Here is a 56219-nt window from a genome sequence, read left to right as displayed (position 1 = left end):
GCCGCGGGGCGCGGATGAAGTTCGAGCGGGACGAGGTCACCTTCCTGGGCGGCGTCCGGCACGGGCTCAGCCTCGGTTCCCCGGTCGCGGTCATGGTGGGCAACACCGAGTGGCCGAAGTGGGAGCAGGTCATGGCCGCCGACCCGGTCGACCCCGAGATCCTCAAGGACCTGGCGAGGAACGCTCCGCTGACCCGGCCGCGGCCCGGTCACGCCGACCTCGCGGGCATGCAGAAGTACGGCTTCGACGAGGCGCGGCCGATCCTGGAGCGCGCCTCGGCCCGTGAGACGGCCGCGCGTGTGGCCCTCGGTGCGATCGCCCGGTCGTACCTGAAGGAGACGGCCGGGATCGAGATCGTCTCGCACGTCGTCGAGCTCTGCTCCGTGAAGGCGCCGCAGGGCGTGTACCCGACGCCGGCCGACGTCGACAAGCTGGACGCCGACCCGCTGCGCTGCCTGGACGCGGACGCGTCGAAGCAGATGGTGGCCGAGGTCGACCAGGCCCACAAGGACGGTGACACCCTCGGCGGCGTCGTCGAGGTCCTCGCCTACGGCGTGCCGGTGGGCCTCGGCTCGCACGTGCACTGGGACCGCAAGCTCGACGCCCGCCTGGCCGGCGCCCTCATGGGCATCCAGGCCATCAAGGGCGTCGAGATCGGCGACGGCTTCGAGCTGGCCCGGGTGCCGGGCTCGAAGGCCCACGACGAGATCGTGAACACCCCCGAGGGCATCCGCCGCGTCTCCGGGCACGCGGGCGGCACCGAGGGCGGCCTGTCCACCGGTGAGCTGCTGCGCGTGCGCGCCGCGATGAAGCCGATCGCGACCGTGCCGCGCGCCCTGAAGACCGTCGACGTCACGACCGGTGAGGCCACGCAGGCCCACCACCAGCGCTCCGACGTCTCCGCGGTGCCCGCCGCCGGGATCGTGGCCGAGGCCATGGTCGCCCTGGTGCTCGCGGACGCGGTCGCCGAGAAGTTCGGCGGCGACAGCGTGCCGGAGACCCGGCGCAACGTGACGTCGTACCTCGACAACCTCCAGATCCGGTGAGCGGCCCGAAGGTCGTCCTCGTCGGCCCGATGGGGGTCGGCAAGTCGACGGTGGGCGAGCTGCTCGCCGAGCAGCTCGGCTGCGCCTACCGGGACACCGACGACGACATCGTGCAGGCGCAGGGCCGCACGATCGCGGACATCTTTGTCGACGAGGGCGAGGAGCGGTTCCGGGCGCTGGAGAAGGCGGCCGTGGCCGACGCACTCGCCGGGCACGAGGGCGTCCTCGCCCTCGGCGGCGGCGCCGTCCTCGACGCCGACACCCGCGAGGGGCTCGCCGGGCACACCGTCGTCTACCTCTCGATGGACGTCGAGGAGGCGGTCAAGCGGACCGGTCTGAACACGGCCAGGCCGCTGCTCGCCGTCAACCCCCGTAAGCAGTGGCGGGAGTTGATGGAGGCGCGCCGGCATCTGTACACCGAGGTCGCCCGGGTGGTCGTGGCCACCGACGGCCGTAGTCCCGACGAGGTCGCCCAAGCCGTCCTCGACGCACTGGAGTTGAAGCAGGCATGACGGATCAGATCACGCGCATTCAGGTCGGCGGCACGGCCGGTACCGACCCGTACGAGGTGCTCGTGGGTCGTCAACTCCTCGGTGAACTGGGCTCGTTGATCGGAGACCGGGCGAAGCGGGTCGCCGTCGTGCACCCCGAGGCGCTGGCCGAGACCGGGGATGCGCTCCGCGCCGACCTGGCCGACCAGGGCTACGAGGCGATCGCGATCCAGATCCCGAACGCCGAGGAGGCCAAGACCGCCGAGGTCGCCGCGTACTGCTGGAAGGCGCTCGGGCAGTCCAACTTCACGCGCTCCGACGTCATCGTCGGCGTCGGCGGCGGCGCCAGCACGGACCTCGCCGGGTTCGTGGCCGCGACCTGGCTGCGCGGGGTGCGCTGGATCGCCGTGCCGACCACCGTGCTCGCCATGGTGGACGCGGCGGTCGGCGGCAAGACCGGGATCAACACCGCCGAGGGCAAGAACCTCGTCGGTTCCTTCCACCCGCCGGCCGGTGTGCTCTGCGACCTGGCGGCGCTGGACTCGCTGCCGGTCAACGACTACGTGTCGGGCCTCGCCGAGATCATCAAGGCCGGGTTCATCGCCGACGAGCGGATCCTGGAGCTCATCGAGGAGGACCCGCGCGCGGCCCGGAGCCCCGAGGGCCCGCACACCGCGGAGCTCATCGAGCGCTCCATCAAGGTCAAGGCCGAAGTGGTCTCCGGCGACCTCAAGGAGGCCGGACTGCGCGAGATCCTCAACTACGGGCACACCCTCGCGCACGCCATCGAGAAGAACGAGCGCTACAAGTGGCGGCACGGCGCCGCCGTCTCCGTCGGCATGCACTTCGCCGCCGAGCTCGGCCGTCTCGCGGGGCGCCTCGACGACGCGACCGCCGACCGGCACCGCACCGTCCTGGAGTCCGTCGGCCTCCCGCTGAGCTACCGCTACGACCAGTGGCCCAAGCTCCTGGAGACCATGAAGGTCGACAAGAAGTCCCGCGGCGACCTGCTGCGCTTCATCGTCCTCGACGGCCTCGGCAAGCCCACCGTCCTGGAGGGCCCGGACCCGGCCGTGCTGCTCGCCGCCTACGGTGAAGTGGCCGAATAACACCGCTCGTTCAGCTACGGGCACTTTGTGACCGCCCCGGCCGTTCACACAACGGCGGCCGGGGACGGTACCGTTCGGTAGCGCCCTGTTCGCCGGGCCCCATTGACGGTTGTACGAGACGGAGTGGCACCGGATGCAGCACGCAGTGGGGTCTCCGCTGCCACCGCCCCATCGGCCCGGGCACGGATCCGCCCCGCAGTGGACGGCGCCCGCGGCGCACCAGGCGCAGCAGCCTCCGGGCGTGCCCGGATTCACCGGCGCCCCGCACCATCCGCCGGTTCCGCCGCACCCCCATCCCGTACCGCCGGTGCGCGACACCACCGGCCACGTCCAGCTCCCGCCCGGCGGACCCGTCGCCGTGCCGAGCCCGCCGCCCGCGCAGGCCCCGGTCGATCCGGCCGCGACCACGCTCGCGGTGCTGCTCATCGGCCCCGCGGGCGCGGGCAAGACGAGCGTCGCCAAGCACTGGGCGGAGCGCCGCCGCGTCCCGACGGCCCACATCAGCCTCGACGACGTGCGCGAGTGGGTCCGCTCCGGCTTCGCCGACCCGCAGACCGGCTGGAACGACAACAGCGAGGCGCAGTACCGGCTGGCCCGTCGCACCTGCGGCTTCGCCGCCCGGAACTTCCTGGCGAACGGGATCTCCTGCATCCTCGACGACGCCGTCTTCCCCGACCGGCCGGTCGTCGGGCTCGGCGGCTGGAAGCGGCACGTGGGCCCCGGCCTGCTGCCCGTCGTGCTGCTGCCGGGCCTCGAGATCGTCCTCGAGCGCAACGCACAGCGCAGCGGGAACCGCCGGCTGACCGACGAGGAAGTCGCCCGGATCCACGGCCGCATGGCGGGCTGGTACGGCTCGGGCCTGCCGATCATCGACAACTCGCAGCTGGACGTGCCCGGCACGGCGCAGGTCCTGGACGAGGTCCTCGCCCGGGCCATCGCCAGCCCGCCCCAGTGGTGACGCCGCCCCCGGGCCGGTAAGGCCCGACGCCCGTCCGGACGCGCTGAACCGGCCGCCCGTCGCCCGCGCTCGTACGCTCGGCCTCATGGCAGAGGTGTACGGGGCCCGACGGGACCGGCTGAGAGAGCGCGCGACGGCGGGCGGCAGCGCGGCTGCCCTCGTGTCGCGGCCCGCCAACATCCGCTATCTCGCCGGAGCGGCGCCGCACGGCGCGGTGCTCCTGCTGGGCGGCGAGACCGGCGGCAGCGGCGACGTACTGCTCTGTGCGCGGCCGCCGAGCGGCCAGACCGGGGAGGGCCGGGCCGACGAGGACCTGCGGGTGCAGATCCTGGCCGCGCCCGCCGGCGATCCGGCCGTCGCGGCCGCCGACGTGGCCGCCGCCCACGGCGCCGACTCCCTCGCGGTCGAGGAGCACCACCTGACCGTGGCCCGGCACCGGGCGCTCGGCTCGGTCGCCCCGCGGCTCCGGCTGACCGATCTGAACCGGGCCGTCGAGCAGCTCAGGTTCGTCAAGGACGAGGAGGAGATCTCCTGTCTGCGGATCGCGGCCGAGATCGCCGACCAGGCGCTCGGTGAGCTCCTGGAGTCGATCCTCGTCGGCCGTACCGAACGGCACCTGGCCCTGGAGCTGGAACGTCGACTTGTCGACCACGGTGCCGACGGGCCGGCCTTCGCGACCTCCGTGGGCACCGGCCCGAACTCGGGGCGCGGCGGCCACCGGCCCAGCGACCGCCGGGTCGAGGAAGGTGATTTCCTCTCCGTCTGCCTGGGCGCGACGTACCGCGGCTACCGCTGCGAGATCGGCCGCACCTTCGTCATCGGGACCTCGCCCGCGGACTGGCAGATCGAGCTGTACGACCTCGTCTTCGCCGCTCAGCGGGCCGGACGGGAGAGTCTGGTGCCCGGCGCCGAGTGCCGCGAAGTGGACCGGGCCGCCCGGCACGTACTGGACGCGGCGGGGTATGGTGACGGGCTCGCACAGCTGACCGGACACGGAGTGGGACTCGAAATCGACGAGGACCCGCAGTTGGCCCCCGCCGCCATGGGTAAACTGGACGCTTGTGTGCCGGTCACCGTCGAACCGGGGGTCCACCTCCCGGGCCGGGGCGGCGTCCGGATCGATGACACGCTCGTCGTTCGCCCCGAGGCGGACGGCGGACCCGAGCTACTCACCATCACGACCAAGGAGCTGCTCGCGCTGTAGCCGTCGGCTACGCGCTGTGCCCCGGGGTCGTCCACGTCAGTCCAGGAGATTCCGCAACCGTGGCTTCCACGAACGACCTCAAGAACGGCCTGGTGCTCAAGCTCGACGGGGGCCAGCTCTGGTCCGTCGTCGAGTTCCAGCACGTCAAGCCCGGCAAGGGCCCGGCCTTCGTGCGCACCAAGCTGAAGAACGTGCTCTCCGGCAAGGTCGTCGACAAGACGTTCAACGCCGGCGTCAAGGTCGAGACGGCCACGATCGACAAGCGCGACATGCAGTTCTCTTACATGGACGGCGACTACTTCGTCTTCATGGACATGGAGACCTACGACCAGCTGCACGTCGACCGCAAGGCCGTCGGCGACGCCGCCAACTTCCTCATCGAGGGCTTCACCGCCACCGTGGCGCAGCACGAGGGCGAGGTGCTCTTTGTCGAGCTGCCGGCCGCCGTCGAGCTCGTCGTCAAGGAGACCGAGCCGGGCGTCCAGGGTGACCGCTCGACCGGTGGCACCAAGCCCGCCACGCTGGAGACCGACCACCAGATCCAGGTCCCGCTCTTCATCACCACCGGTGAGAAGATCAAGGTCGACACCCGTGACAGCAGCTACCTCGGCCGGGTGAACAGCTAACCGTGGCCGCCCGTAACACGGCCCGCAAGCGAGCCTTCCAGATCCTCTTCGAGGCGGACCAGCGCGGCGCAGACGTCGTGACGGTCCTCGCGGACTGGGTCAAGAACTCGCACAGCGACCCGCAGCAGCCGCCCGTCAGCGAGTACACGATGGAGCTGGTCGAGGGGTATGCCCCCAAGGCCCGCCGCATCGACGAGCTGATCGCGCAGTACGCCGTCGACTGGACCCTCGACCGGATGCCCGTCGTCGACCGCAACATCCTGCGGCTCGGCGCCTACGAGCTGATCTGGGTCGACGGGACTCCGGACGCCGTCGTCCTCGACGAGGCCGTCTCGCTGGCCAAGGAGTTCTCCACGGACGACTCCCCGGCGTTCATCAACGGTCTTCTGGCCCGCTTCAAGGACCTGAAGCCGTCGCTCCGCCGCGACGAGGCGTAGCGCAGGGCGCGCACAGCACTCCGCAGGCCCGAAGCAGAACTTGAACAATGTTCTGCTTCGGGCCTGGTGCGTTCCCGGGGATCATCACTAAGTTCTGGCCATGTCCCCAACAGGTCTTCCGGTCAAGGTGCGCGTCGGCTACGGCCTCGGCTCCTTCGCCACCGGCACCTTCGGCACCGTCCCCGGCCTGCTCCTGCTCTACTACCTCACCGATGTGCTCGGGGTCGGCGCGGGCCTGGCCGGCCTCCTCGTCTTCCTGCCCAAGGCGTGGGACGTACTGCTCAACCCCTGGATAGGCAGCCTCTCCGACCGCAGCACGGGCGGACGGTGGGGGCCCCGGCGCTCCTGGATGCTGCTCGGCGGCGTCACCATGCCGGTCTGCTTCGCGGCCATGTTCGCCGCGCCCGCGGGCCTCGACGGCGGGGCCGCCGCCGGCTACGTCGCCGTCCTCTTCCTGCTCACCGCGTCCGCGTACGCCTGCTTCCAGGTGCCCTACGTCGCGCTGCCCGCGGAACTCACCGCCGATCCGGACGAGCGGGCCCGCGTCATGTCCTGGCGGGTGGCGTTCCTGGCCGTCGCGATCCTGCTGTCCGGGGCCGTCGCGCCGCTGCTCGCGGGCGCCTCGGGCGAGGACCGGGGGAGCGCCGGCGGCTACCGGCTGATGGGCGTGGTGATCGGCGGCCTGCTCGCCGCCGGGATGCTCGCCGCCGTCGCCGCGACGGCGGGGACCCGCAGTGTCGTCCGGACGACGAGCGAGCCGAGCCTGCGCGCCCAGCTGCGCGCCGCCCGCGGCAACGCGCCCTTCGCCTGGCTGCTCGGCGCCTTCGTCGTGCAGGCCGCCGCGACCGGCCTGATGCTCGCCGGCACCCAGTACTTCGCGACGTACATCCTCGACCGCCCGAGCGCCACGACCCTGCTCTTCGTGTGCCTGATCGTCCCCTCGCTGCTCGCCATGCCGCTCTGGCTCGCGGTCGGACGGCGCACGGGCAAGCGGAACGCGGCGGTCGGGGCTTCCCTGTGCTTCCTGCTGGGGGCGCTGGGCGCGGCCACCGGGCGCGAGCTGCCGGCTCCGCTGGTCTACGGCGCCGTGGCCCTGGCCGGCGTCGGGTACGCGGGCATGCAGATGCTGCCGATGGCGATGCTCGGCGACGCCGTCGCGGCCGACGCGTACACCAGCGGACGGCGCAGGGCAGGCGTCTTCACCGGCCTGTGGACCGCGGGCGAGACGCTCGGACTCGCCCTGGGGCCCGGCCTGTTCGGTCTCGTGCTCGCGCTCGGTGACTTCGTCTCTTCCGACGCGGACCACCGGGTCGCTCAGCCAGACTCGGCACTGACCGCGATCGTGGTCGGCTTCGGCGCCCTGCCCGCCCTGCTGTTGCTGATCAGCCTGCCGCTGCTGGCCCGCTACCGCCTCACCGAGGCCGAACTGACCCGGTTGCGCGACGAGTCCATCGCCCGCACCGCTCCGCGAGACGAGGAGTCCGTATGACGACCGACGACCCGATCCTGGCGCGGCTCGCCGCGCTGCGCGCCGGTGACCTGCCCGTGCACGGCGGCCGCACCATGGCCTACGTCTACGACTCGGGTCTTGAGGGCCTCGACGAGCTGGCGAACGCCGCGCAGGCCGCCTTCGCCGGGGTCAACGGGCTCGACATGACGGCCTTCCCGAGCGTCGTCGAGCTGGAGAACGACCTGGTGCGCCGGGCGACCGCGCTGCTGGGCGGCGCCGCGGGCACCTTCACCAGCGGCGGCACCGAGAGCTGCCTCCTCGCCGTGCTGACGGCACGTCAGCACGCCCGGCGGACCCGCGGGGTGACCGCGCCCGAACTGGTGCTGCCGCAGACCGCCCACGCCGCCTTCCACAAGGCCGCCGAACTCTTCGGCCTCACCGTCGTGAGCGTCCCCGTCGACCCGGAGACCTTCAAGGTGCGCCCGGCCGACATGGCCGCCGCGCTCACCGACCGCACCGCCCTGGTCGTCGTCTCCGCCCCCTCGTACGCCCACGGCGTCATCGACCCGGTCGCCGAGGTCGCGGCGGAGGCGGCGCGGCGCGGGATCCTCTGCCACGTCGACGCGTGCATCGGCGGCTGGTACCTGGGGCACCTCCGCCGGGCGGCCGCCCAGGACGCGCCGCGCATACCGGAGTTCGACCTAGCCGTCCCGGGCGTGACGTCCCTCTCCGTGGACCTCCACAAGTACGCGTACACGCCGAAGGGGGCCTCGCTGCTGCTCTTCCGGGACGCGGACCTGCGCCGCCACGGCTGGTTCGCGCACGCCTCCTGGCCCGGCTACCCCGTCGTCAACTCCACGCTCCAGGGCACCAAACCGGCCGGACCGCTCGCGGCGGCATGGGCGGTGACCGAGCGCGTCGGGACCGAGGGTTACACCGCGTTGTCGACGCGCGTCCACCGGACGACCCGGGCCCTCGCCCACGGCATCGACCGGATCGAGGGGCTCCGGCTGCTCGCGCGGCCCGAGGCGTCCCTGCTGGCCGTCACGTCCGACGACCCCGAGCTCGACGTCTTCGTGGTCGCCGACGAGATCCGGGAGAGCGGCTGGTACCTGCAGCCGCAGCCCGCCTTCGGCCCGTCACCGGCCAATCTGCACCTCACGGTGACCGCGGCCGTCGCGGGCGAGGAGTCCGTGCGGCAGCTGCTGGCCGAACTGGAGAAGGCGGTGGGGCGGGCGCGGGCGGCCGGGCCCGTGGTCGTCGACCCGGAGGTGGTGGGGGCCGCGGCCTCGCTGGACCCGGACGGGCTGAGCCCCGAGGAGATCGAGGTGGCCCTCACGCTCGCCGGAGTGGGGGAGGGCGGGCGGCTGCCGGAGCGGATGGCGCCGGTGCTCGCGGTGCTGCAGGTGCTGCCGCCGAAGCTGAGCGAGCGGCTGCTGCCCGAGGTCATCGGCCGGCTCTACCGGTCCCGCTGAACGCCCGAGGGGCGGAGCCGTGACGGCTCCGCCCCTCGGGATGTGACGTTTCTGCTGTACCAGCCCTGATCAGGCCTCGTCGTGCGCCACCGCACGCCGCGCGTCCGCGTCGAGAACGCCCCAGCTGATCAGCTGCTCGGTCAGGACCGAGGGCGACTGGTCGTAGATGACGGCGAGCGTGCGCAGGTCGTCCTGGCGGATCGACAGCACCTTGCCGTTGTAGTCACCGCGCTGCGACTGGATCGTGGCGGCATAGCGCTGCAGCGGGCCCGCCTTCTCCGGCGGCACGTGGGCCAGGCGCTCCAGGTCCAGGACCAGCTTCGGCGGGGGCTCGGCGGCGCCGCCCGGGGTCGTCCCCGGCAGCAGCTCCTGCACCGGCACGCCGTAGAAGTCCGCCAGCTCGGCAAGGCGCTGCACGGTCACGGCACGGTCACCGCGCTCGTACGACCCGACCACGACCGCCTTCCAGCGTCCCTGGGACTTCTCCTCGACACCGTGGAGGGAAAGGCCCTGCTGGGTACGGATCGCACGGAGCTTGGCCCCGAGCTGTTTGGCGTATTCGCTGGACATATAGCTCCCCGGACACTGCATCAATGTGCGGCTCCGCCGCGTGGCTGGTAACTCACTGTGAGGTTACGCAGCGTTACTTGGCCGCGTCAAGCCGAATGGTCCGTACCGACCTTCTCGTGAATCCGGCGTTCTCGCACCTCCAGGGTGGTGATCAGCGATGTTGCGGGGCTGGTAGTCTGGTTGGCGCAATTCCGACGTCCTTTAAGGTCCGTCCCGTGAGGCGGAGAAGGAGGTCCGTTTCATATGGACACGCAGCAGTCCGATGCCAGGCCCGTACTCGAGGGCCCGGACATCGAGCGGGTACTGACCCGCATCGCCCACGAGATCGTCGAGCGCGCCAAGGGCGCCGAGGACGTGGTCCTCCTGGGCATTCCCACGCGGGGCGTCTTCCTCGCCCGCCGCCTGGCCGAGAAGCTCGAGGACGTCACGGGACGCAAGATCCCCTGCGGCTCCCTCGACATCACGATGTACCGCGACGACCTGCGGATGCACCCGCCGCGCGCGCTCGCCCGCACCGAGATCCCCGGCGACGGCATCGACGGCCGCCTGGTCGTCCTCGTCGACGACGTGCTCTTCTCCGGCCGCACCATCCGTGCCGCGCTCGACGCCCTGAACGACATCGGGCGCCCGCGCGCCGTGCAGCTCGCGGTCCTCGTCGACCGCGGCCACCGCGAACTTCCCATCCGTGCCGACTACGTCGGCAAGAACCTCCCCACGTCGCTGCGGGAGACGGTCAAGGTCCAGCTCGCCGAGGAGGACGGCCGCGACGCCGTGCTGCTCGGTGCCAAGCCGGACGCCACGGCAGCCGAGCAGTAGCACCCCACAGGCCGTACGCGTACGTCCGTACGGCCGCAGCGGTGTGCCCTCGCGCGCCCGTATGTCCTGAATCTCCTGAACTTTTCTACGGAGCTCCCCAGATGATGCGACACCTCATCTCGGCCGCCGACCTCACCCGCGACGACGCCGTGCTCATCCTCGACACCGCCGAGGAGATGGCCCGCGTCGCGGACCGGCCCATCAAGAAGCTGCCCGCCCTGCGCGGCCGGACCATCTGCAACCTCTTCTTCGAGGACTCGACCCGGACCCGGATCTCCTTCGAGGCCGCCGAGAAGCGTCTCTCCGCCGACGTCATCAACTTCGCCGCCAAGGGCTCCAGCGTCTCCAAGGGCGAGTCCCTGAAGGACACCGCGCAGACCCTGGAGGCGATGGGCGTCGACGCCGTCGTCATCCGGCACAGCGCGTCCGGCGCGCCGTACCGGCTCGCCACGTCCGGCTGGATCGACGCCCCGGTGATCAACGCGGGCGACGGCACCCACCAGCACCCCACCCAGGCGCTGCTCGACGCGTTCACCATGCGCCGCCGCCTCGTCGGCCGGGACGCCGGGATCGGCCAGGGCCTCGACGGCAAGCGCGTCACGCTCGTCGGCGACATCCTGCACAGCCGCGTCGCCCGGTCGAACGTGGACCTGCTGCACACCCTCGGCGCCGAGGTCACCCTCGTCGCGCCGCCCACCCTGCTGCCCGTCGGCGTCGAGAGCTGGCCGTGCGACGTCTCGTACGACCTGGACTCCACGCTCCCCAAGACCGACGCCGTGATGATGCTGCGCGTCCAGCGCGAGCGCATGAACGCCGCGTTCTTCCCGACCGAGCGCGAGTACTCCCGCCGCTACGGCCTCGACGGCGAGCGCATGGCGAAGATGCCCGAGCACGCCATCGTGATGCACCCCGGCCCGATGGTCCGCGGCATGGAGATCACCGCCGAGGTCGCCGACTCCGACCGCTGCACCGTCATCGAGCAGGTCGCCAACGGCGTCCACACGCGGATGGCCGTCCTCTACCTGCTTCTGGGCGGCAACGAGCCCGCCGTCACGCACACCCGTACCGAGGGGAACTAAGAACATGAGCAAGATCCTGATCCGTGGTGCGAAGGTGCTCGGCGGCGAGGCGCAGGACGTCCTGATCGACGGCGCCGTGATCGCCGAGGTCGGCGCCGGTCTCTCCGCCGACGGCGTGGACGAGGTCGTCGAGGCCGACGGCAAGGTGCTGCTGCCGGGCCTCGTGGACCTGCACACCCACCTGCGCGAGCCCGGCCGCGAGGACTCCGAGACCGTCCTCACCGGCACCCAGGCCGCCGCTTCCGGTGGCTACACCGCCGTGTTCGCCATGGCCAACACGTTCCCCGTCGCCGACACCGCGGGCGTCGTCGAGCAGGTCTACCGGCTCGGCCAGGAGCACGGCTACTGCGACGTGCAGCCCATCGGCGCCGTGACGGTGGGCCTGGAGGGCCAGAAGCTCGCCGAGCTCGGCGCCATGCACGAGTCCGCCGCCGGTGTCACCGTCTTCTCCGACGACGGCAAGTGCGTCCACGACGCCGTGATCATGCGCCGCGCCCTGGAGTACGTGAAGGCCTTCGGCGGCGTCGTCGCCCAGCACGCGCAGGAGCCCCGCCTCACCGAGGGCGCCCAGATGAACGAGGGCACCGTCTCGGCCGAGCTGGGCCTGGGCGGCTGGCCGGCGGTGGCCGAAGAATCGATCATCGCCCGGGATGTCCTGCTCGCCGAGCACGTCGGCTCCCGCGTGCACATCTGCCACCTGTCCACGGCCGGCTCCGTCGAGATCGTCCGCTGGGCCAAGTCCCGCGGCATCGACGTGACCGCCGAGGTCACCCCGCACCACCTGCTCCTCACCGACGAGCTGGTCCGCTCGTACAACCCGGTCTACAAGGTGAACCCGCCGCTGCGCACGGAGAAGGACGTCATGGCGCTGCGCGAGGCGCTCGCCGACGGCACCATCGACATCGTCGCCACCGACCACGCGCCGCACCCGCACGAGGACAAGGACTGCGAGTGGGCCGCCGCCGCCATGGGCATGGTCGGCCTGGAGACCGCGCTGAGCGTGGTGCAGCAGACCATGGTCGAGACCGGACTGCTCGACTGGGCCGGCGTCGCCGACCGGATGTCCGTCAAGCCGGCCGAGATCGGACAGGCCACGGGCCACGGACGTCCCGTCTCGGCAGGTGAGCCCGCGAACCTCGTCCTGGTCGACGCCGACTACCGTGGAGACGTTGACCCCGCGGGCTTCGCCTCGCGCAGCCGCAACACCCCCTACGAGGGTCGCGAGCTGCCGGGGCGCGTCACCCACACCTGGCTGCGGGGCAAGGCCACCCTCGCCGACGGGAAGCTCGCGTGACTCCACTGCTCCACCTCGCTGCCGAACAGAAGTCGGCGGACGTGACCGACTGGCCCGACCGGATCGGCTGGATCGTCGGTCTGCTGCTCTTCATCACGCTCGTGTACTGGCTGATGCGCCAGGGCTGGAAGTGGCGCGGCACGCTGCAGGGCGACCTGCCACCGCTGCCCAGCGCGCCGAGCGAGCCCGGCCCGGCGAAACTTGAGCTGAGCGGCCGGTACCACGGCTCCACCACCGCGGGGCAGTGGCTCGACCGCATCGTGGCGCACGGCCTCGGCACCCGCAGCCGAGTCGAGCTGACCCTGACCGACGCCGGTCTGGACGTCGTACGCCCCGGGGCGACGGACTTCTTCGTCCCCGCGGACGCGCTGCGCGAGGCCCGGCTCGACAAGGGCATCGCCGGCAAGGTCCTCACGGAGGGCGGTCTGCTGATCGTCACCTGGGCGCACGGCGACAAGCTGATCGACTCCGGTTTCCGGTCCGACCACGCCGCCGAGCAGGCCGAGTGGGTCACCGCACTGAACGACATGAGCAACACGACCATCACGACGGAAGGCACCGCACGATGACCACCTCCACCAGGGGAGCCAGCAAGGTTCCCGCCGTTCTCGTCCTGGAGGACGGCCGGGTGTTCCGCGGCCGCGCCTACGGGGCCGTGGGGGAGACCTTCGGCGAGGCCGTGTTCTCCACCGGCATGACCGGCTACCAGGAGACCCTCACCGACCCGTCGTACGACCGCCAGATCGTGGTCGCCACCGCCCCGCAGATCGGCAACACGGGCTGGAACGACGAGGACGACGAGTCGAGCCGCATCTGGGTCTCGGGCTACGTGGTCCGCGACCCCGCCCGCATCCCCTCGAACTGGCGCGCCGCCCGCTCGCTCGACGACGAGCTGGTCGCCCAGAACATCGTGGGGATCTCCGGGATCGACACCCGTGCCCTCACCCGCCACCTGCGCGAGCGCGGCTCCATGCGCTCCGGCATCTTCTCCGGCGAGACCCTCCCGGCCGACGCCGACCTGGTCTCCCGGGTCCAGGCGCAGCCCGCCATGAAGGGCCTGAGCCTGTACGAGGAGGTCGCCACCAAGGAGACCTACGTCGTCCCGGCGGTCGGCACCAAGCGGTTCACCGTGGCCGCCATCGACCTCGGCATCAAGGGCATGACCCCGCACCGCATGGCCGAGCGCGGCATCGAGGTGCACGTGCTCCCGGCGACCGCCACCGAGGACGACGTCTACGCCGTGAACCCCGACGGCGTGTTCTTCTCCAACGGCCCGGGCGACCCGGCCACCGCCGAGGGACCGGTCGCGCTGATGACCGCGGTCCTCGCGCGCAGGACGCCGCTGTTCGGCATCTGCTTCGGCAACCAGATCCTCGGCCGCGCCCTCGGCTTCGGCACGTACAAGCTGAAGTACGGCCACCGCGGCATCAACCAGCCGGTGCAGGACCGCACCACCGGCAAGGTCGAGGTCACCGCGCACAACCACGGCTTCGCCGTGGACGCGCCGCTCGACAAGGTCAGCGAGACGCCCTTCGGCCGCGCCGAGGTCTCCCACGTCTGCCTGAACGACCAGGTCGTCGAGGGCCTCCAGCTGCTCGACCAGCCGGCCTTCTCCGTCCAGTACCACCCCGAAGCGGCTGCCGGCCCGCACGACGCCGCGTACCTCTTCGACCGCTTCGTTTCCCTGATGGAGGGCCAGCGTGCCTAAGCGCACCGATATCCAGTCCGTCCTGGTCATCGGCTCCGGCCCGATCGTCATCGGCCAGGCCGCCGAGTTCGACTACTCCGGCACCCAGGCGTGCCGCATCCTGCGCGCCGAGGGCCTGCGGGTCATCCTCGTGAACTCCAACCCGGCGACGATCATGACCGACCCGGAGATCGCCGACGCCACGTACGTCGAGCCGATCACCCCCGAGTTCGTCGAGAAGATCATCGCCAAGGAGCGGCCCGACGCGCTGCTGCCGACCCTGGGTGGTCAGACGGCCCTCAACACGGCCATCTCCATGCACGAGCAGGGCGTCCTCGAGAAGTACGGCGTCGAGCTCATCGGCGCCAACGTCGAGGCGATCAACAAGGGCGAGGACCGCGACCTCTTCAAGGGCGTCGTCGAGGAGGTCCGCAAGAAGATCGGGCACGGCGAGTCCGCCCGCTCGGTCATCTGCCACTCCATGGACGACGTCCTCAAGGGCGTCGACACCCTCGGCGGCTACCCCGTCGTCGTCCGCCCCTCCTTCACCATGGGCGGCGCCGGCTCCGGCTTCGCGCACGACGAGGAGGAGCTGCGCCGCATCGCCGGCCAGGGCCTCACGCTCTCCCCGACCACCGAGGTGCTCCTGGAGGAGTCCATCCTCGGCTGGAAGGAGTACGAGCTGGAGCTGATGCGCGACAAGAACGACAACGTCGTGGTCGTCTGCTCCATCGAGAACTTCGACCCGATGGGCGTGCACACCGGCGACTCGATCACCGTCGCCCCGTCGATGACGCTCACCGACCGCGAGTACCAGCGGCTGCGCGACATCGGCATCGCGATCATCCGCGAGGTCGGCGTCGACACAGGCGGCTGCAACATCCAGTTCGCGATCAACCCCGACGACGGCCGCGTCATCGTCATCGAGATGAACCCGCGCGTCTCGCGCTCCTCGGCGCTCGCGTCGAAGGCGACCGGCTTCCCGATCGCGAAGATCGCGGCGAAGCTGGCCGTCGGCTACACGCTCGACGAGATCCCGAACGACATCACCGAGAAGACGCCGGCTTCCTTCGAGCCGACGCTCGACTACGTGGTCGTGAAGGCCCCGCGCTTCGCGTTCGAGAAGTTCCCGCAGGCCGACTCCACCCTCACCACGACCATGAAGTCGGTCGGCGAGGCCATGGCGATCGGCCGCAACTTCACCGAGGCGTTCCAGAAGGCGCTGCGCTCGCTGGAGAAGAAGGGTTCGCAGTTCTCCTTCGTCGGCGAGACCGGCGACAAGCAGGAGCTGCTCGAAGCCTCCGTGCGCCCCACCGACGGTCGCATCAACACCGTCATGGACGCGATCCGCGCCGGCGCCACCCCGGAGGAGGTCTTCGACTACACGAAGATCGACCCGTGGTTCGTCGACCAGCTGTTCCTGATCAAGGAGACGGCCGACGAGCTGGCCGAGGCCCCCGAGCTGACCCGCGACCTCATCGCGGAGGCCAAGCGCCATGGCTTCTCCGACCACCAGATCGCCGAGATCCGCGGTCTGCGCGAGGACGTCGTCCGCGAGGTCCGGCACGCGCTCGGCGTTCGCCCGGTCTACAAGACGGTCGACACCTGCGCCGCCGAGTTCGCCGCCAAGACGCCGTACTTCTACTCCTCGTACGACGAGGAGACCGAGGTCGCGCAGCGCACCAAGCCCGCGGTGATCATCCTGGGCTCGGGCCCGAACCGCATCGGCCAGGGCATCGAGTTCGACTACTCCTGCGTCCACGCCTCCTTCGCGCTCAGCGAAGCGGGCTACGAGACCGTGATGGTCAACTGCAACCCGGAGACCGTCTCCACGGACTACGACACCTCCGACCGCCTGTACTTCGAGCCGCTGACGCTGGAAGACGTGCTGGAGATCGTGCACGCCGAGTCGCTGGCCGGGCCCGTCGCGGGCGTCGTCGTCCAGCTCGGCGGCCAGACCCCGCTGGGCCTCGCGCAGGCGCTCAAGGACAACGGCGTGCCGGTCGTCGGCACCTCCCCGGAGGCGATCCACGCCGCCGAGGACCGCGGCGCCTTCGGCCGCGTGCTCGCCGAGGCCGGCCTGCCCGCGCCCAAGCACGGCACCGCGACGACCTTCGCCGAGGCCAAGGCCATCGCCGACGAGATCGGCTACCCGGTCCTGGTCCGCCCGTCGTACGTGCTCGGCGGCCGCGGCATGGAGATCGTCTACGACGAGACCCGGCTGTCCTCGTACATCGCGGAGTCGACCGAGATCAGCCCGTCCCGGCCGGTCCTTGTGGACCGCTTCCTGGACGACGCCATCGAGATCGACGTGGACGCGCTCTACGACGGCCAGGAGCTCTACCTCGGCGGCGTCATGGAGCACATCGAGGAGGCCGGCATCCACTCCGGCGACTCGGCGTGCGCCCTGCCCCCGATCACGCTCGGCGGCTTCGACATCAAGCGCCTGCGCGCCTCCACCGAGGCCATCGCCAAGGGCGTCGGCGTGCGCGGCCTGATCAACATCCAGTTCGCGATGGCGGGTGACATCCTCTACGTCCTGGAGGCCAACCCGCGCGCCTCCCGCACCGTCCCCTTCACCTCGAAGGCGACCGCGGTGCCGCTCGCGAAGGCCGCCGCCCGCATCTCGCTGGGCGCCACCGTCGCCGAGCTGCGCGCCGAGGGCCTGCTCCCGAAGACGGGCGACGGCGGCACGCTGCCGCTGGACGCGCCGATCTCCGTCAAGGAGGCCGTCATGCCGTGGTCGCGCTTCCGCGACATCCACGGCCGCGGCGTCGACACGGTCCTCGGCCCGGAGATGCGCTCCACCGGCGAGGTCATGGGCATCGACTCCGTCTTCGGCACGGCGTACGCCAAGTCGCAGGCGGGCGCCTACGGGCCGCTGCCCACCAAGGGCCGCGCCTTCATCTCGGTCGCCAACCGCGACAAGCGCTCGATGATCTTCCCGGCGCGCGAGCTGGTCGCCCACGGCTTCGAGCTGCTCGCCACGTCCGGCACGGCCGAGGTGCTCAAGCGCAACGGCATCAACGCCACCATCGTGCGCAAGCAGTCCGAGGGCGAGGGCCCGAACGGCGAGAAGACGATCGTCCAGCTCATCCACGACGGTGACGTCGACCTGATCGTCAACACCCCGTACGGCACCGGCGGCCGCCTCGACGGCTACGAGATCCGTACGGCGGCCGTGGCCCGCTCCGTGCCGTGCCTGACCACGGTCCAGGCGCTCGCCGCCGCCGTCCAGGGCATCGACGCGCTCAACCACGGCGACGTGGGTGTGCGTTCACTGCAGGAACACGCGGAACACCTGACCGCGGCCCGCGACTAGCAGCCCAAGAGGGGGACACCGAACGGTGTCCCCCTCTTCATGAGCCCACCGCCTCGCGCGCACCACTAGGACGTCAGTCATGTACAAGCTGTTCTTCAACCTCGTCTTCAAGCGCATGGACCCCGAGAAGGCCCACTACCTGGCCTTCCGCTGGATCCGCCTCGCGGCCCGCACGCCCGTCCTGCGCACCTTCGTGGCGGCCGCTCTCGCGCCGCGCTACAAGGAGCTGCGCACGGAAGCCCTCGGTCTCCGTATGCACGGTCCCTTCGGCCTCGCCGCCGGCTTCGACAAGAACGCCATCGCGATCGACGGCATGGCGATGCTCGGCTTCGACCACATCGAGATCGGCACGGTGACGGGCGAGGCCCAGCCGGGCAACCCGAAGAAGCGCCTCTTCCGGCTCGTCCCGGACCGCGCGCTGATCAACCGCATGGGCTTCAACAACGAAGGCTCGCTGGCCGTCGCCGCGCGCCTGGCCTCCCGCAACCCGGTCATCAGGACCACGGTCGGCGTGAACATCGGCAAGACCAAGGTCGTCCCCGAGGCCGAGGCCGTCGGCGACTACGTGAAGTCCACGGAGCGCCTCGCCGCCTTCGCCGACTACCTCGTCGTGAACGTGTCGTCGCCGAACACGCCCGGCCTGCGCAACCTCCAGGCCACGGAGGCGCTGCGCCCGCTGCTGACCGCCGTGCGCGAGGCCGCCGACCGCACCGTGCGCTCCCGCCGCGTCCCCCTGCTGGTGAAGATCGCGCCCGATCTGGCCGACGAAGACGTCGACGCGGTCGCCGACCTGGCCGTCGAGCTCGGCCTCGACGGCATCATCGCCACGAACACGACGATCTCCCGCGAGGGCCTGAAGACCCGTGGCGACGTCGTGAGCGAGACGGGAGGCCTCTCCGGCGCTCCCCTCAAGGAACGCTCCCTGGAGGTCCTCAGGCGCCTGTACGCGCGCGTGGGGGACAAGATCACCCTCGTGGGCGTCGGCGGCATCGAGAACGCCGAGGACGCCTGGCAGCGCATCCTCGCCGGTGCCACCCTCATCCAGGGCTACTCGGCCTTCATCTACGAGGGCCCGTTCTACGCCCGCGCGATCCACAAGGGCCTCGCCGCCCGCCTGAACAACTCGCCGTACCCCACGCTCGCCGACGCGATCGGCGCCGATGTGAAGAAGGTGTCCGCATGACGGTCCTCGAACCCTTCGGCGCCCGCCTGCGCCGCGTCATGGACGAGCGCGGTCCGCTGTGCGTGGGCATCGACCCGCACGCCGCCCTGCTGTCCTCGTGGGGCCTGAACGACGACATCGCCGGCCTGGAGTCCTTCACGCGCACGTCCGTCGAGGCGCTGGCCGACACGGTCGCCGTGGTCAAGCCGCAGATGGCGTTCTTCGAGCGGTTCGGCTCGCGCGGCGTCGCCGTCCTGGAGAAGGCCGTGGCCGACCTGCGCGCGGCGGGCACTCTCGTCGTCATGGACGCCAAGCGCGGCGACATCGGCTCGACCATGGCCGCGTACGCGGAGACCTACCTGCACAAGGACTCGCCGCTGTTCGTGGACGCCCTGACGGTGTCCCCGTACCTCGGCTACGGCTCGCTGAAGCCCGCCGTCGACCTGGCCCGCGAGTCCGGCGCCGGACTCTTCGTGCTCGCCCTCACCTCCAACCCCGAGGGCGGCGAGGTCCAGCACGCGGTGCGCGCCGACGGCCGCGACGTCGGGGCGACGATGCTCGCGCACCTCGCCGAGGAGAACGCGGGGGAGACCCCCATGGGCTCCTTCGGCGCGGTCGTCGGCGCCACGCTGGGCGACCTCTCCTCGTACGACCTCGACATCAACGGCCCGCTCCTCGCGCCCGGCATCGGCGCGCAGGGTGCCACCGCCGCCGATCTTCCGACGGTGTTCGGCGCGGCCGCGCGCAACGTGGTGCCGAACGTCAGCCGCGGGGTCCTCAAGGCCGGTCCGTCCGTGCCCGCGCTGCGGGACGCGGCGGTCCGGTTCGCGGATGAAGTGCGCGAGGCGGTCGCGGGCGTCGCCTGACGCTCCTCGGAGGTCTGCCGGAGCACCCGCGGAAGGCCGTTCGACGCCTTCCGCGTGGTGGCACTCCGTGCCGACCTTGGGCTTCGCGTACGAATCCTGACCGATTTCACCGCCGTTTTGCCCTAAATGTCGGACTCGATGGAGGCTGACCAGGACTTTTCCGCTGTTCTCGCTGACTCGGACGGCCTTGGCCGCTAGTCTCCGACGAGAGCGAACGGGCAAGCGCATTGCACGTTGCTCCCCAGGTGTGGGGCGACTAGGTTCCTCACCGGTCCGTATCCGACAGTTCGACATCCGAGGTGACGTAGGCGTGGCTCTTCCGCCCCTTACCCCTGAACAGCGCGCAGCCGCGCTCGAAAAGGCCGCCGCGGCTCGCCGGGAGCGGGCCGAGGTCAAGAATCGACTCAAGCACTCCGGCGCCTCCCTTCACGAGGTCATCAAGCAGGGCCAGGAGAACGACGTCATCGGAAAGATGAAGGTCTCCGCCCTCCTCGAGTCCCTGCCGGGCGTGGGCAAGGTCCGCGCCAAGCAGATCATGGAGCGCCTCGGGATCTCCGAATCCCGCCGGGTGCGCGGTCTCGGTTCCAACCAGATCGCCTCCCTGGAGCGCGAGTTCGGCAGCACCGGCGCCTGAGTGACGGTCACCGGCCCCAGGGCTGGTCCCGGCACTCCGGAACAACTGGAATAATCGCTGCATGAGTGAACGTCCGCGGCTGACCGTGCTCTCCGGCCCCTCTGGAGTCGGCAAGAGCACGGTCGTCGCTCATATGCGCAAGGAACACCCCGAGGTCTGGCTCTCGGTGTCGGCGACGACCCGCAAGCCGCGCCCGGGCGAGAAGCACGGAGTCCAGTACTTCTTCGTCACCGACGAGGAGATGGACAAGCTGATCGCCAACGGCGAGCTCCTTGAGTGGGCCGAGTTCGCGGGCAACCGCTACGGCACGCCACGGCGCGCCGTGCTCGACCGCCTGGAAGCGGGCGAGCCGGTCCTCCTCGAGATCGATCTCCAGGGCGCTCGCCTGGTCCGCGAGTCGATGCCCGAGGCGCAGCTGGTCTTCCTCGCACCGCCGAGCTGGGACGAGCTGGTCCGTCGGCTCACCGGGCGCGGCACCGAGGCGCCTGAGGTCATCGAGCGCAGGCTCGAGGCCGCGAAGGTGGAGCTGGCCGCCGAGGCGGAGTTCGACACGACCCTTGTCAATACCTCCGTCGAGGGCGTAGCGCGTGAGCTGCTAGCCTTGATGAAAGTTCTTTGATCTTTACCCCAGTCGGAACCCCTCCGGTTCCGGCCCCCATCGGAAGGCAGAGAGTGTCCTCTTCCATTACCGCGCCCGAGGGCATCATCAACCCGCCGATTGATGAGCTCCTCGAAGCAACCGACTCGAAGTACAGCCTGGTCATCTACGCCGCCAAGCGCGCGCGTCAGATCAACGCGTACTACTCGCAGCTCGGTGAGGGCCTGCTCGAGTACGTCGGCCCGCTGGTGGACACGCACGTCCACGAGAAGCCGCTCTCGATCGCCCTTCGTGAGATCAACGCGGGTCTGCTGACGTCCGAGGCCATCGAGGGCCCGGCGCAGTAACGCACGTCGTCTCGACAGTTTTCACGTCATCCCAGGCCCGGCAGCGCGACTGCCGGGCCTGTGGTGTGTCATGGAGTCGTACGTTTCCTCGTACGCAGCGGATTCAGGGGAGAGCCGGTGTCCAAGCCGAAGGTCGTTCTGGGAGTCAGTGGTGGGATCGCCGCCTACAAGGCGTGCGAACTGCTGCGTCGGCTGACGGAGTCCGGCCACGACGTGCGCGTCGTGCCCACCGAATCGGCGCTGCACTTCGTCGGCGCCGCGACCTGGTCCGCGCTCTCCGGCAACCCCGTCTCCACCGAGGTCTGGGACTCCGTCCACGAAGTCCCGCACGTCCGGATCGGCCAGCACGCGGACCTCGTGATCGTCGCCCCGGCCACCGCCGACATGCTCGCCAAGGCCGCCCACGGCCTGGCCGACGACCTCCTGACGAACACCCTGCTCACCGCCCGCTGTCCGGTCGTCTTCGCCCCCGCCATGCACACCGAGATGTGGGAGCACCCGGCGACCCAGGAGAACGTCGCCACGCTGCGCCGCCGCGGCGCCCGCGTCATCGAGCCGGCCGTCGGCCGGCTGACCGGCGTGGACACCGGCAAGGGCCGCTTCCCCGACCCGGCCGAGATCTTCGAGTACGTACGCCGCGTCCTGGCCCGCGGCGCCGCACCGCAGGACCTCGCCGGGCAGCACGTCGTCATCAGCGCCGGCGGCACCCGCGAACCCCTGGACCCGGTCCGCTTCCTCGGCAACCGCTCCTCCGGCAAGCAGGGCTACGCGCTGGCCCGGACGGCCGCCGCCCGCGGCGCCCGCGTCACGCTGCTGTCGGCGAACGCGGCGCTGCCCGACCCGGCCGGCGTCGACGTCGTCCACGTGGGCACCGCCGTGCAGCTGCGGGAGGCCGTCCTCAAGGCGGCCGCCGACGCCGACGCGGTCGTGATGGCCGCGGCCGTGGCGGACTTCCGCCCGGAGACCTACGCCACCGGCAAGATCAAGAAGAAGGACGGCGAGAACCCGGCGCCGATCGCGCTGGTCCGCAACCCGGACATCCTCGCCGAGATCTCCGGCGACCGGCCCCGCCCCGGTCAGCTGGTCGTCGGCTTCGCCGCCGAGACCGACGACGTCCTCGCCAACGGCCGCGCCAAGCTCGCCCGCAAGGGCTGCGACCTGCTCGTCGTCAACGAGGTCGGGGAGCGCAAGACCTTCGGCTCCGAGGAGAACGAAGCCGTGATCCTGGGCGCCGACGGCACCGAGACCCCCGTCCCGTACGGCCCGAAGGAAGCGCTCGCCGACCAGATCTGGGACGAGGTCGTGCGCCGCCTGCCGGCCCGGTAAAGAATTCGCGAACGTGGCTCGCACCCCAGAGGGACCGGAATTCCACGTTCGCCCCTTCGGGTGCCTCGAACCCCCGGAAACGCGGGAATTTCGGGCGCCCCGCACCCTTCCGAAGACCGATCGTCGTATCGGAGAATGCGGTGTCGCAGGTCACAGCGCTCCCAAGTGGCGAGACGCGTGGTCCGGCGGCCGAGCACGACCGATAAACTGTTCCCGGACGGTGCCAGGCGCAGCCCCCGGCCCGTCCTTCAATGATCAGCCAGCAGCCGCTGCAACCACAGGGAGCGTTGTGTCCCGTCGCCTGTTCACCTCGGAGTCCGTGACCGAGGGTCACCCCGACAAGATCGCTGACCAGATCAGCGACACCATTCTCGACGCACTGCTGCGTGAGGACCCCACGTCCCGCGTGGCCGTCGAGACGCTGATCACCACGGGCCTCGTGCACGTGGCCGGCGAGGTCACCACCAAGGCGTACGCGCCGATCGCGCAGCTCGTGCGCGAGAAGATCCTCGAGATCGGCTACGACTCGTCGAAGAAGGGCTTCGACGGCGCGTCCTGCGGCGTCTCCGTCTCCATCGGCTCGCAGTCCCCGGACATCGCGCAGGGCGTCGACACGGCGTACGAGAAGCGCGTCGAGGGCGACGACGACGAGCTCGACAAGCAGGGCGCGGGCGACCAGGGCCTGATGTTCGGCTACGCGTGCGACGAGACGCCGGAGCTCATGCCGCTCCCGATCCACCTCGCGCACCGCCTGTCGCGCCGCCTGTCCGAGGTCCGCAAGAACGGCACGATCCCCTACCTCCGCCCGGACGGTAAGACCCAGGTCACCATCGAGTACGACGGCGACAAGGCCGTCCGCCTCGACACGGTCGTCGTCTCCTCGCAGCACGCGTCGGACATCGACCTGGACTCGCTCCTCGCGCCCGACATCCGCGAATTCGTGGTCGAGCCCGAGCTCAAGGCGCTCCTGGACGACGGCATCAAGCTGGAGACCGAGGGCTACCGCCTCCTGGTCAACCCCACCGGCCGCTTCGAGATCGGCGGCCCGATGGGCGACGCCGGCCTCACCGGCCGCAAGATCATCATCGACACGTACGGCGGCTACGCCCGCCACGGCGGCGGCGCCTTCTCCGGCAAGGACCCGTCGAAGGTCGACCGCTCCGCCGCGTACGCGATGCGCTGGGTCGCCAAGAACGTCGTCGCCGCCGGCCTCGCCGCCCGCTGCGAGGTCCAGGTCGCGTACGCGATCGGCAAGGCCGAGCCGGTCGGTCTGTTCGTCGAGACCTTCGGCACGGCGACGGTCGACACGGACAAGATCGAGGCCGCGATCACCGAGGTCTTCGACCTCCGTCCGGCCGCGATCATCCGAGACCTCGACCTGCTCCGCCCGATCTACTCCCAGACGGCCGCCTACGGCCACTTCGGGCGCGCGCTGCCCGACTTCACCTGGGAGAAGACGGACCGCGTGGACGCGCTGCGCAAGGCCGCGGGGCTGTAGTCCCCTCCGACCACTGCCGGGCCCGGCTCTCCTTCGGGAGGGCCGGGCCTTCGCGTTGTCACAGGTCCTCGGGCCTGCCGGTTGCCGCAGAGCCGTTCGCGCCGGGTCGGCGTGGACCAGGTCGACGGAGCGTGGTCGGGGGTCTTCGGAGAGCCGGGTTCTGCCGGGCGGTGCGCCGGGGGCGGTGCGGAGGGCACGAGCCCGATCAGTGTGCCGTCCGCGTCGAGAGCCGCGTCGAGAGCCGCGTCGCAGAGCCGGGCGAACTCGGCCGACGCTCGCTTGCGGCCCGTCTCGACCTTGCTGATCTGGCCCTTGCTGTAGTGGACTGCGGCAGCGAACTCCGCCAACGTCAGTCCCGCGGCCATGCGTAAGCGGCGCAGTTCGGCGCCGAACGGCGGTGCCCCTCCCAGCATGTTCCCCCCTCATGCCCGACACCGGTGACTCGCCCCGGAGTGGCTGTCGTCGGCAGCCAGCGTCGGCTCCCGGCGATGACACGAGCAAGGGCACGACCGGTGTTTCCCGTTTCCAGTTGAGATACCTGGATCGAGCCGGACGCGGCGGTCGTGCCCGGCGTCGCGTCTGGATCACGGGCGGAATTGGCCGGTCGGGCGCTGTTGCGGCAACGGAGGCCGAGTGGTGGGGCCGCCCGCCTGACGGTCCTGACCCGGCCCGATGTCAGCCCCCTCTGGTAGGAATGCAGGCGTGAGCAGCGAGAACGACACCCCCGACGAGCCTGCCGGAGGCGAGCCGGAGCAGTTGGCGTTGATTCGGGAGAGCGTGCGCAGGGCCAAGGCGCCGAAGGCCAAGCCGCGGACGTGGCGGGGGGCCGCGCTGGCCGAGGAGTTGCCGGTCGCGCGAGTGCTCGTGGACAAGGGCGTGCTGCATCTGGACCGGTACTTCGAGTACGCGGTGCCCCAGGAGCTGGATGCCGTGGCCCAGCCGGGGGTGCGGGTGCGGGTGCGGTTCGGGGCCGGGTCGAGGAACGTGCGGGACGGGCGGCGCGAGGGCGGCGGCCTGATCGACGGGTTCCTGGTCGAGCGGGTGGCCGAGGCCGAGTACCAGGGGCCGCTCGCCGCCCTGGCGCAGGTGCTGTCGCCGGAGCCGGTGCTCGACCCGGAGGTGCTCGGGCTGACGCGGGCCGTCGCCGACCGGTATGCGGGGAGCCTGGCCGACGTGCTGCAGCTGGCGATTCCGCCGCGGCACGCGAAGGCCGAGGCGCGCGAGTTCCCGGCGCCGCCGCCACGGCCCGTCGCGCCCGATCCCGGTTCGTGGCGGCGGTACGAGCGGGGCGCCGACCTGCTCGCCTCGCTCGCCTCGGGCGGGGCGCCGCGGGCCGTGTGGACCGCGCTGCCCGGGCCCGAGTGGGCCGAGGAGATCGCGCGGGCCGTGCAGGCGACGCTCGCGTCGGGGCGGGGAGCCCTGGTCGTCGTGCCGACGGTGCGGCTCGCCGCGCGGGTCGACCAGGCGTTGGGGGACGTGCTGGGGCCGGGGCAGCACGCCCTGCTGACCGCCGACGCGGGGCAGCAGCGCCGGTACTCGGAGTGGCTCGCCGTGCGGCGGGGGGCCGTCCGGGCCGTGGTGGGGACGCGGGCCGCCATGTTCGCGCCCGTACGCGATGTGGGCCTCGTCGTGGTGTGGGACGACGGCGACTCCCACCACAGCGACGACCACGCCCCCTTCCCGCATGTGCGGGAAGTGCTGGAGCTGCGCGCCTCCCGGGACAAGTGCGCCTTCCTGCTGGGGAGTTGGAGCTGCACCGTGGAAGCGGCGCAGCTGGTGCGCAGCGGCTGGGCCGCCGCCGTCGCCGCGCCCCGCGAGGTGGTGCGGCGCACCGCTCCGCTCGTCAGGACCGTGGGCGACCTGGACGTCGCACGGGACGAGGCCGCGCGCGCCGCCCGGCTGCCCAGCCTCGCGTGGGAGGTCGCGCGGACGGCGCTGCGGGACGGTCCTGTCCTCGTGCAGGTGCCCCGCAGGGGTTATGTGCCGAGGCTCGCCTGCCAGCAGTGCCGCGAGCCAGCCCGGTGCCGGCACTGCGCGGGACCGCTGGAGGCGCGGGAGTCGACCGGGACGCTGGCCTGCGGCTGGTGCGGGCGCGAGGAGGCGCACTGGCACTGCGCCGCGTGCGGAGGCACCCGGCTGCGGGCGCAGGTCGTCGGGGCGCGGCGGACCGCCGAGGAGCTGGGGCGGGCGTTTCCCGCCGTGCCGGTGCGCACGTCGGGACGCGAGCAGGTGCTCGACACCGTGTCAGGGGCGCCCGCGCTCGTCGTGAGCACGCCGGGCGCCGAGCCCGTCGCCGAAGGGGGGTACGCCGCCGCGCTGCTGCTCGACGGCTGGGCGATGCTCGGGCGGCCCGACCTGCGGGCGGGCGAGGACGCGCTGCGGCGGTGGATCGGCGCGGCCGCGCTGGTCCGGCCTCAGGAGGCGGGCGGCACCGTGGTCGTCGTCGCCGAGCCGACGCTGCGCCCCGTGCAGGCCCTGGTCCGGTGGGACCCGGTGGGCCACGCCGTCCGGGAGCTGGCCGACCGGGCCGAGCTGGGGTTCCCGCCGGTGTCGCGGATGGCGGCGGTGGCCGGCGTCCCGGACGCGCTCGCCGACTTCCTCCGGGTGGTCGAACTGCCCCCGGACGCCGAGGTGCTGGGCCCCGTCCCGGTGCCCGACGCGGGGCCCGGCGGCGCCCGCAGGCCGGGGGCGCCGCCGCCCGGTGAGCACTGGGAGCGCGTCCTGGTCCGGGTGCCGCCCGGCAGCGGCGCGGCCCTCGCCCGCGCCCTGAAGCAGGCGCAGGCCGCCCGGATGGCGCGGGGCGGCACCGAGCCGGTGCGGGTGCGGGTGGATCCGCTCGACATCGGGTGACCGGACGTCAAGGCGATCTGACGCCAGGGCGTCAACCGGGCGCGTGCACACCGCACTTCCGATGCCGGACGACCCCGTGCACACACCATCGCCGCCCCGTGCCTGAGTGTGGCTCCGCACACACCACTGCCTCCCCGCGCCTGAGTGCGGGGAGGCAGTGGGCGGGTCGGACTCAGCCGTTGCGCGGACCGGGGAAGGCGCCCGGACGGGCCTCTTCGCGCAGCACGGGGCTGCCCGCGGTCGGCTGGGTCGGCATGGAACGGGCGGCGGGGACCGACGGCAGCGGACCCGCGCCCATCGGCAGGGCGGGACGCGCGGGCGCCGGTGTCTCCGTGGCGCGCTCGGCGTCGGCGGCCGCCTGGGTGGCGGCCCTGCGGGCTCCGTAACGGCGGTGCACCGCCTGCTTGGTGACTCCGAGCGCGGAGCCCACCGCGTCCCACGAGAAGCCCAGCGAACGGTCGAAGTCCACGGCGGCGGTCACCAGGGTCTCGACGCTGTCGCGCAGCTCCTGGGCGAGACGGACGGTGGGGGCGGGGGCCCTTCCGTAGACGACGAACCCCGCGGAGGGGCCGGAGCGGCGCGGGCGGTAGACGTTCCCGAGCTGCGCGGTGAGGGTGCGCAGCGCGTCCACCTGCCGCCGGACCCGCTCGATGTCCCGCACCAGGAGGTGCAGGCTGGCCCGTGCCTGGGCGTCGTGGGTTGCGTGGTCGGCCATGAACAAGCCTCTCGAACCGGCGATGTAAAGGATGGGACCGCGCCCGCGTCAGGCGACCGGATGTGATGACGACTGAGCGATTGCGGCCCGTGGGTTGGTCAACTCTTTCTTGACCAACGCGCCATACGGTGAGGGGTCACGCTGTTCGGGCGTATCCGCATATGCGCGGGGCGCACGTCGCGGCGCGCGCCCCCACCCCCGCCGAGCCGGACGTGACTGGGTGCGCGGCGCGGAACCCCCATAGACTGGTGCGCTGCCCTTGACCCTGCCCCGAGAGGCCGTTAGCCACCGATGAAGCTCGTCTTCGCCGGCACCCCCGAGGTCGCCGTTCCCGCTCTGGACGCCCTGATCGCCTCCGACCGGCACGAGGTCGCCGCGGTCGTCACCCGGCCCGACGCCCCCGCCGGACGCGGCCGCCGCATGGTCGCGAGCCCGGTCGCCGAGCGGGCCGAGGAGGCCGGCATCGAGGTGCTCAAGCCCGCCAAGCCGCGGGACGAGGAGTTCCTCGCCCGGCTGCGCGAGATCGGCCCGGACTGCTGCCCGGTCGTCGCGTACGGCGCGCTGCTGCCGCGCGTCGCCCTCGACGTGCCGGCCCGCGGCTGGGTCAATCTGCACTTCTCGCTGCTGCCCGCCTGGCGTGGGGCGGCGCCCGTGCAGCACGCGGTCATGGCCGGGGACGAGATCACGGGCGCGTCCACCTTTCTCATCGAGGAGGGGCTCGACTCCGGGCCGGTGTACGGCACGGTGACCGAGGCGGTCCGGTCCACCGACACCAGCGGCGACCTGCTGACCCGGCTCGCGTTCGCGGGCGCGGGGCTGCTCGTCGCCACCATGGACGGCATCGAGGACGGCTCCCTGAAGGCGGTGCCGCAGCCCGGCGACGGGATCTCCCTCGCCCCGAAGATCACCGTGGAGGACGCCAGGATCGACTGGGCCGCGCCCGCGCTCCGGGTCGACCGGGTGGTGCGCGGCTGCACCCCGGCGCCCGGCGCGTGGACCGAGTTCCGCGGCGAGCGGCTCAAGGTGCGCTCCGCCGTGCCGGTCCCCGACCGCACCGATCTGGCCCCGGGCGAGCTCGCCGTCGGCAAGAAGAACCTGTACGTCGGCACCGGCTCGTACGCCGTCGAGCTGCTCTGGGTGCAGGCCCAGGGCAAGAAGCCGATGGCCGCCGCCGACTGGGCGCGCGGGGTGCGGATCGCCTCCGGGGAGCGCCTGGGCTGACCCGTCGGCCCGGTGCCCCCTCGGGGGTCCGCCGGACGGCCGGGACGTACGCTGGGAGGGTTCACCCCGGCGTACCGCCCCTGCGCGTCGCCCGTACGATCCCACCAGCGGAGCACCTTTGAACGACCAGACGACCCCGTCGAACCGCGGCCCCCGCAAGTCCGGGAAGCCCGGCAAGCCGCACCGCCGCCCGCAGAAGGACCCCGTGCGCATCCTCGCCTTCGAGGCGCTGCGCGCGGTCGACGAGCGGGACGCGTACGCGAACCTCGTGCTGCCGCCGCTGCTGCGCAAGGCCCGCGACAAGGGCGGCTTCGACGGCCGGGACGCGGCGCTCGCGACCGAGCTCGTCTACGGGACGCTGCGCCGGCAGGGGACGTACGACGCGATCGTCGCGGCCTGCATCGACCGGCCGCTGCGCGAGGTGGATCCGCCCGTCCTGGACGTGCTCAACCTCGGGGTGCACCAGCTCCTCGGGACGCGGATCCCGACGCACGCCGCCGTCTCCGCCTCCGTCGAGCTGGCCCGCGTCGTGCTCGGCGACGGCCGGGCCAAGTTCGTCAACGCCGTGCTGCGCAAGGTGTCCCAGCACGATCTCGACGCCTGGCTGGAGCGGGTCGCGCCTCCGTACGACGACGACCCCGAGGACCATCTGGCCGTCGTGCATTCGCATCCGCGATGGGTCGTGTCGGCGCTGTGGGACTCCCTGGGAGGCGGTCGCGCGGGCATCGAGGACCTGCTGGAGGCCGACAACGAGCGGCCCGAGGTCACCCTCGTCGCACGGCCCGGGCGGACCACGGCCGAGGCCGTGCTCGACGAGGTCGGCGAGGAGTCCGGGCTGCCCGGCCGCTGGTCGCCGTATGCGGTGCGGCTGGCGGAGGGCGGCGAGCCGGGCGCGTTCGACGTCGTGCGGTCCGGCCGGGCCGGCGTGCAGGACGAGGGCAGCCAGCTCGTCGCCATCGCGCTCGCGAACGCTCCGGTCGAGGGCAGGGACGAGAAGTGGCTGGACGGCTGCGCGGGTCCCGGCGGCAAGGCCGCGATGCTGGCCGGGCTCGCCGCCGAGCGCGGGGCGACGCTGCTCGCCTCCGAGAAGCAGCCGCACCGCGCCGGGCTCGTGGCGAAGGCGCTCGCCGGGAACCCGGGTCCCTACCAGGTGATCGCCGCGGACGGGACGCGGCCGCCGTGGGGTCCCGGCACGTTCGACCGGGTCCTGATGGACGTGCCCTGCACCGGGCTCGGCGCCCTGCGGCGGCGCCCCGAGGCCCGGTGGCGGCGGCGACCGGAGGACCTCGACGGATTCGGTCCGCTGCAACGCTCCTTGCTGCGCACGGCACTTGAGTCCGTCCGCGTCGGCGGTGTCGTCGGCTACGCCACGTGCTCGCCGCACCTCGCCGAGACGCGGGCCGTCGTCGACGACGTGCTGAAGGGTTTCGACGGGGCCGAACTCATCGACGCGCGGCCCCTGTTGGCGGGCGTGCCGGCGCTCGGCGACGGTCCCGACGTGCAGCTGTGGCCGCATCTGCACGGGACCGACGCGATGTACCTAGCCCTGATCCGGCGTACCGTCTGACGTCTTCGCGAGGGAGTGGGGCCACCACACGCGGGGCCCCACGTCCAGGAACAGCGACGTCACCAGGACCGACCGCACCACGAACGTGTCCAGGAGCACGCCGAGCGCCACCGCGAAGCCGATCTCCGCGAAGGCCACCATCGGCAGGGTGCCGAGCGCCGCGAACGTGCCCGCCAGGACCAGGCCCGCCGAGGTGATCACGGCACCGGTCGCGGCCAGGCCGGTGACGACGCCGGGGCGGGTGCCCTGGCGGGCGGCCTCCTCGCGGATGCGGGTCGTGAGGAAGATGTTGTAGTCGATGCCGAGCGCCACCAGGAACACGAAGACGAAGAGCGGGAAGTCCGTCGACTCGCCCGCGTAGTCGAAGAGGTGGCGGAAGGCGAGCGCGCTGACGCCGAGCGCCGCCGCGAAGGACAGCACGACCGTCCCGATCAGCAGCAGGGGTGCCACCAGCGCCCGCAGCAGCAGCCCGAGGATCAGCAGGACGACCACCAGGACCAGCGGGATCACCAGTTTGTTGTCGTGCGCGGTCGCCCGGTCCATGTCGAGCAGCGCCGCCGTGCCGCCGCCCACCTTCGCGTCCGCCCCGGGCACGGCGTGCACCGCGTCGCGCACCCGGTCCACGGTGTCCTTGGCGGCCTGGCTGTCGGACGGTGCGGTCGTCGTCGCCTCGAAGAGGACCCGGCCGTCGTGCACGGGCCGGGTGTTCGGGGGCACGCCGATACTCCGCGGCACCACGCCCTCGGTGGTGGCGACGGCCCGGCCGACCCGCTCGCCCTGCGCCCGGTTCGCGACGATGACGAGCGGGTCGCCGGTGCCCCCGGGGAAATGCTTCGCGGAGATCTCCTGGCCCACGATCGAGTCCGGCTTGTCGGTGAACGAGTCGGCGTTGCTGATGCCCTCGGCCCTGAGCTGGATCAGTCCGAGGGAGAGCAGCGCCAGGGCCACCGCCGTCGCCGCCCAGACCGTGCGCGGCCGGCGGGCGATGCGGCGCCCGATGCGCGCCCACACGCCCCGCTCGGTGGGCTCGGGGCTGCCCATGTGGGGGATCGCCGGCCAGAAGATCCACCGGCCGAAGATCACCAGCAGGGCCGGGAACAGCGTGAGCATCGCCGACAGCCCGACCGCGACCCCGATCGCCGCCACCGGACCCAGGCCCCGCGTCGAGTTCATGTCGGCCGTGAGCAGGACGAGCATGCTCAGCACCACGGTCGCGCCGGACGCGAGCACGGCCGGGCCCGCCCGGTGCAGGGCCAGCGCCATCGCCTCGTGCCGGTCGTCGTGCCGGCGCAGCTCCTCCCGGTAGCGGGCGACCAGGAGCAGCGCGTAGTCCGTCCCGGCGCCGAACACGAGCACCGTGAGGATGCCCGCGCTCTGCCCGTTCACGGTCAGCCCCGCGTGCTGGGCCAGGAGGTAGATCAGGGCCTGCGCCGTGAACAGCGCCGCCACCACGCTCACCACCGGCACCAGGAGCAGCGTCGGACTGCGATAGGTGAACAGCAGGATGACGATCACGATGCCCAGGGCCGAGAGCAGCAGCGTCGAGTCGATGCCCTCGAAGGCCGCGGAGAAGTCCGCGGAGGTGCCGCCGGGGCCGGTGATGTGGATCTGCAGCCCGTCGACTGATTTCCCGGTCCGGTCGCGGATGGAGTCCACGGCGGGCGCGATCCGTTCCCAGCCCTTCTCGTCCATCGTCACCGGCACGTAGACCTGGGCCGCCGACGCTCCCGCCTTCTTGTCGAAGACCGGTCCGCGGGTCTCCGTGCCGCGCAGCCCGTGGTCGCCGAGCTGCTTGAGCTGGCGGACGTCCGCGGCGATCCGGGCCCGGTCGGCCACGGTCAGCCCGCCGTCCCGTGCGTAGATCACGACGGCCGGGATCGTCTCGGGCCTGAAGTCCTTGGACAGGTCGAGGACTTGGGTCGACTCGGCCGAGCCGGGCAGCCAGGACTGTGCGTCGTTGTCCTGTGCGTCGGTGAGCTTCTGGGCGAGCGGCGCGGTGCCCACGATGACGATCAGCCACAGCAGCAGCACCAGCCACTTGCTGCGCCGCCCGCACACGAGCCAGGCGACCCCGCGCTGCCGGTCCGGCCCGGTGCTCCGTACGCCGTCACTGTGTCCGTCCGCCATGGCGCCCCCCGCTGCGTCGTGCGCGGTGTGATTCCCGTCGGTCCGTCGGGCCGCCCACCATGGCACGCAAGGGCACGGCTCGGCATCGGTATCGCGTGCTGGTCTGGACCGAGGCGGGCAACGGGCGCCGGGCATGGCAGGCTTGGGTCATGGCCGTGCAGATCAACCCCAGCATCCTGTCCGCGGACTTCGCCCGCCTTGCCGACGAGGCAAAGGCCGTCGAAGGCGCCGACTGGCTCCATGTCGACGTCATGGACAACCACTTCGTCCCGAACCTCACGCTCGGGGTGCCGGTCGTAGAGTCCCTGGCGCGGGCGACGGACACCCCGCTGGACTGCCATCTGATGATCGAGGACCCCGATCGCTGGGCGCCGCAGTACGTCGAAGCGGGGGCCGGGTCCGTCACCTTCCACGCGGAGGCCGCCGCCGGTCCCGTCCGGCTGGCCCGAGAGATCCGCGCCAAGGGCGCCCGCGCCTCCATGGCCCTCAAGCCGGCGACGCCCATCGAGCCGTACGAGGATCTCCTCCCCGAGCTCGACATGCTGCTGATCATGACGGTTGAACCCGGCTTCGGGGGGCAGGCGTTCCTGGACATCATGCTGCCGAAGATCCGTCGCACCCGGGAGCTGATCTCGAAGCACGGTCTGGAACTGTGGCTCCAGGTCGACGGCGGCGTCTCCGCGTCGACGATCGAGCGCTGCGCCGAGGCCGGAGCGGACGTCTTCGTCGCCGGATCGGCGGTATACGGGGCGAACGACCCGGCAGAAGCGGTACGTGCACTGCGCACCCAAGCGGCGGGCGCGACGGCATCCGCCTCCTGGGCGTGCGACCACTGAGCCACGGATACGTGAACGCCGTCCTTCAGGGCTGATCAAGCCCTTCGGATCTGCAAGGATGAACGGCGTATCCAGGTTGTGAACGCAGTGAGTCGTGCAGAAGAGCAGTGAGGAGATCGCCGTGTCCGCATCATCGGCGGGACGGGCAGCCCTGCGGATGGGACCCGCGGAGCTGGTGCAGGCGGCGGCCATGGCCCGCCGCTTCTACCTCGAGGGCAAGTCCAAGATCCAGATCGCCGAGGAGTTCGGCGTGAGCCGCTTCAAGGTGGCCAGGGTCCTGGAGACCGCTCTCGAGCGGGATCTCGTACGCATCGAGATCCGGGTCCCGGCCGAGCTGGACGCCGAGCGCTCCGACGCGCTGCGCGCCCGCTACGGCCTGCGGCACGCAGTGGTCGTCGAGTCGCCCGCCGAGGCGGAGGAGTCGCCCGATCCCGAGAACCTCGGCGAGGTCGCCGCGGATCTGCTCGGCGAACTGGTGACCGAGGGCGACGTCCTCGGGCTCGCCTGGGGGCGCTCCACCATCCACATGGCCGCGGCCCTCGACCGGCTGCCGCCGTGCACCGTCGTGCAGCTGACCGGCGTGTACGACGCCGGGACCGCGGAGCGCGGATCCGTGGAGGCCGTGCGGCGTGCCGCGCAGGTCTCCGGCGGTGACGCCCACCCGATCTACGCGCCGATGCTGCTGCCCGACGCGGCGACGGCGGCGGCGCTGCGCAACCAGACCGGGATCGCCCGCGCCTTCGAGTACTTCGACAAGGTCACCGTCGCGTGCGTGTCCATCGGCTCGTGGGAGCCGGGCATCTCGACCGTGCACGACATGCTGAGCGACGAGGAGCGGGCGCACTACGCCTCGCTGGGGGTCGCCGCGGAGATGTCCGCGCACCTCTTCGACACGCAGGGGCGTCGGGTCGGGCGGGACCTGGGGGAGCGGTGCATCACGGTCGAGGCCGACCGGCTGCGGCGGATACCTGAGGTCGTGGCGATCGCGGGTGGGCAGCGGAAGGCTGCCGCCATTGACGCGGTGTTGCGGTCGGGGCTGGTGACCAGTCTCGTCACCGACACGGCCGCGGCTGATTTTCTGCTGACCGCCGGGGCTGCTCCTCGGCCCGCCTTGCAGCGGGCCGATCCTGATGAGTGAGCCGCGCCGGGGGTGACGTCTCGGGGCTCTGCCCCGGGCCCCGCTCCTCAATCGCCGGAGAGGCTTGATCGATCGGGCCGACCGGGCTTGAGCGTGGCAGCATCTGAGCATGGTCGTGCGGCTGCGTTCCCGGGTTCCGCTCCTTCTGGTCGGGCTGCTGCTCGGCTGTCTGGGGCTTCTCGTCGGTGGGTGTTCGTCCGGCGACGAGAGCGCGGCGGGCATGGCCACCGTGCGCGAGTCGGAGCTGCCCGCCGAGGCGCGGCAGACCCTCGCGCTCATCGACGCGGGCGGCCCCTTCCCGTACGAGAAGGACGGCAGCGTCTTCGGGAACTTCGAGGGGGAGCTGCCGAAGGAGAAGCGCGGGTACTACCGCGAGTACACCGTGCGGACCCCGGGGGAGCGCGACCGCGGGGCCCGGCGCATCGTCGTCGGGCGCGGTGGGGAGACGTACTACACCGATGACCACTACGAGTCGTTCAAGGCGGTGCTGAGATGACCGGCCCCACCCCGTCCCCCACCCCATCGCCCGGCCAGGCCCTCGTCGCGGCGGGCTGGGCCGTGCGGGTCCTGGACCTGGGCGGCGCCGAGGACAAGGCCGCCCTCATGGACCGCTGCGCCCGGGTCCTGGAGCTGCCGGACTGGTTCGGACGGAACTGGGACGCCCTCGCCGACTCCCTGGGCGATCCGGGCGTCGGGCCGAAGGCGGCGCACGGACTGGTGCTCGTGGTGACCGGATGGCAGGAGTTCGCCGAGCGGCGCCCCGGTGACTGGGAGACGGCCCGCGAGGTGTTCGCCGAGGCGGTCGAGCGGCGCCGCGGTGACGACGCCGCCCTCACCGTGGTCCTCGGCCTCAGTTGAGCTTGGCCCAGCTGCCCGGTGTGCCGGCCTTGCGGCACAGATAGAGGTCGGCCTTGGAATCCAGCACGATTTCCCCCACGTCGTGGTAGTCCGCCTTGGGCGACCCTGCGTAGGGCGCACGGGCGAGCTGCACGGCGGCCCGCTCGCCGGAGGCGTAGAGGCCGATCCCCTTCGCCTGGCCCAGCGCGACCACGGCGACGCCCCCCTCGGGGCTCGCGTTGTCGGCCACCAGACCCGTCCCGTTGCCGGAGACGGCGGCGCCGATGCCCCGGGTGCTCAGCGCCTCCAGGGCGGTCGAGCCCTCGCTGGTCGCCCGGACGCCCGGCCCGTTCGCCGAGTCCCCGTGCACACCGGTCTGGTTCGGGCTGTACCCGTACACGCCCGCCTTCTGCAGCCCGACGGCGTGCAGGCCGCGCCGCTGGCCGTGCAGCTGCAGCGTGGCGGGGTCGGCCTGGTCGCCGGCCAGATAGGTCACGGCCGTCGCGAAGTTGTACGAGCCCGCCAGGATCGCCTGGCCGTTGGCGCGGGTCTCGGCCTCCGACGGGGTCGGGGCCGCTTCGGCGGCGTGCCGGAGATCTTCGAGTTCCTTGAGGAGCGACTCCGTCTCGCTGCGCAGCTCGGTCAGGCGGCGCTCGCAGTCGGCCACGCGGCTCGGCATACGGTCGGACATGGTGGACCCCCGTCCCGGGTTCGAATGGTGCGCGGTTCGCATGGTGCGCGGAACGTAGGCCCCGGACGGCGGACCGGCAAGGCTTGGGCGATCCTCCAAGGAGGGTCCCGTGACCTTGGGACGTTCGGCCCGGAGACGCTCCTGGAGCACGCGTGGGAAAATGAAGTACGTGCTTTGTGCCCCGGCGGCATCCTTCCGGGGCTCCCTTCTAGCGACTGGGATGTCCGCACGTGCGTTTCCTCAATGACATCAAGCCCGCGTACGACCTGACGTACGACGACGTCTTCATGGTGCCGAGCCGGAGCGCCGTCGGCTCCCGGCAGGCCGTGGACCTCGCCTCGCCGGACGGCACGGGCACCACGATCCCGCTGGTCGTCGCCAACATGACCGCGATCGCCGGGCGCCGGATGGCCGAGACCCTGGCCCGTCGCGGCGGGCTCGTGGTCATCCCCCAGGACATCCCGATCGAGGTCGTCACCGAGGTCATCTCCTGGGTCAAGACGCGCCACCTGGTGCTCGACACCCCGATCGTCCTGGCCCCGTCGCAGACCGTCGCCGACGCGCTGGCGCTGCTGCCCAAGCGCGCGCACAACGCGGGCGTGGTCGTGGACGACGAGCAGCGCCCCGTCGGCGTCGTCACCGACCAGGACCTGACCGGAGTCGACCGCTTCACGCAGCTCTCCGAGGTCATGTCGAAGGACCTGCTGCTGCTCGACGCGGACATCGACCCGCGCGACGCGTTCAACAAGCTGGACGGCGCCAACCGCCGCTACGCCCCCGCGGTCGACAAGGACGGCAGGCTGGCCGGCATCCTCACCCGTACGGGCGCCCTGCGCGCGACCCTGTACACCCCGGCCACCGACGCGGACGGAAAGCTGCGCATCGCCGCCGCCGTCGGCATCAACGGCGACGTGGCGGGCAAGGCCAAGCAGCTGCTCGACGCGGGCGTCGACACCCTCGTCATCGACACGGCCCACGGCCACCAGGAGTCGATGATCAGCGCCATCAGGACCGTGCGCGCGCTGGACCCGCAGGTGCCGATCGTGGCGGGCAACATCGTGGCCGCCGAGGGCGTCAAGGACCTCATCGAGGCCGGCGCGGACATCATCAAGGTCGGTGTCGGCCCCGGCGCCATGTGCACCACGCGCATGATGACCGGCGTCGGCCGGCCGCAGTTCTCCGCCGTCCTGGAATGCGCCGCCGAGGCGAAGAAGTACGGCAAGCACGTGTGGGCCGACGGTGGCGTCCGGCACCCGCGCGACGTCGCCATGGCCCTCGCGGCCGGCGCGTCGAACGTGATGATCGGCTCCTGGTTCGCCGGCACCTACGAGTCCCCCGGCGACCTCCAGCACGACGCCAAGGGCCGTGCCTACAAGGAGTCCTTCGGCATGGCCTCGGCCCGCGCCGTGAAGAACCGGACGTCGGACGAGTCCGCGTACGACCGCGCCCGCAAGGCGCTCTTCGAGGAGGGCATCTCCACCTCGCGGATGTTCCTCGACCCGCAGCGTCCGGGCGTCGAGGACCTGATCGACTCGATCATCGCGGGCGTCCGCTCGTCCTGCACGTACGCGGGTGCCAACTCCCTCGCCGAGTTCGAGGAGAAGGCCGTCGTCGGCATCCAGTCCGCCGCCGGCTACGCGGAGGGCAAGCCGCTGCACGCCAGCTGGAGCTAGTCGCCGGTCGACAGTCGCTGGTCGGGGACGGCGTGGGTCAGGGCCGGTGGCGCGGCCCACGCCGCCTCGATGCACTTGCCGCCCGGCGCCGGTCTGACCGCGAGCCGTTCCGCGAGGCGTTCCACCACGTGCCAGCCGAAACCGCCCCCGCCGTCCAGGTCGGGGGCGCGCGGCTCCGGCAGCTTCGGGTCGTCGTCCTCCACCGACACCGCGAGCCCGACCGGATCGGCGCGCAGCCGCAGCCGGGCCAGGGCCCCGGTGTGCCGGGCCGCGTTGGCGACCAGCTCCGAGACGACGAGCAGTACGGCATCCTTGTCGGCCCACGGGCAGTGTTCCGCCAGGAAGCGAGCGGCGGTGTGCCGGGCCTGAGTCCCCGTCAAGGGACCGTCCACCACGATCTCCATGCGTACCGGCTACCCGCCCGTCGGATCTTCACCGTCCCCGGATGCGCCGGGAGTGAGAACCGTATCGAGACCGGTGATCCGGAATATCCGCTCGACGACCGGGGAAAGGCGGCGCACCGTGAGGTCGGCGTCCCGGTTCCGCAGTGACGTCCTGGCCCGCAACAGCGCGTTGATGCCGCCCGAGTCGAAGAACCCCACGCCCGACAGATCGAGCGTCACGGTGGTGCCCGCCGGGGCGTCCAGCGCCGCCACGGACTCCAGGAGCCGCGGCGCCGTCTCGTAGTCGAGGTCGCCGGTGAGCGTGACGAGCGGGCCGTCCGGGCCCGCCGACGTGGCCAGGGCGAGCACGGTGTGCGGCCCGTCCGGCCCGTCCGGCCCGTCCGGCCCGTCCGAGGCTGCCGGGCCGTCGGGCACGGCCCCGGGGTCCGTGGGGGTCATCGGGTTCTCCGTACGGTCAGGGCGAGGGTGTCGTCCGGGTGCAGGATCACGGTGTGCATCTCCTTGGCGAGGGCGCCGGGGATCTCTTCGGTGGGACGGTGCCGGTGGCGGACGGCCGCCGTCGTGAGCCGGCGCTCGCCCTCGTAGGGGTCGCGGCGGCTCTCGGTGAGACCATCCGTGTACAGCACGAGCAGATCGCCGGGCGCGAGCTCCTCGTGCCACAGTCCTTCGCTGCCCGCCAGCGGGTATCCGATGCCCCGGCCGCGCACTTCGAGGAACCGGGCGCTGCCGTCCTCGCGCACCAGCAGGGGTGGCGGATGGCTGCCGTTGGCGAGGGTGAGGCGGCCGGCGACCGGATCGATCCGGACGAGCTGGACGGTGGCCATCAGCTCCCGGTCGTAGGGCAGCAGGATCTCGTCGGTGCGCGCGACGACCGTCTCCAGCGGGTGGCCCTCCAGGGTGAGGGTGCGTACGGCGTGGGTCACGTTCAGGGCGCTGCGGGTACTGGTGAGGCCGTGGCCGAGGGCGTCGACGACGGTGATGTGCACAGTGCCGTCGGGCAGTTGGAACCAGTCGTACAGATCGCCGCCGGTGGGGGCGTCCGTGCCGGCCGGGGCGTAGTGGATGGCCAGTTCCAGGCCGCCGACCTTCAGGGGGCCGGGGCGCAGCGCGTCCTCCAGCTCACGCAGCATCTGGCCGTGGGCGCGGCGCAGTTGCTCGTCGCGCTCCTCCAACTGCACGTACAGGGCGAGGACCCCGCTGTTGGTCTCGTCCAGTTCGTGGGTGAGGTTGCGCCGGTCGGCCTCCAGCGCCTCGGCCCGGGCCACGGCGGCCCGCAGCTCCTCCTCCAGGAGTTCCACGGAGGACTGCTGGCCGGGGCCGCCCGGGCCCGGGGTCCCGGGCAGCGGCAGCCGCCACACCGTCGCGTCCGCCTCGCGCCGCGCGGGCAGCGGCAGCCCCTCCACGGGAGCGGGCCACGGGGCGTAAGGGGCCCGCAGCAGCACCGTCAACTCCCGCCGTACGAAGTCCTGTTCCGGCCGCGTCTCCAGGGTGACGAGACGCCCTGCCCGCAGCTCGGGCTCGGCGACCCGGGCCACGGACAGGGTCAGCCTGGTGCGCAGCTCGGCGGGCAGCCGCAGCCCGGCCGCCAGGGTGCGCACCGCGGACCGCAGCTCGGGCAGGGAGCGGTGGGTCGTGCTGCGTGACGCTGCCGCCTCCTGATCGGTCATGTGTTCCTCCTTGCCGCCCCGGAGACCAGGACGGTCGCGTCGTCGCGGGCGCTGCGGTGGCCGTGCCCCAGGGCGGCGGCGAGCAGCCGGGGCGGCAGCCCCAGCAGGAACGGGGTCGCGGAGTCCGCCCAGCGGGACCGGATGCCGTCGGTGTGCACGACGACCGCGCAGCCCTCCGGCACCGGTACCGAACGGGCCTGCGGGCGCGGCATGTTCCAGCCGACCACGCCGGGCCGGCCCACGTCCCGGGAGTGCACGCCGTCGTGCGCGGTGAGCAGGACGCGGACGTTCCCGATCCCGCAGTGCTCCACCGTCCCCGGTCGCAGCCGGACCAGGCCCACCGCCGCCCCGCGTCCGCCGCGCAGCGCCCGGTCCATCGTCGACAGCAGCTCGGGCAGCGGCCGCTCGGCCGCCTCGCGGAACACGGCCACCGCGGCGGCGCTCGCCTCCGCGGCCTCCGCGCCGTGGCCGAGGCCGTCGACCACCACCACGGTGCGGCCGCCCGGCGCGTCCACCACGGCCGCGCTGTCCCCGCACTCCTGCTCGCCGCGCAGCGGCAGACACAGCAGGCCGACGTCGGAGCGGGCCGGCGCCGCGCCCGGCGCGTGGAACCGGGCGCAGATCAGCGTGCCGACGCCGGGCAGCGTGCGCAGCGTCAGCTCGTCCGCCAGCCGTCGCGCCGCGCCCATGCCGGAGCCGAGCGACCCGGACCCGGCGGTGCTGAACCCGTCGACCATGGCCCGGTCGGGCTGCGCCATCCCGGGCCCCCGGTCGATCGCGACCACGTCGATGCCGCGCCCCTGGGGGTGCCGCTGCACGTAGACGGCGCCACCGACCGCGTGCCGCAGCAGGTTCTCCGCGAGCTCACTGGTGAGCACCGCGGCCCGCTCGGCCGCGGTGCCGTCGAGCCCGCCGGCCGCCGCCGCCGCGCGGGCCAGCCCGGCCGCGTGGTGCACCGCGCTGGGGTGGTCGACGAGGACCTGTGCGGTCACCGCGGGATCGGCGGACCCGGTCATCGGTTCGTCCAGCGCACGGCGGTCACCGTCGTCCCGGCGCCGGGACGGGTCTCGACGTGGAACTCGTCCATCAGGCGCCGGGCGCCGCCCAGGCCGTGGCCGAGGCCGTTGCCGGTCGTCCAGCCGTCCGTCAGGGCCGCGCCGAGGTCCGGGATGCCGGGGCCGTCGTCCTGGATCACCAGCCGGATGCCGCTGCCTCCTCTCCTGGTGAGCAGTTCGACGATGAGGGTGCCGCCCTTGCCGTGCACATAGGCGTTGCGCGCGAGTTCGCTGGCGGCGGTCACCACGCGGGTCTGGTCGACCAGGCCGAAGGCGCACTCGACGGTGGCGGCGCGCACGGCGTGCCGGACCGTCAGCAGGTCGTCGTCCGACCGCACGTCGTAGGTGCGGCGGACGTTCACCTGGGCGTCGTCGGCGTGCGTCGCGCTCGGGCTGCGCTCATCCGACATGGTCATGGTCACGGCTCTCCAGGGTCCGCTGCCAGCCGAGTGCCGTCAGGCCCTGCTCGGCGTTGAGCGCGGTCTCCACACCGGTCAGCTGGATCCCCAGCTCGACCAGGGTGATGGCCACGGCCGGCCGCATCCCGGCGACGATCACCCGGGCCCCCAACAGCCGTGCCATGTTGGTCAGTTCCATGAGCGTGCGGGCCACGAACGAGTCGATGACCTCCAGCCGCGAGATGTCGATGAGGACACCGCGGGCGTGGTCGGCCGTGATCCGCTCGGTCAGCTCGTCCGTGAAGGCCAGCGCGGACCGGTCGTCGAGCTCGGCGAGCAGTCCCGTCACCAGGACGTCGCCGAACCGCAGGATGGGAACGCCCATCGGGCGCGGAGGATTCACCGCGGTGCCGAGCCGGTGACGGCGAACCCGACGGCGGGCTGGTCCGTGAGCTTGACCGCCGCGGCCAGGGCGTCGGCCAGGGTGGCACGGGTCAGGATGGTGGACAGGTCGATCCCCAACTGGGCGATGGTCTGGGCGATGGGCGGACGGATGCCGCTGATGACACAGTCCGCGCCCATCAGCCGGACCGCGTTGACGGTGTGCATCAGGTGTTGGGCGACCGCCGTGTCGACGGTCAGCACACCGGTGATGTCGATGATGGCGACCTTGGCCTCGTCGTCCTGGATCGCCTGCAGCAGCGACTCCATGACGATCTGGGTGCGTGCCGTGTCCAGGGTGCCGATGAGCGGGACGGCCAGGACGTGCTTCCACAACCGCACGACGGGCGTGGACAGTTCCATCAGCTGACGGCTCTGCCGCTGGATGATCTCCTCGCGCCCCTCGACGTACGTCTCGAAGGAGAGCGCGCCCGCCGCGTCCAGCATCCGGTTGACGAAGTTCGCCGCGGCGAACAGCTCACCCATGTCCCGCGTGGTGTGCTGCACGGCCGCGAGCAGCGCCTCCTTGAGGGAGAGCACCGCCAGCGAGGTGTCGGTGGGGGTGGCACCCGCCCGCACCCGGCGCAGCGACAGCTCGGTGACCGTCGTGCGCAGGTTGTGGTGCGAGGTCACCAGACGTCCCACCGGAGTGTCGCTGGCCAGTGCCTCGGTGAGCGCGTCGACGAGCAGCACCGCCTCCTCGCGCAGCTCGCTCTCGCTCATGTCGGTGCCCAGTGCCGCCTGTTCCAGTTGGAGCGCCGTCCACCGGGCGGCGATCTGCTCCTCCTGGTCCCGCAGTGCCTCCAGCAGCAGACCGCGGATGTCGCTCTCGCTGATACTCACAAGCCCCTCTCAGACAGATTCGCCGTACGTGTGCGTCCTGCACATGATGCACACCCTCAACTGCCCCGGCCGTCGCCAGGGTTGATGACCGATCATCACCCGGGACCGACGGCGGGGGCAGCCCTTGCGAATACCCCGCTCCACCGGGTTCACTCCCGCGAGCGAGCCGTGACCTCCGCCACACGCGGCGCAACAGACGAAACGGGCACCGCAATGAACATGCGCCTCGTGCGGATACGCGCAACGATCGTGCGACGGTGCGCAAGGTTGCTGCATTACAGCTGGGAAGCTGCGTCCCTTAGAGTCATCCGCTGTACGTGGCGTGGCGGGGGACGGCCTGCTCGGCGGTCCCCCGGTCAGGGCGTGGGCCGCCGCGTTCCCCGCAGCCTCAACTGGCAGCGATGAAGGAGCCGGCCCGTGCTCGATCACGGCGCACCCCCGCGCACCCCCCGGACCGCCCCCGCACCCGTGGGAATCGGTACCCGTCTCATGCGGCGCAAGCCGGTGGAACGCCTGGTCGCGGAGGGCGGCCAGGGTGAGGGCGGTTCGCTGCGGCGCTCCCTCGGTCTCTGGCAGCTGACCATGATCAGCATCGGTGCCACGCTCGGCACCGGCATCTTCGTGGTGCTCGGCGAGGCCGTTCCCAAGGCCGGCCCCGCCGTCACGCTGTCCTTCGTGATCGCGGGTCTCACGGCCCTCTTCTCGGCGCTCTCGTACGCCGAGCTGTCCGGCACGATCCCGGTCGCCGGGTCCTCCTACTCGTACGCATACGCAACGATGGGCGAGCTCGTCGCCTGGGTGTGCGGCTGGTGCCTGGTGCTGGAGTACGGCGTCTCGGTCGCCGCCGTGGCCGTCGGCTGGGGCGAGTACCTCAACGAACTGCTCGACGGCACCATCGGCGTCACCATCCCGGACGCGCTGTCCGCGCCGCCCGGCGACGGCGGCATCTTCAACCTGCCCGCGCTCATCGTGGTGCTGCTCGCCATGGCGTTCCTGCTGGGCGGCGCCAAGGAGTCCGCGCGCGCCAACACGATCATGGTGTGCGTGAAGATAGCCGCGCTGGTCCTCTTCTGCGCCATCGGTCTCAAGGGCTTCCAGTCCGGCAACTACGAGCACTTCATGCCGCTCGGCATGGCCGGTGTCAGCGCCGCCGGCGCCACGCTGTTCTTCTCCTACATCGGCTTCGACGCCGCCTCCACCGCCGGTGAGGAGGCGAAGAACGCCCAGCGCGACCTGCCGCGCGCCATCATGCTGTCGCTCGTCATCGTCACCGCGCTGTACGTGCTCGTCGCCGCGGTCGCCGTCGGCGCCCGCCCGTGGCAGCACTTCAGCGACTCCGAGGCCGCGCTCGCCGGGATCATGAAGGACGTCACCGGCCAGTCGTTCTGGGCCACGCTGCTCGCCGCCGGGGCCGTCATCGCCATCGCGTCCGTCGTGCTGACCGTGCTGTACGGCCAGACCCGCATCCTCTTCGCGATGTCCCGCGACGGCCTGGTGCCCAAGGTGTTCGCCAAGGTGCACCCGAAGACGGGCGCGCCGCGCGCCAACACCGTCATCGTCTCCCTGTTCTGCGGTGTGCTCGCCGCGGCCATCCCGCTGGGCCAGCTGGCCGACGCCACCAGCATCGGCACGCTCTTCGCGTTCGCCCTGGTCAACATCGCCGTGATCGTGCTGCGCCGGACCCGACCCGACATGCCGCGCACCTTCCGGGTGCCGCTGTCGCCGGTGCTGCCCGTCCTCGGTTTCGCGTTCTGTGTCTGGATGATGGGCAGTCTGTCCGCCATCACCTGGATCGTCTTCGGTGTCTGGATGGTCGTCGGGCTCGTGTTCTACTTCTGCTACGGGATGCGCCGCTCGCGCCTCTCGCAGGACCCCGCCCCCGCAGCCCAGAAGTGAACCGCCTGCCTTGCTGAACGATCTCGACGAACGCATCGTGCACGCCCTCGCCGAGGACGCCCGTCGCTCCTATGCCGACATCGGGCAGCTCGTCGGCCTCTCCGCGCCCGCCGTGAAGCGGCGCGTGGACCGGCTGCGGGCCACCGGGGCGATCACCGGCTTCACCGTGCGGGTCGACCCGGCCGCGCTCGGCTGGGAGACCGAGGGGTTCATCGAGATCTACTGCCGCCGCAACACCTCGCCGGACGCGATCCGGCGAGGTCTGGAGCGGTATCCCGAGGTCGCGGCCGCCTCCACCGTCACCGGTGAGGCGGACGCCCTCGTGCAGGTCTTCGCCTCCGACATGCGGCACTTCGAGCGGGTCCTGGAGCGGATCGCCGGGGAGCCCTTCGTCGAGCGGACCAAGTCCGTGCTGGTGCTCTCCCCGCTGATGCGCCGCTTCACCTCCGGCTCGCCCGCCTGACCCCTACGGCCGCGTCGGGTACTCCGGGTACCACTGGAGCACCTGGAAGTCGCCGCTGCCCTTCTTGATCGTCTCGAAGGGCGGCAGGCTCGTGCAGCGCGGCACCGTCAGCTCGTCCGCGTCCGCGCTCATCCAGCTGTAGCCGACCCGGTCGTGCCGGCCGTCGTCCGTGACGCTGATGCCGACCCTCCTGCCCTTGTGCGGGGTGTCCGAGTCCGTGACGATCCCCGTCATCACCGCCGTCTTCCCGCCGGTCACCAGGCAGTCGATCCGGCCCTTCGCCCAGCCGCCCCCGCCGTCCACGTAGTGGCTGAAGGAGAAGGTGCCGTACGCCTTCTCCGGCCGCATGTTGTCCTTCGCGGCCAGATGCGCGTCGAACGTGAACGTGATGTCGTCGCCGTACGGCCGGTACAGCTTGGCCGAGCCGGTCAGCGCCGCGGCCTCGCGGGCGGCCGCCTGGTGCCGCGCGGTGTGCGGGCCGTCGAGGTCGACGCCCGCCGCCGCCGTGCCGGTCGCCGCCACCAGCAGCGCCATCGCCGTCGCCACCAGGATCCGCGTGCGTGCCATGGGAAACCCCCTGTGATCACCGTGCTCGCCCGGTCCTTCCGGGTGTGAGAACGATCTCCCGGGGGACGCCCCCGGCACGTCGGACCACGGTCGGGACCCGGCTCCGCCGCGCGGGGGAGACGCTCTGCTACCGGGGGCTCACCGGAGCGCGCAACGAATCGCCGCCGCGCGGGCCCCAGGCGCAACGGATCGCATCCTCAGACGCAACGGTCCCGTCTTGTCCCGCCGACCAGCGGAAACGTACCGTCTTTCCGATCCCCCCGGCTTGTCCCCCACGCCCGTGACGGCGGCGATCCGCCCTGCCCCGACCGCTCCGTATCCGCGAGGAGTCCGCACCCCATGACGTCCACGGTGCCCACCGCCGTCCAGCACACCGACGCGCAGCCGCCGATCACCATGTTCGGCCCGGACTTCCCCTACGCGTACGACGACTTCCTCGCCCACCCGGCGGGCCTCGGCCAGATACCCGCGACCGAGCACGGCACCGAGGTCGCCGTCATCGGCGGCGGCCTGTCCGGCGTGGTCGCCGCGTACGAGCTGATGAAGATGGGCCTCAAGCCCGTCGTGTACGAGGCGGACCGGATCGGCGGGCGGCTGCGCACGGTCGGCTTCGACGGGACCCCGCCGGACGCGGCCGGGCTGACCGCCGAGATGGGCGCCATGCGCTTCCCGCCCTCGTCGACGGCGCTGCAGCACTACATCGACCTGGTGGGCCTGGAGACCAGCCCGTTCCCCAACCCGCTCTCCGCCGCCACGCCGTCGACCGTCGTCGACCTCAAGGGCGAGTCCCACTACGCCGAGACGATCGACGACCTGCCGCAGGTCTACCGCGACGTCGCCGCCGCCTGGAACAAGTGCCTCGACGAGGGCGCCGACTTCTCCGACATGAACCAGGCGATGCGCGAGCGCGACGTGCCGCGGATCCGGGAGATCTGGGCGAAGCTCGTCGAGAAGCTCGACAACCAGACCTTCTACGGGTTCCTCTGCGAGTCCGAGGCGTTCAAGTCGTTCCGCCACCGCGAGATCTTCGGCCAGGTCGGCTTCGGCACGGGCGGCTGGGACACCGACTTCCCGAACTCCATCCTGGAGATCCTGCGCGTCGTCTACACCGAGGCCGACGACCACCACCGCGGCATCGTCGGTGGCTCGCAGCAGCTGCCGCTGCGGCTGTGGGAGCGGACGCCCGAGAAGATCGTGAACTGGGCGTACGGGACGTCCCTCGCCACGCTGCACGCCGCCGGCAAGCCGCGGCCCGCCGTGACCCGGCTCGCCCGGACCGCCGGGAACCACATCACCGTGACGGACGCCGACGGCGACATCCGCACGTACAAGGCGGCGATCTTCACCGCGCAGTCGTGGATGCTGCTGTCGAAGGTGGCGTGCGACGACGAGCTGTTCCCGATCGACCACTGGACGGCGATCGAGCGCACCCACTACATGGAGTCGAGCAAGCTGTTCGTGCCGGTCGACCGGCCGTTCTGGCTCGACAAGGACGAGACCACCGGGCGCGACGTCATGTCGATGACGCTCACCGACCGGATGACCCGCGGCACCTACCTGCTGGACGACGGGCCGGACAAGCCCGCCGTCATCTGCCTCTCCTACACCTGGTGCGACGACAGCCTGAAGTGGCTGCCGCTGTCCGCGAACGAGCGCCTCGAAGTGATGCTGAAGTCGCTCGGCGAGATCTATCCCAAGGTCGACATCCGCAAGCACATCATCGGCAACCCGGTGACCGTGTCCTGGGAGAACGAGCCGTACTTCATGGGCGCGTTCAAGGCGAACCTGCCCGGGCACTACCGCTACCAGCGGCGCCTGTTCACGCACTTCATGCAGGACGGCCTGCCCGAGGACCGGCGGGGCATCTTCCTCGCCGGCGACGACATCTCGTGGACGGCCGGCTGGGCCGAGGGCGCGGTGCAGACGGCGCTGAACGCGGTGTGGGGCGTCATGCACCACCTCGGCGGGACGACCGACGCGACCAACCCGGGTCCGGGCGACCTGTACGAGTCGATCGCCCCGGTCGAACTCCCGGAGGACTGACCGTCCCGGCCGGACTCAGACTCCGGCGGCCCGCGCCTTCTCGTAGACCTCCGCCGCGACGTCCTGGAGCTCCTGGGCGTCGCGGACCCGGCCCTGCACGTCGATCAGGATCTCGTCGAGCCCGACCTCGTCGTGCGCGACCAGGTCCTGGACGATCTGGTCCACGCTGCCCTGGAACGGGCGGCGGTCGTCGCCCGTGTACGCCTCGCGCGTGTACGTCGTGTTCACCCGCAGCACGGTCTGCAGCGGAGCGGTGCGACCCCGCTGCTCCGCCACGGCCTGGAGGTCCGCCCACTGCTGCTTGAGCTGCTCGGCGCCCATCGCGACGGGCATCCAGCCGTCCGCCCGGTCCACCAGGCGGTGCAGCGCCTTCGGTGCGTTCGCCGGCAGCAGGATCGGGATCGGGCGGGCCGGCTTGGGGCCGACCTCGGACGGGGCGACGGTCGTCAGCTCGCCCTCGTACGCGACCGGGTCGGGCCCCCACACCGCGTGGCACACGTCGATCAGCTCGTCCAGGACCTTGCCGCGCTTCTCGAACGGTGCCACCGACGCCGCCGCGTACTCGTCGTGCGACCAGCCCGTGCCGAGCCCGGCGACCACCCGGCCGCCGCTCGCCGCGTCCAACGAGGCCAGGGAACGGGCCAGTTGGAAGGGGATGTGCAGCGGTGCCACCAGGACGCTGGTGCCGAGCCGGGCCCGGGACGTCGCGGACGCCGCCAGGGTGAGCGTGATCAGCGGGTCGGCGACCGAGCGGTACTGGTCGGGCCAGGGCAGTCCCGGGATGCCGTACAGCCCCTGGGTGGCGGGCTCGGGGAACAGGATCCGCTCGAACACCCACAGGCTCTCGTACCCGATGTCCTCCGCGGTGCGGGCCACCTCGGCGACGTCACGGCCGAGGTCGTAGTGCTTCATCTGCGGGAGGCTGAGGCCGAGTCGGGTCGTCATGCCGGGCTCCTTCGTCATGCGTGCGTCAGGCGTGTCGTCGTCCGTCGTCGCGGGCGCGGCCGTCTCGAACGCTTCAACGTACAGACATCTCGGGGGAGTTCCGGGTGGGACGCCAGGGACGGCCGGATTCAGTCGGGGAGTGGCGTGAGCAGCATCCGCCCCACCAGGCCCACCGTCGTGTCCAGGCGATGGGTGAACTCGGCCGCCACGGACGGCAGTTCCCGCAGGGCGTACAGGGCGCGGGCCGCCGCCCACGCACCGTCCCTGGCCCGCTCCAGGCTCCACGAGCCGAGCAGATGGGTGAGCGGATCGGCGACCTGGAGAAGGTCCGGACCCGGCATCAGCTCTTCGCGGATGCTCTCCTCCAGCGAGACGAGGAGATCACCCACGCGCTCGAACTCGTCCTCCAGGCAACCGGGTTCGCAGTCGAGCGTACGACAGGTGTCCACCACGGCGAGCGCCAGGTCGTGGCCGATGTGCGCGTTGATGCCCGCGAGCGCGAACTGCAGCGGGCGTACCCCGGGATGGCGGCGGAACTGGAACAGCGGCCGCCAGCAGGCGGGCGGGCGCACCCCGCACACCGCCGCGTCGACGGCCGTGAGATAGCGCTCGGCGAAGCGGACGTCCAGCGTGATCGCCGCGGCCCGGTCGGGAAAGCCGCCCGCCGCACCGGTGCCGATGGCCCGGTCGATCGCCTCCGTGACCGAGAGGTAGACCCGGTTGAAGACGGCGATCCCGTCGCCCGGCGGCAGATCCGCGCCGAGCGCGCGCATCCTCGCGAGCACCGAGTCGACCCCTTGGGCCGGGATCCGGGCCCCTGTGATCCGTTCCAACTGCGCCATGCAGGCAGCGTCCCAGCCGTAGCCTTGCGCGGGTGTCGGCTGGCCGGGGGCTTCCCCAGAACGAGGGAACGGCGGGCCGGATCGAGGGGGGAGTGCACGGTGTCAGGGTTACGTGCGCGGCGGCTCGCCGAGCGGCGCGCCGTCCGACGGCGGGCGGCGGCACGGGGCGCGATGGTCGCGGCCGCCTCGGTCGTGGCGACCGTCGGGACGGTCGCGGGCCTGGTGTCCGCGCTCGACAGCGGCCCGGACGGCGGCGACGAGGCGCGCCCCACCGTGAGCGCGTCGCCGAGCATGCTGCCGGTGCCCGCGGTGACGAACCCGCCACCGACCAGCAACTCGCCCTCCCCGTGGCGGAGTTCGAAGAAGCCGAAACCGAAGGCGTCGCCGTCCGCCCGGCCCCGCAGGACGACCGTGCCCTCCGCGCCGCCGCCCGCCACCGGCCTGTACCGGCACGGCGACTCGCAGGTCCTCGACTGGGTGCGGGCCAACCGCTCCGACCCGCGCCGCCCCCTCATCGAGTCCCGGATAGCGGACCGGCCGGCCGCCGTCTGGTTCGCCGACTTCACCCCCGCCACGATCACCTCGCGGGTGCGCGCGGTGACGTCGGCCGCGTCGGCCGCGGGACAGGTGCCGGTGGTGGTGCCGTACGCGATCCCCCAGCGGGACTGCGGCGGGGCCTCCGACGGCGGGGCACCGGACATCGGCGCGTACGACGACTGGATCGACCGGTTCGCGGCCGGGCTCGGCTCCCGGGAGGTCATCGTGATCCTGGAGCCGGACGCGCTGTCCCAGACGGAGTGCCTCGACGCGGGGGAGCGGGCCGACCGGTACGCGGCGCTGGCCCGGGCCGGCCGGGTCATGAAGGCGGCGAACCCGCGGGCCCGGGTCTACTACGACGCGGGCCACTCCGACTGGAACCCGGCCGGGACGCAGGCCGCGCGGCTGCGGGCGGCGGGTGCCGCGTCGGCCGCCTCGTCCGACGGGATCTTCACCAACGTCTCGAACTTCAACCGGACCGCGGACGAGGCCGCCTACGCGCGCCGGGTGCTCGCCGCGCTGGGCGGGCCGAGCGGTCTGGGCGCCGTCATCGACACCAGCCGCAACGGGAACGGGGCCCCGGCGGGCGGCGAGTGGTGCGACCCCGACGGCCGGAAACTGGGGCAGGCGCCGACCCTGCGGACCGGTGAGTCCGGGATCGACGCCTACCTGTGGGTCAAGCTGCCGGGCGAGTCCGACGGCTGCAAGGGCGAGCCGGGAACGTTCACGCCCGACTACGCCTACGAGTTGGCCGACTGATCCTTCGCGGCCGCCGCGCCCTTGTCGTCGTACGACGACGTGCCCGAGTCCAGCAGCGGTTCCTGCGACTTGAGGTGGGCAGGAGCCAGCGCGCGCAGCACGTGGTAGCCGGTGATGACGACGATGGTGCCGAGCGCGATGCCGCTGAGCGAGAAGTTGTCGGTGAACTTCAGGGAGACGTTGCCGACGCCGATGATGATGCCCGCGGCGGCCGGCACCAGGTTCAGCGGGTTGCGCAGATCCACCTTGGCGTTGATCCAGATCTGGGCGCCGAGCAGACCGATCATGCCGTAGAGGATGACGGTGATGCCGCCGAGCACGCCGCCGGGGATCGCGGCCACGATCGCGCCGAACTTGGGGCACAGGCCGAAGAGCAGCGCGAATCCGGCCGCGGCCCAGTACGCCGCCGTCGAGTAGACGCGGGTGGCCGCCATGACGCCGATGTTCTCGGAGTACGTGGTGTTGGGCGGGCCGCCGACCGCGGTGGAGAGCATCGACGCGGCGCCGTCCGCGGAGATCGCGGTGCCGAGCTTGCCGTCGAGGTTGTCGCCGGTCATCTCGCCGACGGCCTTGACGTGTCCGGCGTTCTCGGCGATCAGGGCGATCACGACGGGCAGCGCCACGAGGATCGCGGACCACTCGAACGACGGGGCGTGGAAGGACGGCAGGCCGATCCAGTCCGCCTTGCCGACGGCGGACAGGTCGAGCCGCCAGTGGTCGACGGCCTCCGTGCCGCCGCTCACCGAGTGGATCTTGCCGAAGATCCGGTCGAAGACCCAGGAGATGCCGTAGCCGAAGAGCAGGCCGAGGAAGATCGCGATCCGCGACCAGAAACCGCGCAGGCAGACCACGGCCAAACCGGTGAACAGCATGACGAGCAGCGCCGTCCACTGGTCGGCCGGCCAGTACGTGGAGGCCGTGACCGGCGCCAGGTTGAAGCCGATCAGCATGACCACGGCGCCGGTGACGATCGGCGGCATCGCGGCGTGGATGATCCGGGCCCCGAACTTCTGCACGGCGAGACCGACCAGGAACAGCACCACACCGACCACGAACACGGCACCGGTGACCGTGGCGCTGGTCCCGCCCGACGCCCGGATCACGGCCGCGACGCCCACGAAGGAGAGCGAGCAGCCCAGATAGCTGGGCACCCGGCCCTTGGTGGCGAGCAGGAAGATGACCGTGGCGACACCGGACATCATGATCGCGAGGTTCGGGTCGAGACCCATCAGCACCGGCGCGACGAACGAGGCGCCGAACATGGCGACCACGTGCTGGGCGCCGAGCCCGATCGTGCGCGGCCAGGACAGCCGCTCGTCGGGACGGACGACGGCACCGGGGGCCGGGGTGCGCCCGTCGCCGTGCAGTTTCCAGCGGACGCCGAGGTCCATGTGCGCACTCTGCTTTCTGTGTGCCGGTGTGGCTCGAATTGATCGCCTCATGTTAATGCGACGTAAGTGCGAGTTCTTGCCGTGACCGTTGCCTGACGCGGCGGGCGGATCTACGCTCCCTCCTGGTCCATATGGCGAACGCTGTTCACATCCATGACTGAGACGACTGGAGTGTGTGATGCGCGCAAGATCCCGGATGCGCCTCGGTGCGCTGGTCACGGCGGCGGCCGCGCTCGCCGCCGTACTGCTTCCCACCGCCGACGCCGCCGCCCGTGAGTCCGCCCCTCGAACCGCCGTCCTCGACGGCAAGCGCCTCCAGCAGACCAGGCTGCGGCTCGCCCACGGCGATCCCGCGCTCCGGGCGGCCGTCCGGGACCTGAGCGCCCGCGCGGACGGCTGGCTCGACCAGGGCCCCTGGACCGTCGTCGACAAGCCGAAGCCCGCGCCGGGCGGCGACGTCCACGACTATCTGAGCCAGGCCCCGTACTGGTGGCCCACGACCGCCCCCACCGCCGACAACCCGTGGGGCTGCCCGTACGTCCAGAAGGACGGCCAGCGCAATCCGGAGGTCGACACCGGCACTGACCGGCAGGACGTCGAGAAGGTCTTCGACTCCACCTACGACCTGGCCCTGGCCTGGTACTACACGGGCAAGAAGCAGTACGCGGTCAAGGCCGGGCAGGTCCTGCGCACCTGGTTCCTCGACGCGGACACGAAGATGAACCCGAACCTGGACCACGCCCAGTTCATCCCGTGCAAGTACGACGGCCGCGCCATCGGCATCATCGACTTCTCCCAGTCGTACACGAGCGTGGTCGACGCCGTGGCGCTCCTCGGGGACGGTGCCCCGGGCTGGTCGAAGGGCGACCGGGCGGGCATGGGGGAGTGGAACGAGGACTTCCTCGGCTGGCTCGTGAACAGCGACTTCGGCAAGCAGGAGGGCGCCGCCGACAACAACCACGGGACCTTCTACGACATGCAGGTCGCGGCCCTCGCCTACGCGACCGGCGACACCGGCCTCGCGCGCCGCACCGTCCTCGACGCCCGGGCGAAGCGCATCGACTCCCAGATCGCGGCCGACGGCACCCAGCCGCAGGAGCTGGCCCGCACCCGCAGCTGGCACTACTCGACCTTCGACCTCGTCGCCTACACCCGGCTCGCCGCCATCGGGCGCCACGTAGGCGTCGATCTGTGGGCGTACCAAGGGCCCGACGGGCAGAGCCTGTTCAAGGCCGTGGGCCGGCTGCTGCCCGCGGCGACCGGCGCCGCCGCCTGGCCCTACCCGGAACTGGAGTTCAAGCGGTTCGCGGCGAGCGACGTCGTGCACGCGGCGGCCGACGCCGGTGACGCGGCGGCCCGGGCCGCCGTCCCGCACCTGGAGACACCGCCCGGCGGCGACCTCTGGGCGCTGCGGCCGGCCGCCGAGCAGCTGGACTCGATCGCCGGATGACGGCTGAGGCCCAGGTCACGCCGGTGGACTGAGCGTTTGCTTAGTTCAAGGTCGTACGATGGGGCTCTTGTACGCACCGCACCAGGAGCCCCATCCGTGACCGCCGAAGCCCTCGCCGCCCCCGCCGTCAGCCACGGCCGTCTCGTCCCCGTCACCGTCCACTTCGACGACCTGGACGCGCTCGGCCTGCTGCACAACGCCCGCTATCCCGTGATGGTCGAGCGCGCCTGGGGCGCGCTGTGGAACGCGCGCGGCCTCGTCTTCGAGGGCGACTGGGAAGCCGCGGGCGACTTCTGCAACGCGGTCAAGGAGTTCACGATCACCTACGACGCCCCGGTCAAGGCCCCCGGCGGCTACGCCGTGGAGCTCTGGCTCGACCGGCTCGGCAGAACCGGTCTGACGTACGGCTTCCGGTTCTGCTCGGCGGACGGCACGGTCACGTACGCGCGCGGGACGCGCGTCCTGGTCCGGCTGGACCCGGCGACGCTGCGCCCCGCGCCGTGGAGCGAGGAGTTCAGGGCTTCGGGGCAGGATCTGCTGCGCCCGCGGGGCTGACCTCGGCCGGCTTCGCGCGCGGCCCGTCGCTCGGCCGGAGCACCCCGGCGAACGCCACCAGGCCGCAGGCCAGCACCGTCACCACCCCGAACGACACCATCAGGCTGGTCGCCTCGGCGACCCCGCCGATCAGGCTGGGGGCGATCAGGCCCGAGGTGTACGTGACGGTCGCGACGCCCGCGATCGCCTGACTGGGGTTCGGCCCGCTGTGCCCGGCCGCCGCGAAGCAGAGCGGCACGACGACCGCGATGCCGAGCCCCATCATCGCGAACCCGCCCATGGCCACGGCCGGATGCCCCGCCAGCACGATCAGCAGGCCACCGGCCGCCGCGAGCGCCCCGCCCGCCCGGACCGTGCGCACCGCGCCGAACCGGTTCACCGTCACGTCGCCGGCCAGCCGGGCCACCGCCATGGTCAGCATGAAGCCGGTGGTGCAGGCCGCGGCGAGACCGGCCGAGGTGTCCAGCTGGTCCCGCAGGTACACCGCCGACCAGTCGAGGCTCGCACCCTCCGCGAAGACCGCGCAGAACCCGACGGCGCCGATGAGCAGCGCCGCGCGCGGCGGCAGCGCGAACCGCGGCGGCGGCTCCTCGTCCTCCGTCGGCCGCAGGTCGAGCACCCACCGGCAGGCCACGGCGCCGAGCACGGTCAGCACGAGGGCGGCCAGGACGTGGTGCACGCGCGCGTCCGAGCCCAGGTGGGCGGCGAGCGTGCCCGCCGCCGAACCGATCAGCGCGCCCGCGCTCCACATGCCGTGCAGGCTGGACATGATCGACCGGTGGAGCCGCTGCTCGACCTCCACCCCCAGCGCGTTCATGGCGACGTCCGCCATGCCGGACGTGGCGCCGTACGTGAACATCGCCAGGCACAGCGTCCACAGGTTCGGCGCGAGCGCGGGCAGCACCAGGGCCAGCGTCCACAGCGCGAGCAGCCCGCGCAGCGCGGTGCGGCTGCCGTACCGGTGAGTCACCCGTCCGGCCAGCGGCATCGCGACCGCCGCCCCGAACGCGGTGAAGGCGAGCGCGAACCCGAGCTGCCCGGCGCTCACCCCGGTGTGGTCCTGGATCCAGGGCACCCGGGTCGCGAACGATCCCGTCACCGATCCGTGGATGCAGAAGACGGCGGCGACGGCGTACCGCGCCCGCTTCACTTCCTGCGACACGTACGTGCCGTCGGCCATTCCGTAAGCCATCCGTCGGGCCCTCCCCAGGCGTCCCCTCAGCGTGCCGCCGTAAACTATCAGGAACCCTGCCTGATAGTTAGTGCGTTTCCGCGTAGGATCCCGCCATGCCCGCATCGCCGAGGACCGCCCGAGCCATCAACGACCGGCTCGCGCTGCGTCTGCTCCAGGAGGAAGGCCCGCTCACCGCAGGCCGGTTGAAGCAGCTCACCGGCCTGTCCCGGCCCACCGTCGCCGACCTCGTCGAGCGCCTCACCGACTCCGGCCTGATCTCGGTGGTCGGGGAGGCGGGTGCCCAGCGGCGCGGACCGAACGCCCGGCTGTACGGGATCGTCGCCGGCCGCGCCCACCTCGCCGCGCTCGACGTCCGCACGGAGGGCGTGCGCCTGGTCGTCGCCGATCTGCTCGGCTCGGTCCTCGCCGAGGCGTCCCTGCCGGTCGAGGCCGGCGAGGAGACCGGGGCGGCCGTCGAGCGCGCGGTCGCCCTCGTCGAGCGGACGGCGAAGGAGGCGGGCGCCGAGCGGCTGCACACCGTCGGCGTCGGCGCGCCCGGACTCATCGACCCCGCCACCGGCGCACTGCGGGACTCGTCGGGACTGCCGGAATGGCACCGGCGGCTCGTCGAGGCGCTCCAGGAACGGCTGCCCGCCCGCGTGCTGGTGGAGAACGAGACGAACCTCGCCGCCCTCGCCGAGCAGCGGGACGGCGTCACGCGCGACCGCGACACGTTCGTCCTGCTCTGGCTCGGCCTCGGGATCGGGGCGGCCGTCGTCCTCGACGGGAAGCTGCGCCGCGGTGCCTCCGGCGGCACCGGCGAGGTGGGCTTCCTGCCGGTGCCGGGGACGACCGGACTGCCCTCGGCCACCGGCTGCGACGGCGGGTTCCACTCGCTGGCCGGATCCGCCGCCATCCTCGACCTGGCCGCCGGGCACGGGCTCGCGGCCGCCGGGGAGCCGGTGGAGCGGGCGGCGGACGTGGTGCGGGAGGCCGTCGCGGACGGCGCGAGCGGGTTCCTCGACGAGCTGGCCGACCGGGTGGTGCTGGGCGCCGCCGCCGTGGTGGCCGTGCTCGATCCGGGCTGCGTCGTCCTGGCGGGCGAGGTGGGCCGGGCCGGCGGCGCACCGCTCGCCGAG

Annotated in this window: 54 protein-coding genes (1 of these 54 running past the window's edge); 37 read left to right on the top strand and 17 right to left on the bottom strand. The window is 72.1% G+C overall.

Translation table 11 applies throughout. The features are described from left to right. The 9 genes from aroC to M4J07_RS06680 form a co-directional block, all read left to right on the top strand. A protein-coding gene (aroC, locus tag M4J07_RS06720) for a chorismate synthase (RefSeq protein ID WP_255968365.1) crosses the window boundary here: on the top strand, window positions 1-1046 show its 3' portion. Its footprint begins 139 nt before the window's first position; 1046 of the gene's 1185 nt are visible here — the last part of the coding sequence; its start codon lies off the left edge, out of view; it ends in the stop codon at window positions 1044-1046. 29 nt (window positions 1047-1075) lie between these two features. Further along, a complete protein-coding gene (locus tag M4J07_RS06715) occupies window positions 1076-1558 on the top strand; it encodes a shikimate kinase (RefSeq protein WP_255968414.1) in 483 nt (160 codons plus the stop codon). Continuing rightward, window positions 1555-2646: a 3-dehydroquinate synthase gene (gene aroB, locus M4J07_RS06710; protein ID WP_255968363.1), complete on the top strand. Its 1092-nt coding sequence runs from the start codon at window positions 1555-1557 to the stop codon at window positions 2644-2646. The genes M4J07_RS06715 and aroB overlap by 4 nt, the downstream gene beginning before the upstream one ends. Window positions 2647-2779: 133 nt before the next feature. Continuing rightward, entirely contained in the window at window positions 2780-3604 is an 825-nt protein-coding gene (locus tag M4J07_RS06705; RefSeq protein ID WP_255968361.1) for a Pro-rich N-terminal domain-containing protein, read from the top strand. Window positions 3605-3689: 85 nt separating this feature from the next. Beyond that, window positions 3690-4808 (top strand): aminopeptidase P family protein, encoded by a 1119-nt coding sequence (locus M4J07_RS06700; protein WP_255968358.1) that lies wholly within the window; start codon window positions 3690-3692, stop codon window positions 4806-4808. Window positions 4809-4867: 59 nt separating this feature from the next. After that, window positions 4868-5434: an elongation factor P gene (gene efp / locus M4J07_RS06695; protein ID WP_018534847.1), complete on the top strand. Its 567-nt coding sequence runs from the start codon at window positions 4868-4870 to the stop codon at window positions 5432-5434. Window positions 5435-5436: 2 nt separating this feature from the next. Further along, window positions 5437-5871 (top strand): transcription antitermination factor NusB, encoded by a 435-nt coding sequence (gene nusB, locus M4J07_RS06690; RefSeq protein WP_255968354.1) that lies wholly within the window; start codon window positions 5437-5439, stop codon window positions 5869-5871. A 100-nt stretch (window positions 5872-5971) separates the two neighbouring features. Next, the gene (locus M4J07_RS06685) at window positions 5972-7360 is read left to right on the top strand and encodes an MFS transporter (RefSeq protein ID WP_255968352.1); all 1389 of its coding nucleotides are present in this window, start codon (window positions 5972-5974) and stop codon (window positions 7358-7360) included. Continuing rightward, window positions 7357-8796: a pyridoxal phosphate-dependent decarboxylase family protein gene (locus M4J07_RS06680; RefSeq protein ID WP_255968350.1), complete on the top strand. Its 1440-nt coding sequence runs from the start codon at window positions 7357-7359 to the stop codon at window positions 8794-8796. The genes M4J07_RS06685 and M4J07_RS06680 overlap by 4 nt, the downstream gene beginning before the upstream one ends. 69 nt (window positions 8797-8865) lie before the next feature. Here M4J07_RS06680 and bldD read toward each other — a convergent pair whose 3' ends face one another. Continuing rightward, window positions 8866-9366, bottom strand: coding sequence for a transcriptional regulator BldD (gene bldD, locus M4J07_RS06675; RefSeq protein WP_018534843.1), 501 nt, complete (start codon window positions 9364-9366; stop codon window positions 8866-8868). A 243-nt stretch (window positions 9367-9609) separates the two neighbouring features. Between bldD and pyrR the strand changes: the two genes are divergently transcribed. From pyrR to metK, 13 genes are all read left to right on the top strand, one after another. Further along, on the top strand, window positions 9610-10182 hold the full coding sequence (gene pyrR, locus M4J07_RS06670; RefSeq protein WP_255968347.1) for a bifunctional pyr operon transcriptional regulator/uracil phosphoribosyltransferase PyrR: 573 nt from the start codon (window positions 9610-9612) through the stop codon (window positions 10180-10182). Between the two features lie 101 nt (window positions 10183-10283). Next, on the top strand, window positions 10284-11261 hold the full coding sequence (locus tag M4J07_RS06665) for an aspartate carbamoyltransferase catalytic subunit (protein ID WP_255968345.1): 978 nt from the start codon (window positions 10284-10286) through the stop codon (window positions 11259-11261). Between the two features lie 4 nt (window positions 11262-11265). Next, window positions 11266-12555: a dihydroorotase gene (locus M4J07_RS06660; RefSeq protein ID WP_255968344.1), complete on the top strand. Its 1290-nt coding sequence runs from the start codon at window positions 11266-11268 to the stop codon at window positions 12553-12555. Beyond that, complete coding sequence (locus M4J07_RS06655; protein WP_255968343.1) at window positions 12552-13124, top strand: PH-like domain-containing protein; 573 nt, start codon at window positions 12552-12554, stop codon at window positions 13122-13124. Before M4J07_RS06660 ends, M4J07_RS06655 begins: the two co-directional genes overlap by 4 nt. Then, window positions 13121-14263, top strand: coding sequence for a glutamine-hydrolyzing carbamoyl-phosphate synthase small subunit (gene carA / locus M4J07_RS06650; protein WP_255968341.1), 1143 nt, complete (start codon window positions 13121-13123; stop codon window positions 14261-14263). Before M4J07_RS06655 ends, carA begins: the two co-directional genes overlap by 4 nt. Continuing rightward, the gene (carB, locus tag M4J07_RS06645; protein ID WP_255968339.1) at window positions 14256-17564 is read left to right on the top strand and encodes a carbamoyl-phosphate synthase large subunit; all 3309 of its coding nucleotides are present in this window, start codon (window positions 14256-14258) and stop codon (window positions 17562-17564) included. The genes carA and carB overlap by 8 nt, the downstream gene beginning before the upstream one ends. A gap of 79 nt (window positions 17565-17643) precedes the next feature. Next, the gene (locus M4J07_RS06640) at window positions 17644-18747 is read left to right on the top strand and encodes a quinone-dependent dihydroorotate dehydrogenase (RefSeq protein ID WP_255968328.1); all 1104 of its coding nucleotides are present in this window, start codon (window positions 17644-17646) and stop codon (window positions 18745-18747) included. Beyond that, window positions 18744-19592: an orotidine-5'-phosphate decarboxylase gene (gene pyrF / locus M4J07_RS06635; protein WP_255968326.1), complete on the top strand. Its 849-nt coding sequence runs from the start codon at window positions 18744-18746 to the stop codon at window positions 19590-19592. The genes M4J07_RS06640 and pyrF overlap by 4 nt, the downstream gene beginning before the upstream one ends. Before the next feature lie 310 nt (window positions 19593-19902). Further along, window positions 19903-20226, top strand: a complete 324-nt coding sequence (locus tag M4J07_RS06630; RefSeq protein ID WP_026246651.1) for an integration host factor — start codon at window positions 19903-19905, stop codon at window positions 20224-20226. Between the two features lie 61 nt (window positions 20227-20287). Next, window positions 20288-20845 (top strand): guanylate kinase, encoded by a 558-nt coding sequence (gene gmk / locus M4J07_RS06625; RefSeq protein ID WP_255968321.1) that lies wholly within the window; start codon window positions 20288-20290, stop codon window positions 20843-20845. Window positions 20846-20898: 53 nt separating this feature from the next. Then, window positions 20899-21171: a DNA-directed RNA polymerase subunit omega gene (rpoZ, locus tag M4J07_RS06620; RefSeq protein ID WP_005319902.1), complete on the top strand. Its 273-nt coding sequence runs from the start codon at window positions 20899-20901 to the stop codon at window positions 21169-21171. 117 nt (window positions 21172-21288) lie between these two features. Further along, window positions 21289-22497 carry a bifunctional phosphopantothenoylcysteine decarboxylase/phosphopantothenate--cysteine ligase CoaBC gene (coaBC, locus tag M4J07_RS06615; protein ID WP_255968301.1) on the top strand — a complete coding sequence of 403 codons (1209 nt, stop codon included), beginning with the start codon at window positions 21289-21291 and terminating at the stop codon, window positions 22495-22497. 289 nt (window positions 22498-22786) lie between these two features. After that, window positions 22787-23995, top strand: a complete 1209-nt coding sequence (metK, locus tag M4J07_RS06610) for a methionine adenosyltransferase (RefSeq protein WP_255968298.1) — start codon at window positions 22787-22789, stop codon at window positions 23993-23995. On the opposite strand, the gene M4J07_RS48210 is transcribed toward metK, so the two are convergent. Continuing rightward, on the bottom strand, window positions 23908-24408 hold the full coding sequence (locus M4J07_RS48210) for a helix-turn-helix domain-containing protein (protein WP_308284733.1): 501 nt from the start codon (window positions 24406-24408) through the stop codon (window positions 23908-23910). The two genes, metK and M4J07_RS48210, sit on opposite strands and share 88 nt — an antisense overlap. A gap of 289 nt (window positions 24409-24697) precedes the next feature. On the opposite strand from M4J07_RS48210, the gene M4J07_RS06600 reads away from it, so the two are divergent. Then, a complete protein-coding gene (locus M4J07_RS06600; protein WP_255968296.1) occupies window positions 24698-26845 on the top strand; it encodes a primosomal protein N' in 2148 nt (715 codons plus the stop codon). Between the two features lie 172 nt (window positions 26846-27017). Here M4J07_RS06600 and M4J07_RS06595 read toward each other — a convergent pair whose 3' ends face one another. Continuing rightward, a complete protein-coding gene (locus tag M4J07_RS06595; protein WP_255968294.1) occupies window positions 27018-27560 on the bottom strand; it encodes a hypothetical protein in 543 nt (180 codons plus the stop codon). Window positions 27561-27851: 291 nt separating this feature from the next. Here M4J07_RS06595 and fmt point away from each other — a divergent pair, with 291 nt between their 5' ends. Next, the gene (fmt, locus tag M4J07_RS06590; RefSeq protein WP_255968291.1) at window positions 27852-28781 is read left to right on the top strand and encodes a methionyl-tRNA formyltransferase; all 930 of its coding nucleotides are present in this window, start codon (window positions 27852-27854) and stop codon (window positions 28779-28781) included. A gap of 118 nt (window positions 28782-28899) precedes the next feature. Continuing rightward, window positions 28900-30348: an RsmB/NOP family class I SAM-dependent RNA methyltransferase gene (locus M4J07_RS06585; protein WP_255968289.1), complete on the top strand. Its 1449-nt coding sequence runs from the start codon at window positions 28900-28902 to the stop codon at window positions 30346-30348. On the opposite strand, the gene M4J07_RS06580 is transcribed toward M4J07_RS06585, so the two are convergent. After that, a complete protein-coding gene (locus M4J07_RS06580; protein ID WP_255968286.1) occupies window positions 30322-32475 on the bottom strand; it encodes an MMPL family transporter in 2154 nt (717 codons plus the stop codon). The two genes, M4J07_RS06585 and M4J07_RS06580, sit on opposite strands and share 27 nt — an antisense overlap. Before the next feature lie 149 nt (window positions 32476-32624). On the opposite strand from M4J07_RS06580, the gene rpe reads away from it, so the two are divergent. The 4 genes from rpe (at window position 32625) to M4J07_RS06560 (ending at window position 35307) form a co-directional block, all read left to right on the top strand. Beyond that, the gene (gene rpe / locus M4J07_RS06575) at window positions 32625-33311 is read left to right on the top strand and encodes a ribulose-phosphate 3-epimerase (RefSeq protein ID WP_255968284.1); all 687 of its coding nucleotides are present in this window, start codon (window positions 32625-32627) and stop codon (window positions 33309-33311) included. Window positions 33312-33468: 157 nt separating this feature from the next. Beyond that, window positions 33469-34449, top strand: coding sequence for a sugar-binding transcriptional regulator (locus M4J07_RS06570; protein WP_255968412.1), 981 nt, complete (start codon window positions 33469-33471; stop codon window positions 34447-34449). 109 nt (window positions 34450-34558) lie between these two features. Next, complete coding sequence (locus M4J07_RS06565; protein WP_255968282.1) at window positions 34559-34945, top strand: ribonuclease domain-containing protein; 387 nt, start codon at window positions 34559-34561, stop codon at window positions 34943-34945. Then, window positions 34942-35307: a barstar family protein gene (locus M4J07_RS06560; RefSeq protein ID WP_255968280.1), complete on the top strand. Its 366-nt coding sequence runs from the start codon at window positions 34942-34944 to the stop codon at window positions 35305-35307. The genes M4J07_RS06565 and M4J07_RS06560 overlap by 4 nt, the downstream gene beginning before the upstream one ends. Here the strand turns inward: M4J07_RS06560 and M4J07_RS06555 are convergent. Further along, window positions 35300-35977: a hypothetical protein gene (locus M4J07_RS06555; RefSeq protein WP_255968278.1), complete on the bottom strand. Its 678-nt coding sequence runs from the start codon at window positions 35975-35977 to the stop codon at window positions 35300-35302. The genes M4J07_RS06560 and M4J07_RS06555 overlap by 8 nt on opposite strands. Before the next feature lie 230 nt (window positions 35978-36207). Between M4J07_RS06555 and M4J07_RS06550 the strand changes: the two genes are divergently transcribed. Continuing rightward, window positions 36208-37650 carry a GuaB1 family IMP dehydrogenase-related protein gene (locus M4J07_RS06550; protein WP_255968276.1) on the top strand — a complete coding sequence of 481 codons (1443 nt, stop codon included), beginning with the start codon at window positions 36208-36210 and terminating at the stop codon, window positions 37648-37650. On the opposite strand, the gene M4J07_RS06545 is transcribed toward M4J07_RS06550, so the two are convergent. Genes M4J07_RS06545 through M4J07_RS06515 form a run of 7 tightly spaced genes read right to left on the bottom strand, consistent with a single transcriptional unit; the run spans window position 37647 to window position 42458 of the window. Continuing rightward, window positions 37647-38030, bottom strand: coding sequence for an ATP-binding protein (locus M4J07_RS06545; protein WP_255968274.1), 384 nt, complete (start codon window positions 38028-38030; stop codon window positions 37647-37649). The genes M4J07_RS06550 and M4J07_RS06545 overlap by 4 nt on opposite strands. A gap of 33 nt (window positions 38031-38063) precedes the next feature. After that, a complete protein-coding gene (locus M4J07_RS06540) occupies window positions 38064-38492 on the bottom strand; it encodes an STAS domain-containing protein (RefSeq protein ID WP_255968272.1) in 429 nt (142 codons plus the stop codon). Next, entirely contained in the window at window positions 38489-39721 is a 1233-nt protein-coding gene (locus tag M4J07_RS06535) for a PP2C family protein-serine/threonine phosphatase (RefSeq protein WP_255968270.1), read from the bottom strand. The genes M4J07_RS06540 and M4J07_RS06535 overlap by 4 nt, the downstream gene beginning before the upstream one ends. Next, complete coding sequence (locus M4J07_RS06530) at window positions 39718-40737, bottom strand: SpoIIE family protein phosphatase (RefSeq protein ID WP_255968268.1); 1020 nt, start codon at window positions 40735-40737, stop codon at window positions 39718-39720. The genes M4J07_RS06535 and M4J07_RS06530 overlap by 4 nt, the downstream gene beginning before the upstream one ends. Further along, window positions 40734-41192: an ATP-binding protein gene (locus tag M4J07_RS06525; RefSeq protein ID WP_374215004.1), complete on the bottom strand. Its 459-nt coding sequence runs from the start codon at window positions 41190-41192 to the stop codon at window positions 40734-40736. Before M4J07_RS06525 ends, M4J07_RS06530 begins: the two co-directional genes overlap by 4 nt. Further along, window positions 41176-41559, bottom strand: a complete 384-nt coding sequence (locus tag M4J07_RS06520) for an STAS domain-containing protein (RefSeq protein WP_255968266.1) — start codon at window positions 41557-41559, stop codon at window positions 41176-41178. The genes M4J07_RS06525 and M4J07_RS06520 overlap by 17 nt, the downstream gene beginning before the upstream one ends. Before the next feature lie 14 nt (window positions 41560-41573). Next, a complete protein-coding gene (locus M4J07_RS06515; RefSeq protein ID WP_255968264.1) occupies window positions 41574-42458 on the bottom strand; it encodes an STAS domain-containing protein in 885 nt (294 codons plus the stop codon). Window positions 42459-42875: 417 nt separating this feature from the next. On the opposite strand from M4J07_RS06515, the gene M4J07_RS06510 reads away from it, so the two are divergent. After that, entirely contained in the window at window positions 42876-44354 is a 1479-nt protein-coding gene (locus M4J07_RS06510) for an amino acid permease (protein ID WP_255968262.1), read from the top strand. Between the two features lie 10 nt (window positions 44355-44364). Beyond that, complete coding sequence (locus M4J07_RS06505) at window positions 44365-44817, top strand: Lrp/AsnC family transcriptional regulator (protein WP_255968260.1); 453 nt, start codon at window positions 44365-44367, stop codon at window positions 44815-44817. 3 nt (window positions 44818-44820) lie between these two features. Here M4J07_RS06505 and M4J07_RS06500 read toward each other — a convergent pair whose 3' ends face one another. Then, complete coding sequence (locus M4J07_RS06500; protein ID WP_255968258.1) at window positions 44821-45384, bottom strand: hypothetical protein; 564 nt, start codon at window positions 45382-45384, stop codon at window positions 44821-44823. A gap of 339 nt (window positions 45385-45723) precedes the next feature. Between M4J07_RS06500 and M4J07_RS06495 the strand changes: the two genes are divergently transcribed. Further along, on the top strand, window positions 45724-47427 hold the full coding sequence (locus tag M4J07_RS06495; RefSeq protein WP_255968256.1) for a flavin monoamine oxidase family protein: 1704 nt from the start codon (window positions 45724-45726) through the stop codon (window positions 47425-47427). Between the two features lie 15 nt (window positions 47428-47442). Here M4J07_RS06495 and M4J07_RS06490 read toward each other — a convergent pair whose 3' ends face one another. Both M4J07_RS06490 and M4J07_RS06485 read right to left on the bottom strand, forming a co-directional pair. Further along, the gene (locus M4J07_RS06490; RefSeq protein ID WP_255968254.1) at window positions 47443-48372 is read right to left on the bottom strand and encodes an LLM class F420-dependent oxidoreductase; all 930 of its coding nucleotides are present in this window, start codon (window positions 48370-48372) and stop codon (window positions 47443-47445) included. A 128-nt stretch (window positions 48373-48500) separates the two neighbouring features. Further along, a complete protein-coding gene (locus tag M4J07_RS06485; RefSeq protein ID WP_255968252.1) occupies window positions 48501-49214 on the bottom strand; it encodes a DUF5995 family protein in 714 nt (237 codons plus the stop codon). A gap of 171 nt (window positions 49215-49385) precedes the next feature. Between M4J07_RS06485 and M4J07_RS06480 the strand changes: the two genes are divergently transcribed. Continuing rightward, window positions 49386-50510 carry a glycoside hydrolase family 6 protein gene (locus M4J07_RS06480; RefSeq protein WP_255968407.1) on the top strand — a complete coding sequence of 375 codons (1125 nt, stop codon included), beginning with the start codon at window positions 49386-49388 and terminating at the stop codon, window positions 50508-50510. On the opposite strand, the gene M4J07_RS06475 is transcribed toward M4J07_RS06480, so the two are convergent. Then, window positions 50492-51901: a uracil-xanthine permease family protein gene (locus M4J07_RS06475; protein WP_255968250.1), complete on the bottom strand. Its 1410-nt coding sequence runs from the start codon at window positions 51899-51901 to the stop codon at window positions 50492-50494. The genes M4J07_RS06480 and M4J07_RS06475 overlap by 19 nt on opposite strands. Before the next feature lie 178 nt (window positions 51902-52079). Between M4J07_RS06475 and M4J07_RS06470 the strand changes: the two genes are divergently transcribed. Then, window positions 52080-53351 carry an alginate lyase family protein gene (locus M4J07_RS06470; RefSeq protein WP_255968248.1) on the top strand — a complete coding sequence of 424 codons (1272 nt, stop codon included), beginning with the start codon at window positions 52080-52082 and terminating at the stop codon, window positions 53349-53351. Between the two features lie 96 nt (window positions 53352-53447). Continuing rightward, complete coding sequence (locus tag M4J07_RS06465) at window positions 53448-53906, top strand: acyl-CoA thioesterase (RefSeq protein ID WP_255968246.1); 459 nt, start codon at window positions 53448-53450, stop codon at window positions 53904-53906. Here M4J07_RS06465 and M4J07_RS06460 read toward each other — a convergent pair. Beyond that, window positions 53866-55098 (bottom strand): MFS transporter, encoded by a 1233-nt coding sequence (locus M4J07_RS06460; RefSeq protein ID WP_255968244.1) that lies wholly within the window; start codon window positions 55096-55098, stop codon window positions 53866-53868. The genes M4J07_RS06465 and M4J07_RS06460 overlap by 41 nt on opposite strands. 95 nt (window positions 55099-55193) lie before the next feature. Here M4J07_RS06460 and M4J07_RS06455 point away from each other — a divergent pair. Next, on the top strand, window positions 55194-56219 hold a 1026-nt coding region (locus M4J07_RS06455; RefSeq protein WP_255968242.1), incomplete at its 3' end, for an ROK family transcriptional regulator.

Origin of the sequence: Streptomyces longispororuber (assembly GCF_024448165.1) — a bacterium.
Lineage (GTDB): Bacteria > Actinomycetota > Actinomycetes > Streptomycetales > Streptomycetaceae > Streptomyces > Streptomyces longispororuber_A.
The sequence above is the reverse complement of the archived record's forward strand: the minus strand, read 5'-3'. Positions and strand labels throughout refer to the sequence as shown.

Excerpts from the sequence above, each read along its gene's own strand:
- M4J07_RS06660 (WP_255968344.1), top strand. The coding sequence starts at position 11,266 with ATGAGCAAGATCCTGATCCGTGGTGCGAAGGTGCTCGGCGGCGAGGCG.
- carA (WP_255968341.1), top strand. The coding sequence starts at position 13,121 with ATGACCACCTCCACCAGGGGAGCCAGCAAGGTTCCCGCCGTTCTCGTC.
- M4J07_RS06570 (WP_255968412.1), top strand. The coding sequence starts at position 33,469 with ATGGGACCCGCGGAGCTGGTGCAGGCGGCGGCCATGGCCCGCCGCTTC.
- rpe (WP_255968284.1), top strand. The coding sequence starts at position 32,625 with ATGGCCGTGCAGATCAACCCCAGCATCCTGTCCGCGGACTTCGCCCGC.
- M4J07_RS06565 (WP_255968282.1), top strand. The coding sequence starts at position 34,559 with ATGGTCGTGCGGCTGCGTTCCCGGGTTCCGCTCCTTCTGGTCGGGCTG.
- M4J07_RS48210 (WP_308284733.1), bottom strand. The coding sequence starts at position 24,408 with ATGCTGGGAGGGGCACCGCCGTTCGGCGCCGAACTGCGCCGCTTACGC.
- M4J07_RS06685 (WP_255968352.1), top strand. The coding sequence starts at position 5,972 with ATGTCCCCAACAGGTCTTCCGGTCAAGGTGCGCGTCGGCTACGGCCTC.
- M4J07_RS06475 (WP_255968250.1), bottom strand. The coding sequence starts at position 51,901 with ATGGACCTCGGCGTCCGCTGGAAACTGCACGGCGACGGGCGCACCCCG.
- M4J07_RS06680 (WP_255968350.1), top strand. The coding sequence starts at position 7,357 with ATGACGACCGACGACCCGATCCTGGCGCGGCTCGCCGCGCTGCGCGCC.
- gmk (WP_255968321.1), top strand. The coding sequence starts at position 20,288 with ATGAGTGAACGTCCGCGGCTGACCGTGCTCTCCGGCCCCTCTGGAGTC.
- M4J07_RS06665 (WP_255968345.1), top strand. The coding sequence starts at position 10,284 with ATGATGCGACACCTCATCTCGGCCGCCGACCTCACCCGCGACGACGCC.
- M4J07_RS06480 (WP_255968407.1), top strand. The coding sequence starts at position 49,386 with ATGGTCGCGGCCGCCTCGGTCGTGGCGACCGTCGGGACGGTCGCGGGC.
- M4J07_RS06700 (WP_255968358.1), top strand. The coding sequence starts at position 3,690 with ATGGCAGAGGTGTACGGGGCCCGACGGGACCGGCTGAGAGAGCGCGCG.
- M4J07_RS06470 (WP_255968248.1), top strand. The coding sequence starts at position 52,080 with ATGCGCGCAAGATCCCGGATGCGCCTCGGTGCGCTGGTCACGGCGGCG.
- M4J07_RS06540 (WP_255968272.1), bottom strand. The coding sequence starts at position 38,492 with ATGACCCCCACGGACCCCGGGGCCGTGCCCGACGGCCCGGCAGCCTCG.
- pyrR (WP_255968347.1), top strand. The coding sequence starts at position 9,610 with ATGGACACGCAGCAGTCCGATGCCAGGCCCGTACTCGAGGGCCCGGAC.
- M4J07_RS06520 (WP_255968266.1), bottom strand. The coding sequence starts at position 41,559 with ATGGGCGTTCCCATCCTGCGGTTCGGCGACGTCCTGGTGACGGGACTG.
- aroB (WP_255968363.1), top strand. The coding sequence starts at position 1,555 with ATGACGGATCAGATCACGCGCATTCAGGTCGGCGGCACGGCCGGTACC.
- M4J07_RS06525 (WP_374215004.1), bottom strand. The coding sequence starts at position 41,192 with ATGACCATGTCGGATGAGCGCAGCCCGAGCGCGACGCACGCCGACGAC.
- M4J07_RS06715 (WP_255968414.1), top strand. The coding sequence starts at position 1,076 with ATGGGGGTCGGCAAGTCGACGGTGGGCGAGCTGCTCGCCGAGCAGCTC.
- M4J07_RS06595 (WP_255968294.1), bottom strand. The coding sequence starts at position 27,560 with ATGGCCGACCACGCAACCCACGACGCCCAGGCACGGGCCAGCCTGCAC.
- pyrF (WP_255968326.1), top strand. The coding sequence starts at position 18,744 with ATGACGGTCCTCGAACCCTTCGGCGCCCGCCTGCGCCGCGTCATGGAC.
- M4J07_RS06535 (WP_255968270.1), bottom strand. The coding sequence starts at position 39,721 with ATGACCGATCAGGAGGCGGCAGCGTCACGCAGCACGACCCACCGCTCC.
- bldD (WP_018534843.1), bottom strand. The coding sequence starts at position 9,366 with ATGTCCAGCGAATACGCCAAACAGCTCGGGGCCAAGCTCCGTGCGATC.
- M4J07_RS06640 (WP_255968328.1), top strand. The coding sequence starts at position 17,644 with ATGTACAAGCTGTTCTTCAACCTCGTCTTCAAGCGCATGGACCCCGAG.
- M4J07_RS06580 (WP_255968286.1), bottom strand. The coding sequence starts at position 32,475 with ATGGCGGACGGACACAGTGACGGCGTACGGAGCACCGGGCCGGACCGG.
- M4J07_RS06495 (WP_255968256.1), top strand. The coding sequence starts at position 45,724 with ATGACGTCCACGGTGCCCACCGCCGTCCAGCACACCGACGCGCAGCCG.
- fmt (WP_255968291.1), top strand. The coding sequence starts at position 27,852 with ATGAAGCTCGTCTTCGCCGGCACCCCCGAGGTCGCCGTTCCCGCTCTG.
- M4J07_RS06460 (WP_255968244.1), bottom strand. The coding sequence starts at position 55,098 with ATGGCTTACGGAATGGCCGACGGCACGTACGTGTCGCAGGAAGTGAAG.
- M4J07_RS06555 (WP_255968278.1), bottom strand. The coding sequence starts at position 35,977 with ATGTCCGACCGTATGCCGAGCCGCGTGGCCGACTGCGAGCGCCGCCTG.
- M4J07_RS06500 (WP_255968258.1), bottom strand. The coding sequence starts at position 45,384 with ATGGCACGCACGCGGATCCTGGTGGCGACGGCGATGGCGCTGCTGGTG.
- M4J07_RS06485 (WP_255968252.1), bottom strand. The coding sequence starts at position 49,214 with ATGGCGCAGTTGGAACGGATCACAGGGGCCCGGATCCCGGCCCAAGGG.
- M4J07_RS06530 (WP_255968268.1), bottom strand. The coding sequence starts at position 40,737 with ATGACCGGGTCCGCCGATCCCGCGGTGACCGCACAGGTCCTCGTCGAC.
- M4J07_RS06560 (WP_255968280.1), top strand. The coding sequence starts at position 34,942 with ATGACCGGCCCCACCCCGTCCCCCACCCCATCGCCCGGCCAGGCCCTC.
- M4J07_RS06490 (WP_255968254.1), bottom strand. The coding sequence starts at position 48,372 with ATGACGACCCGACTCGGCCTCAGCCTCCCGCAGATGAAGCACTACGAC.
- M4J07_RS06705 (WP_255968361.1), top strand. The coding sequence starts at position 2,780 with ATGCAGCACGCAGTGGGGTCTCCGCTGCCACCGCCCCATCGGCCCGGG.